This is a genomic window from Cronbergia sp. UHCC 0137 (genome assembly GCF_034932285.1).
Classification (GTDB): Bacteria; Cyanobacteriota; Cyanobacteriia; order Cyanobacteriales; family Nostocaceae; genus Cronbergia.
The window spans coordinates 1-49,000 of record NZ_JAYGHC010000015.1 but is presented as its reverse complement, the minus strand read 5'-3'; the positions used below and the strand labels follow the sequence as shown (position 1 = coordinate 49,000).

37 protein-coding genes, 1 tRNA gene and 3 pseudogenes are annotated in these 49,000 nt (G+C 37.7%); 20 read left to right on the top strand and 21 right to left on the bottom strand.

Annotation, left to right across the window (positions count from 1 at the left end; translation table 11 throughout):
• A pseudogene (locus tag VB711_RS09525) lies at window positions 1–359 on the top strand (hypothetical protein); the annotation flags it as partial.
• A gap of 19 nt (window positions 360–378) precedes the next feature.
• Here the strand turns inward: VB711_RS09525 and VB711_RS09520 are convergent.
• Window positions 379–3,237: a GAF domain-containing protein gene (locus tag VB711_RS09520; protein WP_323285670.1), complete on the bottom strand. Its 2,859-nt coding sequence runs from the start codon at window positions 3,235–3,237 to the stop codon at window positions 379–381.
• A 109-nt stretch (window positions 3,238–3,346) separates the two neighbouring features.
• Here VB711_RS09520 and VB711_RS09515 point away from each other — a divergent pair, with 109 nt between their 5' ends.
• Window positions 3,347–4,489: a quinone-dependent dihydroorotate dehydrogenase gene (locus VB711_RS09515; protein WP_323285669.1), complete on the top strand. Its 1,143-nt coding sequence runs from the start codon at window positions 3,347–3,349 to the stop codon at window positions 4,487–4,489.
• On the opposite strand, the gene VB711_RS09510 is transcribed toward VB711_RS09515, so the two are convergent.
• On the bottom strand, window positions 4,486–5,214 hold the full coding sequence (locus VB711_RS09510) for a hypothetical protein (protein WP_323285668.1): 729 nt from the start codon (window positions 5,212–5,214) through the stop codon (window positions 4,486–4,488). The two genes, VB711_RS09515 and VB711_RS09510, sit on opposite strands and share 4 nt — an antisense overlap.
• 1,259 nt (window positions 5,215–6,473) lie before the next feature.
• On the opposite strand from VB711_RS09510, the gene VB711_RS09505 reads away from it, so the two are divergent.
• Both VB711_RS09505 and VB711_RS09500 read left to right on the top strand, forming a co-directional pair.
• Window positions 6,474–6,995: an NYN domain-containing protein gene (locus VB711_RS09505; protein ID WP_323285667.1), complete on the top strand. Its 522-nt coding sequence runs from the start codon at window positions 6,474–6,476 to the stop codon at window positions 6,993–6,995.
• Window positions 6,996–7,089: 94 nt separating this feature from the next.
• The gene (locus tag VB711_RS09500; protein WP_323285666.1) at window positions 7,090–8,682 is read left to right on the top strand and encodes a 2-isopropylmalate synthase; all 1,593 of its coding nucleotides are present in this window, start codon (window positions 7,090–7,092) and stop codon (window positions 8,680–8,682) included.
• A gap of 38 nt (window positions 8,683–8,720) precedes the next feature.
• Here the strand turns inward: VB711_RS09500 and VB711_RS09495 are convergent, their stop codons facing one another.
• On the bottom strand, window positions 8,721–9,143 hold the full coding sequence (locus tag VB711_RS09495; RefSeq protein WP_323285665.1) for a DUF29 family protein: 423 nt from the start codon (window positions 9,141–9,143) through the stop codon (window positions 8,721–8,723).
• A gap of 96 nt (window positions 9,144–9,239) precedes the next feature.
• On the opposite strand from VB711_RS09495, the gene VB711_RS09490 reads away from it, so the two are divergent.
• The 4 genes from VB711_RS09490 to VB711_RS09475 all read left to right on the top strand — a co-directional run bounded on the left by VB711_RS09490 (window position 9,240) and on the right by VB711_RS09475 (window position 13,398).
• Window positions 9,240–10,526 carry an AAA family ATPase gene (locus VB711_RS09490; RefSeq protein ID WP_323285664.1) on the top strand — a complete coding sequence of 429 codons (1,287 nt, stop codon included), beginning with the start codon at window positions 9,240–9,242 and terminating at the stop codon, window positions 10,524–10,526.
• A gap of 2 nt (window positions 10,527–10,528) precedes the next feature.
• Complete coding sequence (locus VB711_RS09485) at window positions 10,529–11,233, top strand: hypothetical protein (protein ID WP_323285663.1); 705 nt, start codon at window positions 10,529–10,531, stop codon at window positions 11,231–11,233.
• Window positions 11,230–12,675, top strand: coding sequence for an ATP-dependent DNA helicase RecQ (locus VB711_RS09480; RefSeq protein WP_323285662.1), 1,446 nt, complete (start codon window positions 11,230–11,232; stop codon window positions 12,673–12,675). The genes VB711_RS09485 and VB711_RS09480 overlap by 4 nt, the downstream gene beginning before the upstream one ends.
• Window positions 12,676–12,786: 111 nt before the next feature.
• The gene (locus VB711_RS09475) at window positions 12,787–13,398 is read left to right on the top strand and encodes a Uma2 family endonuclease (protein ID WP_323285660.1); all 612 of its coding nucleotides are present in this window, start codon (window positions 12,787–12,789) and stop codon (window positions 13,396–13,398) included.
• Window positions 13,399–13,483: 85 nt separating this feature from the next.
• On the opposite strand, the gene ftsH2 is transcribed toward VB711_RS09475, so the two are convergent.
• Together ftsH2 and VB711_RS09465 are read right to left on the bottom strand one after the other, a co-directional pair.
• Entirely contained in the window at window positions 13,484–15,370 is a 1,887-nt protein-coding gene (ftsH2, locus tag VB711_RS09470) for an ATP-dependent zinc metalloprotease FtsH2 (RefSeq protein WP_323285659.1), read from the bottom strand.
• Between the two features lie 283 nt (window positions 15,371–15,653).
• Entirely contained in the window at window positions 15,654–16,148 is a 495-nt protein-coding gene (locus VB711_RS09465; RefSeq protein ID WP_323285658.1) for a hypothetical protein, read from the bottom strand.
• 227 nt (window positions 16,149–16,375) lie between these two features.
• Between VB711_RS09465 and VB711_RS09460 the strand changes: the two genes are divergently transcribed.
• Entirely contained in the window at window positions 16,376–16,813 is a 438-nt protein-coding gene (locus tag VB711_RS09460) for a DUF29 family protein (RefSeq protein ID WP_323285657.1), read from the top strand.
• A 12-nt stretch (window positions 16,814–16,825) separates the two neighbouring features.
• On the opposite strand, the gene gltX is transcribed toward VB711_RS09460, so the two are convergent.
• The 6 genes from gltX to VB711_RS09430 all read right to left on the bottom strand — a co-directional run bounded on the left by gltX (window position 16,826) and on the right by VB711_RS09430 (window position 24,999).
• Entirely contained in the window at window positions 16,826–18,271 is a 1,446-nt protein-coding gene (gene gltX / locus VB711_RS09455; protein ID WP_323285656.1) for a glutamate--tRNA ligase, read from the bottom strand.
• 74 nt (window positions 18,272–18,345) lie between these two features.
• Window positions 18,346–18,419, bottom strand: a tRNA-Asp gene (locus tag VB711_RS09450).
• Between the two features lie 102 nt (window positions 18,420–18,521).
• Window positions 18,522–20,015, bottom strand: a complete 1,494-nt coding sequence (locus VB711_RS09445; protein WP_323285655.1) for a serine/threonine-protein kinase — start codon at window positions 20,013–20,015, stop codon at window positions 18,522–18,524.
• 282 nt (window positions 20,016–20,297) lie between these two features.
• Entirely contained in the window at window positions 20,298–21,890 is a 1,593-nt protein-coding gene (locus VB711_RS09440) for a serine/threonine-protein kinase (RefSeq protein ID WP_323285654.1), read from the bottom strand.
• Between the two features lie 414 nt (window positions 21,891–22,304).
• Window positions 22,305–23,492 (bottom strand): esterase-like activity of phytase family protein, encoded by a 1,188-nt coding sequence (locus tag VB711_RS09435; protein WP_323285653.1) that lies wholly within the window; start codon window positions 23,490–23,492, stop codon window positions 22,305–22,307.
• 64 nt (window positions 23,493–23,556) lie between these two features.
• Entirely contained in the window at window positions 23,557–24,999 is a 1,443-nt protein-coding gene (locus VB711_RS09430) for a TM0106 family RecB-like putative nuclease (RefSeq protein ID WP_323285652.1), read from the bottom strand.
• A 153-nt stretch (window positions 25,000–25,152) separates the two neighbouring features.
• Between VB711_RS09430 and VB711_RS09425 the strand changes: the two genes are divergently transcribed.
• Window positions 25,153–26,310: an aminotransferase class V-fold PLP-dependent enzyme gene (locus VB711_RS09425; protein ID WP_323285651.1), complete on the top strand. Its 1,158-nt coding sequence runs from the start codon at window positions 25,153–25,155 to the stop codon at window positions 26,308–26,310.
• A gap of 191 nt (window positions 26,311–26,501) precedes the next feature.
• Here the strand turns inward: VB711_RS09425 and VB711_RS09420 are convergent, their stop codons facing one another.
• From VB711_RS09420 to VB711_RS09380, 10 genes and pseudogenes are all read right to left on the bottom strand, one after another.
• A complete protein-coding gene (locus VB711_RS09420; RefSeq protein ID WP_323285650.1) occupies window positions 26,502–28,367 on the bottom strand; it encodes an adenylate/guanylate cyclase domain-containing protein in 1,866 nt (621 codons plus the stop codon).
• 198 nt (window positions 28,368–28,565) lie between these two features.
• Window positions 28,566–30,626 (bottom strand): ribonuclease R family protein, encoded by a 2,061-nt coding sequence (locus VB711_RS09415; RefSeq protein WP_323285649.1) that lies wholly within the window; start codon window positions 30,624–30,626, stop codon window positions 28,566–28,568.
• Window positions 30,627–30,786: 160 nt separating this feature from the next.
• Window positions 30,787–31,002, bottom strand: coding sequence for a 30S ribosomal protein S18 (gene rpsR / locus VB711_RS09410; protein ID WP_323285647.1), 216 nt, complete (start codon window positions 31,000–31,002; stop codon window positions 30,787–30,789).
• Window positions 31,003–31,004: 2 nt separating this feature from the next.
• Window positions 31,005–31,199 carry a 50S ribosomal protein L33 gene (rpmG, locus tag VB711_RS09405; RefSeq protein WP_323285646.1) on the bottom strand — a complete coding sequence of 65 codons (195 nt, stop codon included), beginning with the start codon at window positions 31,197–31,199 and terminating at the stop codon, window positions 31,005–31,007.
• Between the two features lie 46 nt (window positions 31,200–31,245).
• A pseudogene (locus VB711_RS26445) lies at window positions 31,246–31,449 on the bottom strand (hypothetical protein); the annotation flags it as partial.
• Entirely contained in the window at window positions 31,394–31,573 is a 180-nt protein-coding gene (locus tag VB711_RS09400) for a hypothetical protein (RefSeq protein ID WP_323285645.1), read from the bottom strand. The pseudogene VB711_RS26445 and the gene VB711_RS09400, both read right to left, overlap by 56 nt.
• A 206-nt stretch (window positions 31,574–31,779) precedes the next feature.
• Window positions 31,780–32,316 carry a GNAT family N-acetyltransferase gene (locus VB711_RS09395; protein WP_323285644.1) on the bottom strand — a complete coding sequence of 179 codons (537 nt, stop codon included), beginning with the start codon at window positions 32,314–32,316 and terminating at the stop codon, window positions 31,780–31,782.
• A 2-nt stretch (window positions 32,317–32,318) separates the two neighbouring features.
• The gene (locus tag VB711_RS09390) at window positions 32,319–34,421 is read right to left on the bottom strand and encodes an AAA-like domain-containing protein (RefSeq protein ID WP_323285643.1); all 2,103 of its coding nucleotides are present in this window, start codon (window positions 34,419–34,421) and stop codon (window positions 32,319–32,321) included.
• Window positions 34,422–34,450: 29 nt separating this feature from the next.
• Window positions 34,451–35,815, bottom strand: coding sequence for an AAA-like domain-containing protein (locus VB711_RS09385; protein ID WP_323285642.1), 1,365 nt, complete (start codon window positions 35,813–35,815; stop codon window positions 34,451–34,453).
• Between the two features lie 588 nt (window positions 35,816–36,403).
• Window positions 36,404–37,459, bottom strand: coding sequence for a tetratricopeptide repeat protein (locus VB711_RS09380; RefSeq protein ID WP_323285641.1), 1,056 nt, complete (start codon window positions 37,457–37,459; stop codon window positions 36,404–36,406).
• 359 nt (window positions 37,460–37,818) lie between these two features.
• Between VB711_RS09380 and VB711_RS09375 the strand changes: the two genes are divergently transcribed.
• The 10 genes and pseudogenes from VB711_RS09375 to VB711_RS09330 all read left to right on the top strand — a co-directional run.
• Window positions 37,819–38,298 carry a DUF1036 domain-containing protein gene (locus tag VB711_RS09375; protein WP_323285640.1) on the top strand — a complete coding sequence of 160 codons (480 nt, stop codon included), beginning with the start codon at window positions 37,819–37,821 and terminating at the stop codon, window positions 38,296–38,298.
• Window positions 38,299–38,405: 107 nt separating this feature from the next.
• Window positions 38,406–38,837, top strand: coding sequence for a hypothetical protein (locus tag VB711_RS09370; protein WP_323285639.1), 432 nt, complete (start codon window positions 38,406–38,408; stop codon window positions 38,835–38,837).
• Window positions 38,838–39,027: 190 nt separating this feature from the next.
• Window positions 39,028–40,254: a leucine-rich repeat domain-containing protein gene (locus tag VB711_RS09365; protein ID WP_323285637.1), complete on the top strand. Its 1,227-nt coding sequence runs from the start codon at window positions 39,028–39,030 to the stop codon at window positions 40,252–40,254.
• Between the two features lie 129 nt (window positions 40,255–40,383).
• Window positions 40,384–41,853 carry a tetratricopeptide repeat protein gene (locus VB711_RS09360; protein WP_323285635.1) on the top strand — a complete coding sequence of 490 codons (1,470 nt, stop codon included), beginning with the start codon at window positions 40,384–40,386 and terminating at the stop codon, window positions 41,851–41,853.
• A 224-nt stretch (window positions 41,854–42,077) separates the two neighbouring features.
• Window positions 42,078–42,851 carry a DUF1036 domain-containing protein gene (locus VB711_RS09355; RefSeq protein ID WP_323285633.1) on the top strand — a complete coding sequence of 258 codons (774 nt, stop codon included), beginning with the start codon at window positions 42,078–42,080 and terminating at the stop codon, window positions 42,849–42,851.
• A 482-nt stretch (window positions 42,852–43,333) separates the two neighbouring features.
• Window positions 43,334–45,409: an S-layer homology domain-containing protein gene (locus VB711_RS09350; RefSeq protein ID WP_323285632.1), complete on the top strand. Its 2,076-nt coding sequence runs from the start codon at window positions 43,334–43,336 to the stop codon at window positions 45,407–45,409.
• A gap of 613 nt (window positions 45,410–46,022) precedes the next feature.
• A complete protein-coding gene (locus VB711_RS09345) occupies window positions 46,023–46,679 on the top strand; it encodes a hypothetical protein (protein WP_323285631.1) in 657 nt (218 codons plus the stop codon).
• 46 nt (window positions 46,680–46,725) lie between these two features.
• Window positions 46,726–46,852 (top strand): annotated as a pseudogene (locus tag VB711_RS09340) (ISL3 family transposase); the annotation flags it as partial.
• 52 nt (window positions 46,853–46,904) lie between these two features.
• Window positions 46,905–47,645 carry an amino acid ABC transporter ATP-binding protein gene (locus VB711_RS09335; RefSeq protein WP_323285630.1) on the top strand — a complete coding sequence of 247 codons (741 nt, stop codon included), beginning with the start codon at window positions 46,905–46,907 and terminating at the stop codon, window positions 47,643–47,645.
• A 99-nt stretch (window positions 47,646–47,744) separates the two neighbouring features.
• Window positions 47,745–49,000: peptidylprolyl isomerase (locus tag VB711_RS09330; protein ID WP_323285629.1), on the top strand; the 1,256-nt coding region annotated here is incomplete at its 3' end.

The following is a 49,000-nucleotide window of genomic DNA, read 5'->3' as shown; positions in this document are numbered from 1 at the left end:
TAGATGAAAAGTTATTACGTTCTATTTTAGGAAATCTGTTATCAAATGCTATTAAATATTCACCGGGAAATACTCAAGTTGATTTTTATCTCATCTTTGAGGAAAGGGTGTTTCCTAAATTATCGAGTCTGACGTGGTTGGTGAGCTTGCCGAACCACACCCTACAAGAGATAAAATCTATCATCCTTATCAATACCTTTGCCAATTTTCCAAATATAGGGCTGAAAACTAATAAAATCGTTACGATATCAATAGGGTTTCAGGGTTTTGGCAACAGTATTGCCTTATGTAATAGATTTTGTCAATGCGTAACTCCTATATTTTTATTTTATTTAATAAAGATAATTTTTATAAACTAATTTTCAGAAACATTTTTTCCTAAGAATTGATATGTTGAGGAGCTAATGGTAATAATAATCGACTAACAACTCGATGATCTGGTATTTGATATATTTGCAGTTCTCCTCCTAATTGCTTCATTAATTGCTGACAAATAAGTAGATGCAAACCTGGGGGTTGGTTGAGTTGCAAGTTGCGGAAATCATCGTCAATTGCACTTTTACCAAGGGCTGCTAATAGGGATGGTTCTATTATCCCATGATCGGTAATTGATAGTTCTAAAAAACGCCCACCTAAAGGACTACACCAAATATCAATTTTTGTACCAACGACAGAACGATCGCACGCAATCACCAATAATTCATGTATGACTAATTCAATTTTTACGATGTCTCCAGCGATCGCTACTTTAGGTTGATTATTGGTATTATTTACATCTGTCACCAAGGTCGAACGTGTTTGTGGTTCTTGGTCTTCCATAAATTGTTGTAAGCCATGAACACTGATCCATAGTTCTTTCTGCTTCATTAAGCTGTCTACTCGGTCGAGCGATCGCCTCAGTAAATTTGACACTGACATCGTTTCCCAGCTTACCTGCAACTGCCACTGTTCTTGTTTAATCATACTTGTGATCGAACCAATCGTATGATTCAATTGTCCTAACAGTAATTTGTAATGCATCCGCGTTAATTCTGTTGACGGAATCCCCAAATCATGAATTTTACCAAGTAAGGATTTAGCTAATCTTTGGGTTTCTGTCAAACGACCATGTTTGTACCAATTTAATTTTTTTATTTCTAGATTGCTAGACTGTAAACCGGGGATAATTGTTTGATGATGTCGCCACCAAGCTAATTGAGAAACTAAATTTTCTGTAGCATTGAGAATCGTTTCTGACCACATACGTTCTCCATAATCTACAAGCAAGATTATCCCTGTACATTGGTCTTCAGCATGACTACGCAAACCTATCACCACAACTTGAGAATTATCAGGTATTTTTAACCATTTTTTAGTTTCTGGTTGTAAATCACTTCCTTTCAAATATGAGTAACCATTTTTAGATAATGCTAACTGAATCAGTGGCTCTTTTTCAACATCGACAGATTGATCATCAACTGTTTTAAAGCAACTATCAGTTGTTACACCAGAGATAATTTTGGCTACACTTTGATCAACAGACCAAGAAAGCATCGTCACCAATGGACATTCCCATACAGATGCTATTTGTTTCAGAGCTTCTAATTCGGTTTTTTCTGGTTCAGCTTGGTTTAAGATTTTAAAATACTGCTGAAAAAGGCGAGAAAGTTTCTGTTGTTGCTGGCTACTAATCCCTAGCTGCCAATTGTGAACAATTACGCCAATATGTTGACTTAATACCCACAGGAGCTTTTTTTCTAGGTTTGTCCAAGAGTGTAGTTGTTCGTGGGTAATTACTAAAAGTAGTTCTGGATGATGTCCTTGAGTGCAGTTGCAAAGTAATAGCGATCGCCCGCCATTTTCTACAAATTGCGATCGCCAGTTTGATAACCGCAAATCCTTTTCCCAGTTTTCTATTTCAATAGCGTTAGTTGCTTTTTGCAAAGCTTTAATATCTATTTCCCCAAGTGGATCAATAGATAATGGCCAAGTTCGCTGATGACGAGTAGAACTTTGGTAAAGAACTTGATAAATATTTTGGTAAGAGTTATATTGAAATAATAAAAAGCGGTTGGCTGACAATCTTTCTAAAATATTAGTTGCACAACCATGTAAGGTTTCTTCTATATCCTGATGCTGATAAATAGTTTGGGCAACTTCATTCGTAAGTTGATGATCTTTTTGAATTTGGGCGATTGTGGTTTCCATGCTATCAATAGGAATCACCAAGGAGAGCAACCCAGCCGCACTTTGAACAAAGTTTTTATCTGTTTCTTTCCAAACTCGCCCTTCCCGACTTTCCACCGCCAAAAAGCCTAATAAATCTTTTTGCCAAATAATTGGTGCAGCTAAGAGCGATCGCATCCCCAACCGTTGTAACAATTTTCCATGGGAATTAGTTTTCAGTGAACTACTAGACTCACCCACCCAAACAACTTTATCCACTGTCAAAGCATAATAAAAATCACTCATTTCCTGAATAGTAATTCCTACCGATGCCTGAAGAAGATCCTCGCTGCGTCCTATATTCAGCATACAATTATTCATCCGACACCAAAAATGGCGTTTTTCTCGTTCTAACCAGTAAACCGTTGTTCGAGAAGGGGAAATAAACTGATGAGTAGCCCCTACCACTGCTTCTAGTCTGGTATTTAAGCTATTGAGAGAGCGTAAATTTTCCTGTAGTTGTAATAATAATTTAGTCGGAGACTCTAATTGTTTTTGCTGCCAATTTCTTTCTTTTTGAGACAGCATTAACCCTAGTTCACCCAGCACAATCACCAGTTTTCCCCTAGTATCCTCCGTTAGTGAGTAGTTTCTATGTGATGAACCTAACAATATCACGCCAAAACAATTATCTTTATAGCGGATTGGTAAAATTACTGTGCCTTGAATTTGCGATTTAGCAGCAATTATTTGCCATTCAGGGGCGCGGGGTTCATTTTGTAGATCTTCTACCTCTACAAAACAGTGTTGAATCACTACTTGTTCTAACAAATTTCCAGGGTTGAGAACAACGGATGCTTCTAAAATACCTTGATCTCCATCAGGAATGATACCACCTTTGCCATGTAAAGAGTGCTTTAGCTGGTCATAAAGGGCAACCCAAATTAACTGGTAATCAAATTGTTCTTGAATATAACCAATAGTAATTTGAATCAGCATATCCACATTATCTTCTTCTCGGAGGCTCTGGAGTAATCGCGCCAAAGAAAGGATTGCTTTTCCTGAATCTATAGGTTTTTCTAGTTGCCCCATTTTCTTATTGGTCAACATAACTTGTAGTAGTATATTTATGATGTCCAAGACAGCATCAGCTATCTTGACTTAAATGCGTTATTAATCATTTGGTAGACGTTAACTTAAATTGGATATTTATCAAGCCCTAGTTAGCCCAGTTTTATTCACTCTGGTAAAAGCCGATCCTGAGTGGTTACACCAGCAAACAATTCGTAGTCTTAAATGGCTTTCAGAAACGAGTGTTTATCCCCCTACTTCCTGGTTAAATCAATGCCTTCGACGATCATTATGTTTAAATGATCCACGTTTAGCACAAAATTTATTTGGTTTAAACTTTTCTAATCCTCTAGGCTTGGCTGCCGGTTTTGACAAAGATGGTGTTGCTGCTGGCGTTTGGTCTAATTTGGGGTTTGGTTTTGCAGAATTAGGTACTGTTACTTACCATCCCCAGCCAGGAAATCCACAGCCCCGCTTATTTCGTTTACCCTCAGATCAAGCTGCCCTCAACCGTATGGGTTTTAATAATTCCGGTGCGGAGGCAATGGCGACTAGATTAAAACTCTCTAAGCAAGAGTTAATTTTATCACCAGTTATACCTATAGGTTTAAATTTGGGTAAATCTAAGATAACACCGTTAGAAGCATCTGCACAGGATTATCTCAATAGTTTTCAATTACTCCAAGATTTGGGGGATTATTTTGTAGTTAATGTTTCTTCCCCGAATACACCGGGATTGCGATCGCTCCAGGATGGGGCTATGCTCAGTCAAATTTTGGACACATTACAACAAGCCAACGGATCACAAAAGCCAATTTTTGTGAAGATAGCACCGGATTTGAGTTGGGAAGCGATCTCTGACATTATAGCGATCGCTAAAACCTACAAACTCACAGGAATTATTGCCACCAACACCACCATCAGTCGGGAAGGATTGAAAACCCAAGTCATTGAAAAAACAGGAAAATCGCCCCAAGCAGAAGCCGGGGGAATTAGCGGTAGTCCCCTGCGCGATCGCTCTACAGAGGTAATTCGCTATATTTATCAGCAAACTCAAGGAGAAATCGTGATCATCGGCGTTGGTGGCATTTTTACCCCAGAGGATGCCTGGGAAAAAATTATTGCTGGTGCTAGTTTAATCCAAGTCTACACAGGCTGGATTTACCAAGGTCCAATGATGGTACGGCGAATTTTAACAGGTTTGCTAGTCAAACTCGCAGAAAACGGATTCACCTCCATTGGTCAAGCAGTAGGGTCAGCAACAAAAACTTAGACCTCTGCCTCCAAAGGGAAAAATTCCTTATTCCTGCGGGAATAGGACCAAGCCACCCCATCAGGATCACGAGCGCGACTCCACTCAGCAAAATCTGGATCATTGCGTCGTTTATAAACAGTGCTGGAATAAACATTTAGCCGCTTGGCCAATTCTGACTGAATCAGAGAGCCAAAAACTAACTGTTGTGCCAATGGTGGTTTTATTTCCTCATGGTTAAGATCAGGTAGTGATTCAGTAATCTCTTCTTCCTGTTCTGGACTTGAGGTGGGTGGCATCAAAAGTGATAGAGCCTTTTTAGAAGGTGATTGAACTTTGTCTTCTTTAACTGACTCACTACTATCCAGTATATCACCCAGAATACTACCAGTGATAAAGTAGTAACACTGATCCTCATTGTCAGAGTTCAGCATACTAGCACCAAATTCCGCCGCTTTACCATCTAAATAGCGTTTTGCCACTGTTCCAGACAAATTACCTTTAATGGACAAATCCATTGGTGTAATTTTGCCCTGATTTTCCCGAATTATCTGATGGAAAAGAGGGTTAACTTCCTGACACCACTTGTCCCATCTATATTGCTGCCAAAGATTGAAGCAAATAGCGATCGCTAAGAAAATCAGCCATATTTTCCAGGTAGAAACCAGGAAAATGATTACAAACGAGATTGGCAAAAGCAGAACGAGAAAGGCTTTCCCGTCGTATTGCATTAGTTTTCCACTCATGCTAATCATTGTTAAGTCTATTGTTGGGAAATAATATATTATCTTGGCAAAAATTATGACATCTTTTTGTATATTTTGGCAAATTTATGGCAAATTAATTGGCAAAAGCTTTTATTATTAGGCTTTGTACACCATATAAACTGTAATTTATCTATCCTGAGTTAGAACATTGGCAAAAATGTTTATGAGTCAGGAGGCAGGAGTCAGGAGGCAGGAGGCAGGAGGCAGGAGGCAGGAGGCAGGAGGCAGGAGGCAGGAGGAAGAATTGGAGAACAGTATTAAATCTGGTCAAGTGATAGGGTTTCCTGTTTCCTGTTCCCTGTTCCCTGTTCCCTGTTCCCTGTTCCCTGTTCCCTTAACCTGGGTGAGAACCGATAATTGAGCAACAATCAATAGATATTCGACATTGGAGGGATCGAACAAAGATGATCAGATCAGATTTGCGTATAAATCCCCTTGCTATTATGGCTGTAAATTTACTTAAATGATTCTAAGTAACCAAGATTAATTTTTTTTAGTTAAAGTAAATGTATCTTCTTCTGTTATATCATGTTACTGATTAATTTAAGTACAACGCTTTTATTTATTCAGCCCTCACTCCAATGTCAACGTTTTGAAATAAGAGTTAAATGAAAAACTTATACTTTTGTAAACTTTGCCTTGATTCACACCAAATTTGTAACGATATATTTCCTCCCACAGCTTACCAATACAGATACAATCGGACTCTTTTTGGGAGTCAAACACTATGATGTAAATTTGTTGTAAGCCCTTGGTAATGGGGTGAAGTATGATTAACTCTACCGGAGCTAATAGTCATTTTCATCTCACGAAATTCCTAGAGGCCATATCCCCTGATGTCTTCTGCCTCTGGCAAAATATTGATGATCCCCATAAAATGATCCCTATTGTTGATCAAAAAATCTATTGATGAGCATCAGCTTATATCCTTCCTGGTTCTATGCCATACCTCTTTAGGAGTAAACTTGACAATTAGAGAGTTTAAAATGTTGGTATTCAGGCAATTTTATTGGTAGATTTTGAAGACAGGGCGTATTTGTGAGAGTCGGAGGTACAAAAAGTTCAGTTTCCAGCATCTTAACTTTAATGTTTTAGCTAACTTTATCCTTGAAAGGAGGTAAGATCCAAGCTATACATTAATATCTAGTTTATAGATATTAGCAAGTTTGCCATTCAACAATTGCTATAATCTATTGTTCCCTCTAACATTCTTATCTATTATTTAGGTGTAAATTTCTATGGGTTCTACAATGAATCGTCTGTCTATTTTTGTAGATGGAAACAATATGTTCTATGCTCAACAAAAAAATGGCTGGTTTTTTGACCCACGGCGGGTCTTAGAATACTTCAAAAATGAGCAGTCAGAAACAACATTAATTAATGCTTTCTGGTACACTGGGTTAAAAGATCCACAAGATCAACGGGGTTTTAGAGACGCACTCATAAGTTTAGGATATACAGTACGGACTAAAATTCTTAAAGAATACTATGATGATTCCTCTGGCCGCTACTCGCAAAAGGCGAATTTAGATATTGAAATCGTTGTAGATATGTTTAATACAGTAGATCAGTATGACAGAGTTGTATTATTCAGTGGTGATGGGGATTTTGAAAGAGCGATCGAACTATTACGTTCCAAAAATACCCACATCACAGTAGTATCAACGGAAGGAATGATCGCCAGAGAGCTTCGTAATGCTACCGACAGATATATAGACTTGAACGATATTAGAGACCAAATAGAAAAAACTGATGCTTAGTTAGCTTCATAGTTATTCACAAATCTCAAACTAAAAAAAAGTAAAGTTCAAGGTATTTTAAAACCCCCAGTCAAAACTAAACAAGGTCAGATCAATGAGCAATCAAACAGATAAAATCATCATTTTTGATACTACCCTGAGAGACGGAGAACAGTGTCCAGGAGCGACTTTAAACATAGATGAAAAGCTAGTGATTGCCAAGCAACTAGCACGTCTGGGGGTGGATATTATTGAGGCAGGGTTTGCTTTTGCCAGTCCTGGAGATTTTGAGGCTGTGAAGAAAATTGCCGAAACAGTGGGGACAGAGGATGGCCCTGTGATTTGTAGTTTGGCAAGAGCGATTAAAGCAGATATTGAAGCGGCAGCAGAGGCATTAAAACCGGCAGTTCATGGCAGAATCCACACCTTTATTTCTACTTCGGATATTCATTTAGAGTATCAGTTGCGGAAGTCGCGGGCGGAAGTTTTAGCGATCGCTCAGGAAATGGTAGCCTATGCTAAGTCTTTCATGGACGATGTAGAATTTTCGCCAATGGATGCTGCCAGGACAGATCCAGAATTTTTGTATCAGGTTTTGGAAAGTGCGATCGCTGCCGGTGCAACAACAGTTAACATTCCTGATACAGTTGGTTACACTACCCCCAGCGAATTTGGGGCAATGATTAAGGGCATTACCGAAAACGTCCCCAACATCAACCAAGCGATTATTTCCGTCCACGGCCATAATGATTTAGGTTTAGCCGTTGCCAACTTCCTAGAAGCCGTCAAAAATGGTGCAAGGCAGTTAGAATGTACCATCAACGGCATTGGAGAAAGAGCCGGAAACGCTGCTTTAGAAGAATTGGTGATGGCATTGCACGTCCGACGACAATATTTCAATCCCTTTTTAGGGCGTTCTGTCGATTCGGAAGCACCCTTAACAAATATTGACACTCGGCAGATTTACAAAACTTCACGTTTGGTTTCCACTTTAACAGGAATGTTGGTACAACCAAACAAAGCCATTGTGGGAGCAAATGCCTTTGCCCACGAGTCAGGGATTCATCAAGATGGGGTGTTGAAAAACAAGCTCACTTATGAAATCATGGATGCCCAATTGATTGGTTTAACAGACAATCAAATCGTTTTGGGTAAACATTCCGGCAGACACGCTTTTGGTAATCGGTTGAAAGAATTGGGTTTTGAACTATCAGAAACCGAGTTAAATAAAGCCTTTGTTAAGTTTAAAGAAGTAGCGGATAAAAAGAAAGAGATATCTGATTGGGATTTAGAAGCGATCGTTAACGACGAAATTCAACAAACACCCGATTTATTCAGAGTAGAGTTAGTGCAGATTTCCTGCGGTAGCAATGCCAAACCCACCGCTACCGTTACTCTCCGCACCCCCGACGGTGAAGAATTAACTGATGCAGCTATTGGAACAGGTCCAGTAGATGCAGTTTATAAAGCCATCAACCGTGTCGTTAATGTACCTAACGAATTAATTGAATTTTCTGTACAATCTGTAACAGCAGGTATTGATGCTCTTGGGGAAGTAACCATCCGCTTACGTCATGAATCCCGTGTATTTTCAGGTCATGCAGCCAACACAGATATAATTGTGGCATCGGCTCAGGCTTACGTTAATGCACTGAATAGATTGTATGTCTCTTTACAACAAGAAGCAAAGGAAGAAGTAACAGCATAGAAGATGTAGAGACGAGAATCCCTACCCATGGAACGTCTCTACTTTTGAATTAATTCCAAAGCATGAGTTAATATTTCTGATTCTTGTACCATAGCTGCTAATTCTTCCGTTTCATAACGTCCCTCAAAGGCCTCAAACGCTGCTCTTTTCAGTGCTACTTGATATCCTTGTTGCAGAATTTCCATTAATTCCGTTTGATTTAAGTAAACACCACCAGATTTGCGACGTTTATTAATTTTGTTAATTTCCCGCACTGCATTTTCTATAGATATTTGCCAAGAACGAGTAGAACGTTTTTCAGCTTTTTGTTTGATTAAATGGATGAGTAGAATTACGCCATAACTATCAATTTTATTAATTTTTTCACTTAGGCTCATTTCTTCTAATTCATCCACTAATAGTAATGCTTCAGGAATTTTACCCTGTTCTAAAAGCTGCCTTAATTCAAGTAATTCTTCCATATAAGTTATAAAAAATGTAATTAGCAACCCCTATTTATTATAACTTTCAATTCATGACTAAACCTAAATTATTAAACTATATTTACGAGGACTAACATGAAAATCCGACAACTTGAACTTCAGAATTTTCGATGCTTTGAGCATAAAACATTTGAGTTTTCCGATCAATTTAACGTTTTTATTGGTGATAATGGTACTGGTAAAACAGCAATTCTCAAGGCACTATCCAATGGTGCAAGTTTTGTACTTTTATTTGTACGAGAGATTCCGGCGCGAGATTATCAAATTGATCAAGATGATATTCGCCATATTAAATATTACAAGAGTGAAATACCAACATTTGAGCGTCAATTTCCTTTTAAAGTTTCTTGTCAAGGTATTATTAATAATCATGAATCATCATGGCATATCCAGATGTTAAATGATAATGAACCAAGGTTTTCTCCATACAATGCTCAGTACATTTTTCAACAACTTGTTGATCAAGTCTCCAAAGGAGAAGATATTATTTTACCTTTGATTGCTTATTATGGAACTAATCGTTTATGGATGCCAGAAACAGAAAATGATATAAAAACTATTAAACCTGGGTCTAGACTACAAGGGTATATTGATTGTTTAAATCCAGTATCTAACCTAAGAGCATTATTAGAATGGCTGAAAACAATGGAAATAGCATCGCTACAAAGAGGACAAGTAATTAATTTATTAGATACAGTGAAAACTGTAATTATTAGTTGTATAGAAAACTGTCAGGAAGTAAAATATGATATTCTTGAAGATCAACTTATGGTAACTTTTGATAATAAAACCGAATTGCCGTTAAGAATGTTAAGTGATGGATTTCGGACAATGTTAACTATGGTTGCTGATATTGCCTATCGAGCAGCAGTTTTAAATCCTCAACTTGGTAGCGAAGCAGCTAAACTTACTCCTGGTATTGTACTTATTGATGAAATTGATTTACATCTACATCCAAAATGGCAACGCCGAGTAGTCGAAGATTTAAAAAGAACATTTCCTAACATTCAATTTTTTGCAACTACCCATTCACCATTTATTATTCAATCTTTAAGAGAGGGAGAACTGATTGATCTCAATAACCCCGATTTAATACCAGCAGCAGAATATGAAAACAAATATACGGAATATATCATGGAATATATCATGCACGTTCCTAATACAAATAGAAATGATCGACATCAACAGATGATGGAAACCGCAGAAAGATACTATCAAATGTTAGAAAATGCTAATAATTCATCTCCAGAAGAATTGGAAAACTTAAAAATAGAACTGGATGAATTAATAGAACCATATAGTGATGATGTTGCCTATCATGCTTTTTTAAAAATGAAGCGTTTAGCAAAATTAGGAGATTAATAATGCGTCCAGTTCAAAGAGGTAGTATACCAATTAATCCAAACACAGATCAAAAAGTTTCTTTCAGTAAATATCAAGATGCTAAAAAACAGATTGTCGAAAGAATAGGTCATTATTGCTGCTATTGCGAAAAACCAGTGACAAATGTTCGTGATGTGGAGCATATTTTACCCAAAGAGCATTATCCAAGACTACAAACTGTTTGGCATAATTTTTTTATTTCATGTAGAGTTTGTAATGATATTAAAGGACGTTCTCTTATCAGGAGAAAAAACTTTTATTGGGCTGATGTAGATAATACATTCCGAATTTTTGAATATCATCCTTTGAGCGCAGATGTAAAAGTAAATTCCTTGCTTTCTGATCCAGAAAGAGTAATAGCAAAAAACACACTAGATTTAATTGGTTTAGATAGAAAACCTGGACATCCTAAAATTACTCCAGCAGATGAGCGTTGGACAGAAAGACTTGTAGCTGTAGGAATAGCCCAAGAAGCATTTGCTGACTTACAAAATAATGATACTCCTGAAATGAGAAAACAAATTGTTCGTACTGCTCAAAGTCAGGGATTTTGGTCTATTTGGATGACAGTTTTTCAAAACGATGCTGATATGTTGAATCGCTTGATTAATGGTTTTCCTGGAACTTCTAAAACTTGCTTTGATGTGCAAGGAAAAGCTATTCCTCGTCCTAAAGGAAGATTATGAATATTCCCAACAATACCTCATTAAATGAAGTCCGCACAGCATTAAAACAAATCTGGGGATATGAAGATTTTCGTCCACCACAGGGAGAAATTGTCAATAGTTTATTATTACAAAAAGACGCATTAATTATTATGCCCACAGGCGGGGGAAAGTCGATTTGTTTTCAACTCCCTGCATTATTGAAAACAGGATTAACTTTGGTGGTTTCTCCCTTGGTAGCGTTAATGGAAAACCAAGTTGAAGAACTGCGTCAACGCAACCAAAAAGCTGCTCTTTTGCATAGTGAATTACCTTCACCTCAACGTCGTGCAACTTTGCAAGCTTTAGAAAAACAACAATTAAGATTATTATATTTATCACCTGAAACTTTATTAAGTCCACCAGTGTGGGAAAGATTAGTTCATCCCCAATTAAAAATTAATGGTTTAATATTAGATGAAGCGCATTGTTTAGTACAATGGGGTGATACTTTTCGTCCAGCTTATCGACGTTTGGGGGCTGTGCGTCCAGCATTAATAAAATCAAAACCACCGGGAACAAAAATTAGTATAGCTGCTTTTACTGCAACTGCTGATCCTTTAGCTCAAAAGATTATTTCTACAGTTTTACAATTACAACAACCAGAAAATTTTCGCCTCAATCCATACCGGGCAAATTTACATCCTATTGTGCGTATTGCTTGGACTCCAAAGGGTAGAAAACAACAATTATTAAAATTTATTCAAAATAGACCAAATCAAGCGGGATTAATTTATGTGCGTACCCGGCGAGATAGTGAAGATTTGGCGCAATGGTTAACAGAAAAGGGATATAATACTGCTAGTTATCATGCAGGTTTGGGTGCAACAGAACGCCGTGCGGTAGAAGCTAGTTGGTTAGGTGGAAAAATACCATTTGTTGTCTGTACCTGTGCTTTTGGAATGGGAATAAACAAGAGTGATGTCCGTTGGGTAATACATTTTCACGCACCACATTTACTATCTGAATATGTGCAAGAAATCGGACGCGCTGGGAGAGATGGAAAACCTGCGGAGGTGTTGACTTTGGTGAGTGAACCGACGGGTTGGTTAGATTCTGAAGATAAGCAAAGACAGGAGTTTTTTGAAAACCAAATGTTTAAGCATCAACAAAAAGCGCAGCAATTGGTGAAAAAATTACCACAACAGGGAGAAGTAATGGCTGTAACAAAACAATTTCCTGATGCAGCGATGTCGCTTTCTCTACTTCACAGTAATGGACAATTGCAATGGCTTGATCCTTTTCATTATTCTATTTCGTCAAAGTCGGGAAATCAGCCAGCAACACAATTACAAGCTGCTAAACAAATGAGAGAATATCTAACTACTAAAAAATGTCGTTGGCAATTTTTATTAAATGCTTTTGGTTTTGGGAAAGAAGCTGAAAATTGGCGTTGTGGACATTGCGATAATTGTCTTAAATAACGTCAGTTGCTCTTTTATATTACTTCTTTCTCCGCGTAAAATTATATATTTTCTTCCTTCTTCTTTTGCGTCTTTGCGGTTCATTTATTACAACCATTCAAGAGGTGAATCATGGTTCAAACCTTAACTAAACCAGTAACCTTTGACGAATTTATCCAATGGTATCCAGAGACAGGATTACGCTATGAATTACACAATGGAGTAATTATTGAAATGAACCCACCAGTAGGAGATCATGAGGAAATTATCGGATTTTTAATAGAAGAAATAGTTACGGAATATAAAAAACTCAAACTCCCCTATTTTATCCCTAAAGCAGCCTTAATTAAAACACCTAACGGTTTATCAACTTACTCACCTGATTTATTGTTATTAAATAGAAATAACTTAGTTAATGAACCTTTGTGGAAAAAAGAATCAACCATTACTCAAGCTGCTTCCGTTCCTTTAGTAATAGAAATTGTTAGCAGTAATTGGAAAACAGATTATTCGACTAAAGCTGATGAATATGAATCAATGGGTATTCCTGAATATTGGATAGTTGATTATGCTGCTTTCGGTGGTAAAAGGTTTATTGGTAATCCAAAACAACCCACTATCTCAGTTTATTATTTAATTGATGGGGAATATTTAGTTAATCAATTTAGAAATGATGATTTGATCATATCTCCACTATTTCCAGAATTAAAATTAACTGTTTCTCATATTTTACAAAAAATATAATTATGGTGCTGCAAAGAACAAAAAAATAGGAATGGTGTTGACCATCCCCATTAATTTTAGATTAAATTAAATTCAATTAAAAACCTTACAGTTGTGGTACAAACTGTGATTTTTCTGGTACTTCGGTGTACTCAGCGACAATCTGACGGAACTCTTCACCGTCAATGGTTTCTTTCTCAATGAGCAAATCTACTAAGCGATCGCTCACGCTACGATGATCGCGGATAATCTTCTTAGCATTCTCATAGCACTCCTCCACAATTTCCCGCACCTGTGCATCAATACGAGAAGCTATAGATTCAGAATACTCAGAACGTGTTGTCCAGTCACGACCCAGGAATACTTCTCCCTGTTGGCTTTCCAGTGACAAAGGCCCCAAGTTAGACATCCCAAACCTTGTTACCATCTGTCTCGCCATCCCTGACAACTGCTGTAAATCACCACCAGCGCCAGTTGTCACTTCTGCTGCACCGAAGATCACCTCTTCAGCCGCACGACCACCCAAAGCACCGGTAATTCTAGCCTTGAGTTGAGAACGGGTAATTAAACCTTGTTCTTCGTTGGGAGTAAACCAAGTTAAACCCTGTGCTTGTCCTCTAGGAATCAAAGTAACTTTTTGTACAGGATCATGGTCTTTCAGCAAAGTACCCACCAAAGCATGACCAATTTCATGGTAAGCAATCAAGCGTTTACTCTTACTGTCTACCAAAGGAGTTCCTTCCATCCCTGCAACTACCCGATCCACTGCATCATCTATTTCTAGGATGGTAATCGCCTCTTTCCGTCTTCTGGCGGTGAGAATAGCCGCTTCGTTGAGGAGGTTAGCTAAATCAGCACCGGTGAATCCTGGTGTGCGACGAGCAATAGTATCCAAAGAAACGCTAGGATCTAACTTCTTATTCCGGGCGTGAACTTGTAAAACTTCCAAACGTCCTTTAATATCGGGGGCATCGACAGTTACCTGTCTATCAAAACGACCGGGACGTAATAAAGCGGAATCCAATACATCAGGACGGTTGGTAGCAGCAATAATAATGATGCCAGTGTTACCTTCAAATCCATCCATTTCTGTTAGTAGTTGGTTGAGAGTTTGTTCTCTCTCATCGTTACCACCACCGATACCCGCACCCCGTTGTCTACCGACCGCATCAATTTCATCAATAAAGATGATACAAGGAGCGTTGTCTTTGGCTTTTTTGAACAAATCGCGGACACGGGACGCACCCACACCGACGAACATTTCTACAAACTCGGAACCGGAAATACTGAAGAAAGGTACACCAGCTTCACCAGCGATCGCTTTCGCCAATAAAGTCTTACCAGTTCCAGGCGGTCCAATCAATAACACACCTTTAGGAATCTTTGCACCCACAGCAGTAAATTTTTCCGGCTGTTTTAAGAAAGTGACAACTTCTTGCAGTTCTTCCTTCGCTTCTTCAATACCGGCGACATCATCAAACTTCACCCCGGTTTTCGCTTCCATTTGAAAACGAGCGCGGGATTTACCAAAATTCATTGCTTGACCAGGGCCACCGGGAAGGTTATTAGAACGACGGAACAAGAAAAACAAGCCAGTAATCAACAAAACTGGAAATAATAAGTTTCCTAATAATCCCCAGATTGCCCCATCATTCCGCATGGGGTGAGCATCAAAACTTACTTTATGTTCTTTGAGTTTATTGATCAATTCAGGGGCGTTAAATGGCAAATCTACCCGCCACCGTTGGACTCGGTTTTCGATATCTTGATCATTAGCTTCAATAATCGCAGTTCTACCACCATCATAAAGATCAACGTTGGTGACGCGATCGGCATCCAAATATTCTAAAAAGCGCCCATAAGTCATGCGGGTATTAGCTGCATTCTTACTCATATCGGTAGGATTGCCAGCAAAAGCACCTTGCCAGAAGAAAAAGCCAATTACCAATGCCAGCACTGACCAGAGTGCTACCACTCTCCAAGAGAATTTCATCTTTTATTTACCTCTAAATGTCAATATGACTCGACTTTTCAGATCAATTATGAAGTCAATGTTATGTTTCTTCATGCTTGATTGTCGGTAAGAGTCGGACAACGGATGTTTATAAATCCATTTTGTTTAATCTGAGCCATAGAGGTTTAACGCCTCTATGACGGATTCATGACGTTTATCAAGAATCTTAACTAAAGTTAACTTAATTCTAATACAAGAATGCTGCTCTTTGAAAGTAATCAAGCTTGAGAAGGATTTTAATTCTTCTTCCTGACTCCTAGCCCTACTTAACCTCTGTGATTTTTAAGGTGTAGGGTATGTACTTGCCCTGGTTGTAAGAACCAATCCAAATTTGATAAACTCCCCGCAGCCATTCACCCACAATACCAGGGTTTTTGCCGTCAAAGTCGTCGTTACACCAAGTACCACCGGGTCCTTTAACAATCATGATCGTATCCGCAGGACTTTCTACTTGCAGTTTTAGGTAGTCAAACTTACTACCTAATTCCAAGGTGTGATCTGGTGCTTCGTCTACAAATCCAGTACAAGCACCAGTTGGTCGTGTTTCCTTTGTTCCAGCTACTTGACTGCTGGGAACTGAACCCCCACTCATTCCCCTAACTATAAAAGGGTCTGGAGAAAACTTTTTGCTGATGGTAACATCTCCGAAAATTGCTGGTATTTCTTCTGCCATAGCAGTATCCATCACTGCTGTTATCCAGAGTGTACCTAGCATCAATGATAATCTGATTCCTCTAACAAGCGTTTTTGGTGGCATTGTAATTATATTCATTCCTCAGTGTTGTTCAAGACATGAATCTTACACCATAAGTTCCCAATGTTAGAGGAATTGACTATACGGTAAAATTAATCCAAGATCAAAGTAATTTATGATTTACGGAATATCTAACCGCAGAGAACGCAGAGGACACAGAGAAATAAGAGTTTGAGTGGTTTTTGCGTAAGTCCTATAATTTAAGAAGGCATTCGAGTAAGGAGGGATGAATGGAAGAATTAATAGCATTACGGGAATTATTACAAACAGGTAATTTATCTAGCGCCCTCTTGATGATTGATGAAATGGAAGAAATGAGCAAAAAGGATATTCTTAATCAAATTCGTAGTTACAGCATCATTTTACTTCTACATCTGATTAAACAAAAGGCTGAAAATCGAACCACCCGCTCTTGGGAAGTATCAATCCGTAACTCAACCTTAGAAATTCAGGACTTGAATGCTAGACCAAACTCCAAGGGAAATTATTTAAATAACCAAGAACTTCGAGAATCTTTAGACAGTGGTTTCCGTCAAGCAATTAACCAAGCCTCTTTGGAAGTTAATGAAGGTCGGTATGATGTCTGTGAACTTGAGAAAATAGTAGACAAACAAGAAATATGCGATCGCGCCATGATGATAATATCTTCCCAAAGAGACTTAGATTAAATTCAATAAGTCCTAATTACCTGCTATAATTCCCTGATGTAACCTTGGTCGATCTAAACCAATCTGATTCAGTAATAACCAAGATTGAATTAAGTCGGGTCCATGTACATCTCCTGTTAAAGCGGCTCGGAGCGATCGCATTACTACACCTTTCTTAACATTCTGCTCTTTCACCACTTGCTTAATGATGTTTTGGGCTGTTTCTGCTGTCAGTTCGGGCTGATTTTCCAATGCGGCAATTATCCCCTCAAGTGCTGCTGTGGAAGCTTCTTGCTTTAATTGTTGACTGCCTTCTTCACTAAATTCTACTGTATCTATAAAAAACAGTTTCGTCATCTCCACCGCATCCACCAACCGAGTTAAACTAGCAGCAACTAATGTCACTAACTCCTCTAACCAACCACGATCTCTGCCACCTGTAAACTCAAATCCAGCTTCTTCCCAGAATGGTATGAGTAAATCTGTCAGCTTATCAACAGGCATACTGTGGATATATTGACTATTTAACCAATCCAGTTTGTCCCAGTCAAACTTAGCCCCGGCTTTATTCACACGCTCAAAACCAAACCCCTGGGCTGCTGTTTCTAAGGTGAATATTTCTTGAGTTGAATCTGGCGGCGACCAACCCAACAAGGTCATATAATTGACCAAACCCTCCGCAGTAAAACCCATTTTCTGAAAGTCGGAAATAGAAGTTACTCCATCCCGTTTGGAAAGTTTACGCCCTTCTTGATTCAAAATTAAGGGTGTATGGGCAAATTCGGGAATTTTCGCCCCTAAAGCTTCATACAACAGAATTTGTTTGGCGGTGTTAGCGATGTGGTCTTCTCCGCGAATGACGTGGGAAATTTCCATATCAATGTCATCCACCACAACCACAAAGTTATACAGTGGTTGACCAACACCTTCTGTTGAAGCGCGGGCGATTACCATATCACCACCCAAATCACTACCACGCCAAGACATTTGACCCCTTACTAAGTCATTCCAGACAATTTCTCGACCGTCTTCGATTCTAAAACGGATTACAGAAGTCCGTCCTTGGGCTTCAAAAGCCGCTTGTTGTTCTGGGGTGAGGTTGCGGTGACGGTTATCGTAGCGGGGGGCTTCGTTTCTAGCTTTTTGAGCTTCTCTGAGTGCGTCTAATTCTGCGGATGTGGTGTAGCAACGATAGGCTAAACCTTGATCTAACAGTTGTTGTACTGCTTGACTATAAAGATGTAGCCGTTGGGATTGAAAAAATGGACCTTCATCCCAATTTAGCCCCAACCAGCGCAGTCCACTCAATATATTATCGGTGTATTCGGGGCGCGATCGCTCTAAATCTGTATCTTCAATTCGTAATATAAACTTACCGCCGTGGTGACGGGCAAACAAATAATTGAATACAGCCGTTCTCGCTGTACCAATATGTAAATTTCCAGTTGGACTTGGGGCAATGCGGACTCTGACGGTCACAGTTTACTCTCTCTCAAAGCAGAACTAATAGTTGATGCTAAATTATAGAATAAACATAACTCAGCACTTTAGAACGGGACTGACGGGGCTCGAACCCGCAACTTCCGCCGTGACAGGGCGGTGCTCTAACCAATTGAACTACAGTCCCTCAATCAGCATCTTTATTAGTATTGCCGACTTTTTTGTTTTTGTCAAGGCTTTTCTAGAAATTAATAATTTCCTTTGATTTCCCTTGGCTGCACAAATTTAACTATAACATAGAAATCTGGTTCTGTGAGTTAAGATGTTGTAACATTTGGGATTGAATGTCCTTATACTGCTGCTTCAACAACTTTTTACTCTCTACAGCTTGAGATGTCGGTGGTAGTTGCCGACTCTGTTTAATCCAGGTTTGTAAATTTTGTTGTTGTACTGGATTAATGTTACTACGGAGAATGTTAACGCAATTGTGGGGTTCTTCCAGGGTAAAGAAATTTAAAAAGTAATACTCGGTTGCAGCTAAAGTAGATACCAAGCTAAGATTTTGGGGATTTTGCATATCTAAATAGCACGGTAGCCATTTGGGGCTATGTTCTCGGTTATAAAGTAATGTTACCCACAGCAGCATCGGATGCGGTTTGGCAATAAAAATAAATTGGTTGTAACGGGTGCTATGGGAACGATTAGTGATTTCGATCTGTGGTAACATCAGCCACAGAGAAACCACGGAAGAGTTGCTGGTATTGATCAATTGAGGAAAAACTATTTCCTGTATTGGTTTATTTGCAGGCCAAACAAGTTGGGAAAAGGTTTTAACTATTGTTTGGGGTAATTTAGAGATAGCTGGATTTTGTAAATTTGCCGGCAAACTCTGGGGAGATTGTTGAATTTTGTTTAAAACTTGCAATATTTCTCCTATGTTTTGGGGACGCTGTTCTGGTTTTTTCGCCAAACAGGTCATAATTAAATCATTTAACTGCTGGGGTAGTTTTAAGTGGGGAGCAAGATCAGCGATCGCTCTTGGTGGCTCAAATTGATGTACTCTATACCAAGCACCAAAGTAGTCTGTTTCTGGCTGCCACGGTTTTTTACCTGTCAACATTTCAAACATCACAACACCCAGACTATATATATCCGAACGACTGTCTAATTCTCCTCCCTCCAGTTGTTCAGGAGAACAGTAGGGCAGAGTTCCATGAAATCCTTTAGTGGTAATTACTGAAGAAGAATTGATAAATTTGGCAATACCAAAGTCTAATATCTTAGCTAATTCTCCTAAAATAGGGTCGGGAATTACAATAATATTCGCCGGTTTAATATCTCTGTGAATTAATGGGTGGATTTTGTTGTCAATATTAATACCTTGGTGAGCGCACTGCAAGCCTAAGCAAATCTGCCGTGTCAGGTTAAAAAACTTGTCACTAGGCATAGGAATCAGTTTCTTTAAACTCTTACCAGATAGATATTCCATCACATAGAATGGTTTACCGCTTTCACTCAAACCGTAGTCATAAACCCAGACAATATGGATGCTAATTTTACTCAGTGCTGCACTCAAAAGAGCTTCACGGGTAAAGTTTTTTTGTCTACTAGAGTCCAAAACTGATTGGGATAAAAACTTGATTGCCACTTGTGTACCCCCTAGCAAAATATCTTCTGCTAGAAAAACTTCTCCCATGCCACCTTTGCCAATTAATTGTTTAAGTTGATACCGATTGGCAAGTAACTCCTGACCTGTGGGAGATGCAAATGGGCTTGTGTTCACTTTGGCAACCTCATATATAACAGGGAACAGGGAACAGGGAACAGCGGTTCGGCTACGCTCACCGACCATGAACAGGGAACAGGGAAAAAGGTACAACGTCTGCGTCTTAGGCAGTGATCAAGTTTTTAGACAGGTTGATTACTATTCCTGTGTATGTAAAATATTATCTATAAAATGTTAACTTATGGCAAGTAAAAATAAATGTGGGAGTTGAATAAGATGACGGGGATTAAAATCCAAGGTGTAGCTTAATCTGTCAGCTAAAGCCGCACTCAGTTGACCCTAAAACACTTTTTTAAATAATTGAGCTATCCAATATTTTACACCAACTAGGTCTTTATTTTGAGATGCTGCAACTTTTTTCAATATTTCTACTTTGGATTTTTCATATTCTGCTTTTAGGTTAAATTTTGACTGCTTGCTAGAAATTAGTGTTGTATTTACTTTCTGACTAGACTTCACATAAACACCAAGCTGTTCATTTTGGTTAGGAGTCAAACTGATAGTAATTACATGACTACAGCTAGTAGGTTCTTCTATACTAAAAAATAGCAGGTGATAATAACCTTTGGTGGCTAAGGTATCCAATATTTCCTTGTCTTTAAGTTCTTTAATATCCAAGTAATAAGATAACCATCTAGTTAGGGAAAATTGATCATCATATAGAAGTGTTACCCATAATACCATGGGGTAAATTTCTACTTGACTCATTATAAATTCTGTGTTATTCTTACCCTGTTTAGCAATTAATTTATTAATTTCTGCCTTCGGTAACATCGCCCAAAAAGTTGGTATGTTACCTTGGATTGTATATAATAACTTGGGAAACCCAATAAGTGAAACAGGTTTATTTTTCGGCCAAATTTTTCGTAAACATTCTTTTTCAGATAAGGTTTTTAAAGGTTCTACATTAACTAACGAGGTAGATGTCACTTTATTGCTATTACTTCCCAGAGAACTTTGTTCAAATTCGGTTTTGATACTTGCCAAATCATTGATTATTGCACTGATACTCTGAGGTCTTTCATTCACATCTTTGGCTAAACAATGTAGAACTAATTTTTGTAATTGCGGAGGAATTTCTACTTGGTGATTGACTTGGGAAAACTCCGGTGGGGCTTGAAAGCGGTGCATTTGATACCATGCACCAAAGGAATTATTTTTTGCCCAAAATGGATGTTTTCCTGTGAGCATTTCAAACATCAATACTCCCAAACTATAAATATCAGAGCGTACATCTAAAAGTTTACGTCCTTCTATATGTTCTGGAGAACAGTATGGTAAACTAGCTATAAAGTAGTCATTCATTGTTACGCCACTGCGTTCTATAATAAATTTAGCGACACCAAAATCAAGAATTTTCACTATCTCTAATATTTTGCTATTTTCATGAATAAATATATTTTCAGGTTTAATATTACTATGTATAACAGGATAGTTTTGACCTTTGATGCTCACACCTTGGTGAGCGCAATGTAGTCCTAAACAAATCTGTTGGCTGATTTCTAAAAATTTGGAAATTTGTAAAGGTTGATTTCTAAGTATCTGTTTGAGATTTTTACCTTCCAGATATTCCATTACATAAAAAAGTACCTTTTCATCAGTAATACCGTAACTTAAAACCCGGACAATGTTTTTACTTTTTCTACCCAATTGAGCAGCAATAGAAATTTCTTGGCCAAAACGTTGGGATATATTTTGATTTATCAGGTGTAAGTTGATAATTTTTAATGCGACTGTTATTCCACCTTTGCCAATATCTTCGGCTAAGTAAACACTACCTATTCCACCTTGACCAATTAATTTTTTAATTAAATAACGATTGTTTAATAATTTTCCCAGGTAATTATCTGGTTCTGATTTTTGGTTATTCATATTCTAAATTATAGGGCATTTGTGACTACTTGAATATATGATTTACACACCGTACAAAATACAGATGATATGTATGAAGTAAATTGTCTGGTTTCAGGCTTTGGGAATGCTATATTAGTGGGGTGCTAGTATGTTAATTTTGTGTGTTTTTGGAGGGATTGTCCCGAAAATTATTGGTGTTACCGTAGTTTACACCGAAAACACCTGTTTCAGGCACTTTCTCATAAAAATATGGCGACACATTTTATGCATAAAGTCTTATGGGATAAGGGATTCAGAATTAACACACTACTGCGGTGCGTCAGATAGAAAAAATCTGTTGTTTGCTAAATTATCGGGTCTGACGCACCCTACAAGAGATAAAAATAGATTGTGTCAATGCGTAACTCCTAAAATAGTAAGATGAAATCTATTTTACCTAATTAATGGTAAATTTCTAATTCGGCGCAATAATCTATAAAATGGTGATTCTAGTTGTATTTTTACTTTAAAAGCGAGAATTTGGGTTGTTTGTAGTTGATTAAAGTTGTTGTCACTAATCAGAATTAATGATTGTTTACCGTCAGGTAATTTTGGACCAAAGGTTAAACCTTCAATATTATCTAAAGGTACATCTAAAGTTCGCAAATCTAAAAGTAATTTCTTTTTTACTGGTTTAATTTGTTTGTGACTAATGGCGGAAATACTTTTGATATTGTGGATATCATCAGCATTTTCTAGAGAAAAATGAAATAGAAAAATAGCAAATCCAATGCCTGTAAAAGACCTTTCTATACTAAGAAAATTTCCTTTATTATCAAGAGCGAGTATATCTGGTAATCCACTAGCAAATCTACCAGTAATATTAAATAGGGATGTTACGGGTTCTGTTTGGTAGAGAAATTCTTTTTCTGGCTGCTTAGTTAAGAGGTTATATTGTAAAATCCGGCAGGAACTACCAATACCAGTTTTAGCTACTGTACCATCTTGAACTAGGGCGTTTTCATTGGCTGTAAATAGATATTTTTCATTAGGTGTAATGGTGAGACTTTCAAAGGCTAAGTTATCACGAATACCCTGAGTACCATTTTGATTTGGTAAAAATTTATCTGGTATGGGTAATGTTGTGATTTCTTGTCCAGAAGCTAGGGAAAATTCTTTGATAAAAGGATTAATTGATCTTTTAACATCTCCTTCAGAACTAATAAACAAGGTTTGTTTACTACTATAAGCAATACCTTCTGTATCGGTGCTTCTAGTGGGAAAGGGTCGATTATTTTCATTTAATAATGTTGTTACTTTCATGGGAACAACGCTATCTTTAGTTAAATTACCTTTACTAAGGTCAATTTTTAAGGTGTAAAAACGAGGATCTGCTTTTTCTCCTCTGTCGTCAGAGATAGCATAATAGAGGTCGTTTTTGTTGTCGTAGGTGATTCCAGATAATCCACCTATTTCGGTTTTTTGATACGTTAAACCGGTGGGTAAAAGGGTTTGTCCAATAAATTCTATATTACTAACAGATGCAATGGCAAAATTGTTTAATAATAAACTGATGATAATCGCTAGAATGATTAAGAAAATACTTAGGGGTGGTCGAGAAAGTTTTTTGATTAATCCCATGAGTAAATTTATGTATTGGTAAGTATAAACATTGTATAAATATATATTTATACAAATGCCGCGTTTATAGATTTTGGAAAAAGTTGGATAGCCAATCTTTAACTTTGCGGGTGGCGCGACAGTCATCTTCATTGTAGCTTTGAATGGCTTCTATTAAGGTACGATCGCCTGTTGCTAACCATTCATTATACCAGTAAATACATTTAGCACCACTGACTTCTTTTTCACGCCACTCAAATTGTAACCAACGAGCGATCGCTTTCAAGGCATAACTTTCTATTGGTAAGACAACACTTTGAGTTAATTGTTCATAAATATCTACAAACCGATTTAGTACAGGCTGGACGGAGGAGTATGGTGTGCGGTAAAATTTGCCCAATCTTTTAACTGTATCAAATTCATACACACAAAAATGATAGATTGGAGCTTGGGGATATTCCCAAACTAAATCCAGAAATTGCTGCCAAATTAGTCCCTCATCTGCTGGTGTTTCTGCTAAAAATGAATAGAACTTTTCTGTGTTAGCAAGTCTATCAACAACCAAAACCCCTAAGAGATAATTTAAATTTAAATCTGGCTGGGCTTCAATATCAAAGTATAATTCTATTGGGGCTGTAAAGCTGAGATTTTTTGGAGGTTGGCTTTGGGGTAAAATTAACGGCTGTTTGTTTAATACTGATTTGGCTTGCAAAATTAACTTAGATGCGACGCTGCGATCAAAGCCAACCAAATTTTCTAAGGTGCTAGAATTACTATCTGCTAGTGCTTCTAGGGTGGTAATAGAGATATTTTGCAGTTGATCGTAACGAATGGGTGACACACCGGGCAAGAGTGAGAGATGTTTCTGTGATTGGGCGATCGCATAACAATGACTATACCAGTGGCAAAGATTACATTTTTGTCGAGAAATAAATACTTCTGGCGGTTCTGGTGACTCGACCGTTTGCATAAATTCCGCTAAAATATCTAACATCTGTGGTGTCCATTTTTCTAAATCCACCACATAGGATGCGTCTTTGTTTCGCAAGATTAGCCAAGCTTCATCAGGTGTCACTTCCTGCACCATTCCTAAAAGTTGTGCATGAAAGGCGGCAACAACTTGATATTCTTGTTTAGGACGTTTTCCTAGTTGAATATCTAAGGGAATATAAACCCAATTACCAAAACGCGATTTTCCTGGATGTTTGACGAGCAAATCTGGACGACTTAGCAAGGTATATCTTTCATTGTAAGTGCCTAATAACACTCCCCGATGAATATACTCTACCCCCTCTTCCATCAATTTTATTGTAGCTTCGACTCCTGCGTGCCAGTTTTTTGGGGGATAATCTGGTTGGTGATAAACCAAATCTTGCATCACATTTTGACGATGGGCGGTTTTTTCCTGTTGCAATTGTAGCAGCAACTCATTCGGAATATCTCGCTGGTGATAGTCACCATGAGTATCTAAATAAGGTCGTCGCTTACAGCGTTGATATTGGAGTAGGAGTTCAGCATTGATTAGCATCCATTTAAGTTAACAATATTTCTGGGGGTTCGGCCATGTTTTGAGCAATTGCTGGAGAAATCAGTTTTTTGGATTAATGTACTCACTGTGGGATAATCAGATAATTATGGAAGTTTTTTTGGTTAAGTTTTAATTTATAGTGTTCTAAATAATATGTTGCATCGCCATCGCGCACAGTTTCCTGCTTTAACTAATAAGACTTATTTTAATTATGGTGGACAAGGACCCATGGCTCAAGGGGCTATGGATGCTATTACTTTAGCACAAGCTAGGATTCAGGATTTGGGTCCCTTTGGGGCTGAGGCTTATAGCTGGATAACTCCCCAAATTCAAGCTGCTAGGGGGGCGATCGCCTCTGTGTTAAATGTCCCCAGTGATACAATTACTCTCACGGATAATGTCACCGTTGGCTGTAATATTGGAATGTGGGGGATAGATTGGCACTCAGGTGATCATCTGCTGCTTTCTGACTGTGAACACCCTGGCATAATTGCTACTGCCCAAGAAATTCGACGGCGGTTTGGGGTGGAAGTTACTACTTGTCCCCTAATGGCAACTTTGAATGATGGCGACCCTGTAGATATTATTGCCCAACACTTGCGCCCTAATACTCGCCTTGTGGTTGTCAGTCACATTTTTTGGAATACAGGTCAGGTTTTGCCACTTGACAAAATTGTAGAATTATGCAGGAATAATAATTCTTTGCTGCTAGTAGATGCGGCTCAATCGGTTGGGGTTCTACCTTTAAATTTAACAGAATTGGGGGTAGATGTCTATGCTTTTACGGGTCACAAGTGGTTATGTGGCGCTGCGGGTGCTGGTGGGTTATATGTACGGACGGAAGTACGGGAGAAATTGAATCCCACTTTTATTGGCTTGAATGCGATAATTACGGATAATCAAGGGCAGCCAGAGAGTTGGCGACCAGATGGGAGAAGATACGAAGTGTCTACTGTAGCTATTCCATTGTATGTGGGTTTAACGGAAGCGATCGCTATTCATAATCATTGGGGAACAGCAAGCGATCGTTATCAGCAAATATGTAACAATGCTAAGTATCTGTGGCAGAATTTAACTCAATTAGCTAATATCAAATGTTTAAAAAATTCCCCACCTGAAAGTGGTTTAGTTTCTTTTCAGTTTACCAACGGTCAACCAAGTTCTAAGTTGGTGCAGTTTCTAGAATCACAAAAAATCTTAACTCGGACAATTGCTAATCCTAATTGTATTCGGGTTAGTGTTCATTATTTAACGTTACAAGCAGAAATTGACCATTTGATAGAGGCAATTGATAGTTTTTCTCAAATTTAATCCAACACGGTTCAGTTAAGCCCGAAACTTTTTTCTTTAAACGTTCGCGTAGCGTGCCGTAGGCATACCACAGAGGCACAGAGAACACAGAGAAAATAGAAGAATGAATTTTTAACTGAACTATATTGTGTTTTAATCCTGCAAATCCTTTAATCCTGGACATCCTAATATGGCTACGCCACGCTGCGCTATCAGACGTTTTCCCTTTTTTTTAAAATCGAATAAATCATAGTCATTTCTTGCTTTCCACGTAGCTGTAACTGCTTTACTTTTTCGGTATGAAAATGGTGCTTGATTAGATGAAATGTAGTTTCACTAATTAAGATGTTATGAGGGTTATGATTTTTGGTATTCTTGTTGAGTTGTTCTAAACGAGCCGCAATATTTACAGCATCTCCCAATACCGAATAATTTAACCGTTCAGATCCGCCAATACTGCCAGCAACTACTAAACCCGTATGAATGCCAATACCAATTCTAATGGTGGGTTGACCTAACTGTTTTAATTCCTGATTTAAAAGGATTAATTTCTCTTGCATAGCAATAGCCGCAGAGACAGCATCAATGGCATCTTGCTGAATTTGTTCTGGACGGGTGTGGGGAAAAGGAATGCCAAAAACTGCCATAATTGCATCCCCAATATATTTATCAATTACTCCATGATGGCTTTGAATACATTCAGCCATTGCCCCCAGGTAAGCGTTTAACCAGTTGAGTAATTCTCTTGGTTTCATTTCTTCAGAAATGGCGGTAAAGCTACGAATATCAGCAAATAAAACGGTTGCTACCATTTCTTTGGCATCTAATTGACCGTTCTGAAAAATCTCTTGCCGATGTTGCCAAATTAATACTGCTGTTTCTTGGGAAACGTGACGGGCAAACAAATTCATTAATTGTTGTTTTTCTTTTTCTTCCTGCCACTGTAGAGTCAATCCAGCTAAGAAAATAGTACCGATAGGGGAAGCAATAGGCAACCAAAAATTAAAGTTAGTTAAGGCTAAAACTGATAAACTAAACCAAATAATCGGCTGTAAACCTAATAGAAATATTCGGGTATGAAATCGCCAGGGAACTAACATTAGACTGGAACTGATGCCGATACAAAATAATAGTATCAATTCAAATTGTTTTGGTAAACGTTGCAGGAGTCGTTGATTGAGGAGATTATCAATGATAGCTGCATGGAGATATACACCAGATGTTGGTGGTGTTTGTTCAAATGGAGTTTTTAAAGGATCATGTGTGCCGGTGGCTGTTAAACCGACGAGGACAATTTTGTTTTTAAGTTTGGTGATATCTACTTTTTTTTGTACAACATCGACAAAGGAATAGGTGGGGATTCCCTGATTTCCCTGAGTTGAGTTAATCCAGTTAATCCAGACTGATTGTGTTGTTATTCCCGATTTAGGAGGTGGCAGAGAAATTAGAGATTTACTGGAATTGGTGGTATCTGCGGTAAAAGTTTGTTGTTGACTATTGTTGTATGCTGTCAATAATTGAATACTGAGGGAGGGGACTTGATTGATATAGAGAGAAAATTGACGGGTAACTCCATCAAGATCGGCGTTTTTAACTATGTGGCCTGTAGTTGTGACACGATCTAAAATTGGGACGGGACGTAAGGTTTGATTTTGCCAACCAGGGGCGATCGCTAATACAATATTTCCATTAATTGCCATAGCTTCAGCCAGTGCTGGGTCATGAATGGTAGGCTCAATAAATAGGATATCAAATCCAATGACTGCGGGGGGAGAAGGTTCTAAAGTTGTTAATAATTGAGTATAGCGATCGCGCGATAATGGAAACTGACCATACTGTTTTAATGTAGCATCATCAATCGCAATCACGGCTATCCGGGAATCCCAACTAGAATGAGATAGAGAATTGCCGACATTAAACAATAAATTAAATCCTAACAACTCCAGAGAATACCAAGCCCCTACTTGCCATAATCCCATCGAAAACAGTGCGGTCAATACCCCAGGAAACAGTAAATTATTCTCTAAAATAGTACGTTTCAAATATTTACTAATATCTCCCCTGGCTGTAAGCTTCATACTTCTTTCTTTGCGTCTTCGCGGTTGATTAAAAAGGTGAATCAAGTGCAAGGAATAAGCGTTGAAACTACCAAAAACCCATCACTTGACCATATTTAAGATTATTCTTCTCTTCTTCTAATTATTTCTCCTGACTCCTGACTCCTGACTCCTGACTCCTGACTTCTAGCCCTAACCAAAAGACTTTTTCCGCAAGTCCTAATTAGCCGACGATTGTGCTTCTTGGTAAATAATTTCCTGAAATTGGATTACATCCTTTTGAGGATCAGCAAGACCAACCTTAACAGATAATTGTTCACCCAAACTCACAGAACGACGGAAAGACATCGGTAACTGTAAACCTAAATCCTCCAACAAAATCAAAGCTAAATTACTATCTTCCCGCAACCACATTAAAACAGTGATATTCCAAACTTGATGGGGATGACGACGCAAATATTCTAAAGCATAATATCTATTAGTTTGTCGTTCCACCATTGTTAACTCCTGGGTAGTAGAACTAACAGTCATCATTACTTCTTTGAGTTGTTCAGCAGAAAATGGCAACCCTTCGCCCCGCAAGTGGGCTTTAAGTTGAAAATGGGTGAGTAAATCACTGTAACGACGAATAGGTGAAGTCGCTTGAGTATAAGTATTTAAACCCAACCCAGCATGACGTACCGGAGTAATACTCATTTCACTTTTCGGCATACAACGACGCATAGCACAAGAACGGACAAAACCGGCTGGTAATAACAGCAACTCTTCATCCGTCGGTAATTCTGGTTGGGGTTGACCGCGAAATGGTAGGGGAATATTATGGGTTTGACCGTAACGCGCCGCCACTTCACCAGCGAGAATCATCATTTCTGCTACCAACTGGCGAGAGGAAGAGTCATCTAAAATATCAATACTGATTTCATCATTTTTGACTTTAATCATTGCCTCTGGCATATTGATACTGATTGCTCCTTGAGTATAACGCCAAGTTTTGCGTTTTTTTGCCCAAAGAGCGATCGCTGCAATTTCTGGTTCAGCCTCTACCCCCAATTCCAACATCTCATCTACATCTTCATAGGTGAGGCGATAGGTAGGCTTAATTAAACTGGGATGAATACAATAATCTTCCACCGCCCCTGTATCATCTAAAATTACCCCAAAACTCAAAGCGCAACAAATTTTACCCTGTACCAAACTCATCGGACCTGTCGCCAATACCTCTGGAAACATGGGAATCATTCCCGTCGGTAAATAAACTGTACTACCCCGCTTTCTGGCTTCTAAGTCTAATTCATCTTCTGGAATTAACCACCGTGTCGGGTCAGCAATATGTACCCATAGTCTTTCCCTTCCATCTGGCATTAATTCCCAACTTACACCATCATCTATTTCGGTCGTACTTTCATCGTCAACGGTGTAAACCTTGAGATGAGATAAATCTAGACGATTGGGATCTAAATCGGTTGGGGGAAAATCCAAACTTTGTTGCGCCACTTCTAACACCTTGTTGGGGAACTGAACCGGAATTGCAGAACGACGCAGGAACAGGTTTTCATGGGGACTCCACCAACCCAAGTCGATCAACAGTTGAAAAGCTGCCTGGGGGGTAGCAGGCCGTCCCAGCATATTCATAGTTTCTAACACTGAGGCGCTTGGTGGATAGGAACGAGCCAAAGAATCGTAATTTAATCCTACCCTCACAATATCTGCCAACAGCACTGCATATTTTTCTATTGCTTCTAACCTTTGGCGGTCTTGTCGCTGCCATTCTACCGGTTCACCCTGGAGAGACTGTTCTACACGGGCTAAAAATTCCTGATGTCCCTTAGCTTTTTGTGTTTCTACTTCCAGTTGGTGTTTCCGTTCTCCTACCTGGGCAATGGTACGGGGTTCATAGCCATCCCCTTTTTGTTTGAAGTAAAGTTTATCATCTGATAACAAACAATGGGCAGCGTAACACTGGGGTGGTTCTGATTCCGAAAACAGTAGATTGGCCATTTCCTTTGGCGTTACTGCTTCCCCATCTTCCACCAGTATTTCCCAAGCCACCTCCAAACTAGATGGATCTAGGTAAGGTTTAACTTGTTCTAAAAATTTGGGTATATCTGAAAATTTGTAAATCTGTCCGTTAACTGTATAAGTAATTTGTCGAGGCGCGAGGCTGTGGGACTGACTACGTTCATCCACCACAAACCAACGGGTCTTTCCATCTGGACGGTCTACTACCCCCAGACGGCGATCGCCTTGAACCCTAAATTCAACTAGCGTCCCCTTCTCCACAACTCTCGCTATAAATAATAATGAACTGTTTAATTAAATACTTTTGATTTAAAAGTGAGAGATACAGGTGAGAGCAAAAGATATTTTCATGATCACTTACTCTTAACTCCTGCACGGGTTTAGCATTGCTAAACCCCTACCCCTATACTCCCAACTCTTTTTAGCCTTCTGCATTAATGAAGGGTAACAAAGCCACAATCCGGGAGCGTTTAATTGCTAATGTTAATTCCCTTTGTTGCTGACAAGTTAAGCCAGTAATCCGCCGGGGTAGGATCTTACCACGTTCTGTGACAAATTTCCGCAATAAATCAACATCTTTATAATCAATTGGTTCTCCTGGCTTAATTGGCGACAGGCGACGACGGTAATAGCTCATTTTTACTTAATTTCCTTGTGAACAGTGTGTTTATTACAGTGGGTACAGAACTTTTTCAGTTCTAGACGGTTGGTGGTGTTCCGACGGTTCTTAGTGCTTGTGTAGCGAGAAACGCCAGAGGATCGCTTGTCTGAGTTTGTTCGACACTCGGTGCATTCTAGTGTCACTATTATACGGGCACCTTTACTCTTAGCCATAATCTTACAAACAATAAAGCCTGGAGAGATTTAACACAAATAACTATTATCTCACATCCCACCGCAATTTTTCAACTATTCTCTTAATTTTTAAATTGAGGGAGTAGCCACGCCGGGACGAGACTATAATAGTTCTACTATACCGATCATGGAGAGCTTGCCGCATCTGAATTATCTGATAAGGCAGCACACTATTAATTGCTAGGGGAATTAGTAGTAGTATAGCAGTGGGGTTGGTAATTATCTTGGCCTAACTCAGGATCAATTTGTGCGTTGTGCGATCGCCCTAAATTCATGCTACTGTTTGATGTGTATATTGACACATTTTCCGATATTCTACTTAATGCTGTGATGATTAGTGTTTTTCTCTTCATCCTAAAACTTCTTAATTGTCTGAATCAGGATAACCAAGATTAGAGGATTTACAGGATTTTTTATCATGTTTATCTGGAAATGTTTTGGATTTTGAGGATTAGTGTTTTTCTCTTCATCCTGAACATCCTTAAATCCTGGACATCCTGATTCAGACAGTAGAGTGTCTTAGGGAAGCATAACGCACCTAAATTGATTAAATTTAATCTCATGAATTAAAAAGTTTTATCCCATAAATAAATTTTTTTTGATATTTGTAAACTATAATTTTTCTAATTATTTCTTGCAGCCTATAAAAATTCATTATCCATACAATATGATGGGAATAAAACGCTAATTTATATTTTATATTTGTTACTTTCGGTAAATTGGTTAGACTATCAGAAATAGAAAAATCCAGATCCTTCATCATGTTTATTACAATTTCATTGGCACTGATTGTATATACATTTTTCCCTCTTTTTAAAGCATCTTCACATGATTTATAAAATAATAATTTTCCTAATCCCATACCTCTAAACTCTTCAAATACAAATAACGCTGCTATTTTATTCCAGTCCTGATGAAAGTCATAATTTAAACATACTCCAGCAATATTGCCATTTTCGTCTTCAGCTACGATGATATGATCTGCCCTTATCCATTCTATTAATGAATAACCCATAATATTAGGTGTTAATTTTATCTTTCTAACAACTAACTCTGCTTCAGATTTCGTGATTTTTCTGTTAGATATTCTGAACATACTTAAAATTTAAACCTTAGGTAGACTATTTGACCAAAACATATTATACATATTATCTGGAAAAAAATATTTGATATTAAAATTCTCTTCAATAAACTAAAAACACTATATTTATTCTCAATTTCATTTAAATTAACGTTGAGATCAAATAATATTCCCATCGTCTCTGCTAATTTTCTTTGATATGCCAATAATCCCCATAAGATTAGCGAAATAGCTGGGGTTAGAAAACCGAATAGACAAAATAATTGCGTCCAAAGATATCCACTATTGGACAATGTACTTCTACTCAAAGTTCCATTAAAATAAATTAGGATTAAAATTCCTAAAAATAAATTAATAGGACGTTTGATTTTTTCAGCAAAGTCCCAATAAATTTGTTTTAATTGTTGGATAATTTGATCTTTATCAGCCAAGGTTATTTTATTTTTTATTTCAGTAAGATAGTTATTATATCGTCGATTTTTTTTACTGAGTTTGTTGCAATCTTCTATAACTACGTGTATGCTTAATCCTGATAAAGGAATACCAACAATAATAAAGTTTATAAAAGCATAAGGGAAATACCAAAGATAGGGTAGTAGATATTGCCGAAAATACTCATTAGCAGTTACTTGATTATTTGCTAACAGTTGTTGTGGACCGTACCATAAATGATGAAACAGCAACATGAGGGAAATTACAAATGTAAAAACATAAGTTACTCTGCGTCTCAAAAAGAATTTTTTCTCTTGAATAAACTCAATAGCTTCTTCACTAAATTCAAAACCAATCACATACACTTCTAATATTAATAAAAAACAAATGCGAATACATTCAAGTATAGCTCCGATACTATTACTATTATATGCTTGATTCCAAGGTTTACTTTCAACAACTATGTATGAAAAACCTAGCGATATTAAACTGATGACACCCAGGAGAATTGCTAAGGGAACTAACCTAGTATAGGTTAAAATTTTGGGAGTTTTTAGTTCAGAATCGTCATTTAATACAGGTGTTAAAGAAGCTAAGTTTTTTTTAATCCAATCTTGGTTAAATACATTCTCATAGATTTTATTATAAACTTTTATTCTACCTTGCTGCTTAACTACTAAACCTGATAAGCGTAATGCCATTTGTTCGGGATCATCATTAGCATCAATATACCCATTTTGTAAAATTTGATGATAAAGCTTCAGACGTTTATAGGCTAGTGTATTATCTACAAGTAAGCGATTTTTAATTGTTCTTAGGTGTTCTGGATCATCATAAAATTCCCAATTTTGAATGATGTGATTGTGAATTAATATATGGATATTTGGTTTTCGGGTTTCTACTTTCTCAACAATTAGCTTGCATAATTTCTGGGTGAGAAATGGTTGTCCCCCAGTCCAATCTAATATCTCTTGTAAAACTATTTCGGGAGCATCTACTTTCTGGATTAATCCTTTAGTTAAGGATTGTTGAGCTTCTGCCAAGGTAAATCCAGATAATTCAATGGTTTTACCAATATTAAAAGGTATTTTATTTTTATCTTTCAAATCTGATGGTGTTACTACGCCCAGCAGACAAAATGTAATTCGTTTATATTCTATTTTTTCTGCCTGCTTATTATAGCAAGCACGGATAAATTCTAAAAATTCGTCTTTGGTTTCTCTGTTGATTAAATTATCAATTTCATCTATAAAAATCACAAAATTATCAGATGTTTTTATTAGGAGGAACTTTTCAATAAACTGACTCAATTTTTGTAATGGGGATAAAAATTTATGTTGTTCCCACCAAGGATAGAAAGTAGATACATCATTTAAAAATCCAGACCACAGTTCAAAAATAATTCCTGCATAAAAGCTTTCGGCAGAAGAGTCAGAACTACCGATGGTTGTCATGTCAATAGATGTGCATCTTATACCTTCTTCTTCCAATCTTTTTCTTGTTTGGACTCGTAAACTAGATTTTCCCATTTGTCGGGAATTAAAGACACAACAAAAATCTCCGTTTTTTAAACTTTCATATAGTTCTTTATCTGCTTGTCGTTTTACATAACTAGGATGATCTGAGGCTAAACTACCGCCAACTTTGTAATAATTAAAAGGTAATTTAAATAATATATCATGTTTCATAAATTAAGATTTAAATAATTTTGAATAGTTTAATCGCTCAGACGTTCTTGAAAATACTTTCGGTACAACTCGCAGCGTGATATGACTTGATTACTCTGCCACTTGATTAATCCCATGCTATGTAACTGATACCCTAATATTGAGTCTAGTAGCACTGCTTCTGTTGTGCTAATAACTTGTCTGAAAGCTGCGGCTAATTTTTCATTTTCTCGGAGGATTCCTAAGTGTCGGCGTAAATGTTGGCTATAAATTCCGTTATCGCTGGTAGCATCTTGTAATAATTGTTGTAAGTTTACCCATTGTCCTGGGATTGGTTGAGCTAGGTGATAAAGTGCTAACCGTACTAGATATGGATGTCCTCCTAGCATAGCCATAAGTTGCTGTACTAAATCATTGTTCCAATCAAGTTGATGTCGCTGTGCTAAATCTTGGACTTGGGAGGGGGTAAATTCTGTTAATTCTATGGATTCCCCGACATTAAATGGCGAATGATTAATGTCTAATGGTCCATAATCTTCGGTACAGTGTACTATTACCAGTCGCAGTTGTTTCCAGATATCTCGATTGTTGGCTTCTTCGTGACAAGTTCGTAGTAGTCCAAAAAAGCCTTGAGCTACTTGTGGGTAGTTGAAAACTCGGTCTACTTCATCACAAGCCAAGACTAAAGGGGTGTATATTTGCGGAAATATATAGTCTTGCAAGTAGGTTTTACAGCTAATTATACTACCGATAGGCTGTTTCCAAAATTCATGGATGCGATCGCTCACATTTAGTTCTAGGCTGATGTAAGCACAAAACCAGCGCAAAAAGTTATCTAAGTTACCAAAGTTTACTTCATCCACATCCTGGAGATTCAAACGTACTGTTTTATAGTCATAGTTACGAGACTGGGCAAGGATTCTGTCGAGTAGGGAAGTTTTGCCCATTTGCCTTGGTGCTTTAATGCGGATGAGCGCGGCTGGTTGGGCGATCGCATCATAACACAAGGATTCTATAGTATAACGCAGAGATGCCGCGGAGTAACGCTCTATATAAAGAGGAGAATCTAGCGGTACTGGATTATATGGCAATTCTAGCTTGTTGGTAGGAGGTAATCCTTCTGGTAATTTGTGCTGTTTTTTTACCCGATTTAGGGCTTGACGAAAATTACTTTTACTGACAGGTTCACCGATAATCTCTGTCAGCTTTTTCCATAATTTAGCACCAATATCATTTTGAATGTATGTACTAGCTAAATTTAGTTCTGTTGCAATATCTTCATACTTTTTTCCCTCCCAACTACCTTTTAGTACCTTAACTTCTAAATCTGTCAGGTACTTTTTAGTAGATTGAAAAACAATTGCATCAACAAATTCTTTAATCTCCTCCCAAGCAATTTTCTCATCGGATTTCATAGGTAATTTAACAAAACAAGTATGTACGATTTTACCATAATTTGAAATAGTACACTCCCAATTCCTTAAAAAATTGAGGTTCTCAGTTGCTCAATTTAGGCTCTAATCATTGTCCCACAGCCTTTTTACCCCACCCCCTAACCCCCTCAAGAGGGGCTACGGTGTACAAACAAGTGATCTGATCCCCCTAAATCCCCCTTTTTAAGGAGGACTTTAAGAAAATTTCCCCCCCTTACTTTTCCCTACTTTTTCGTGTTTTAGACTGAAAAAATTTATATTCACCTCAAAAATTCCCTACTTTTTCGTGTTTGGATTTTAGAAAATTCCCGACATAATAACAAAAAGACAAGAAATTTCCAAGGCGGAGAAATTTTCCTCGCTTCTTCTTGATTAAGCTGCAAATTAATTTAACTGGAGAAACGAGCTATGATATCTGTTTTATTAATTATTGAATCTGATCCCAATGAAGATGAAGATGAGGATGACGATCCAACTGTTCCACCTAATTGACAGCAGGATATGAATTAAACGCAGATGGACGCAGATAAACACAGATAAATTTGTGGCTATATCAGATTCTCGACTTTTTTATAAGTTGGGAATCTCACAATTTTTTAAATTTTGCTTATTGACATTTCTCATAGCATTCAATTTCCAAACTTCTAATTCTGGTAACTTCCACCGCACTCTATTTAATTGTTGATCATGAGAGTAAAATTCCAGATAGTGTTGCCATGACAATATAGCTCCTTGCTTATCTCCTTGCGCTTCTTGGACTTGGGCTAATAAACCATAAGCAGGAGCATAATCTATTTCTAATTCCAGAGAGATACTTAAATGTTGCTTTGCTTGTGCATATAAATTTTGTTGAAAATATGCCCAGCCAAGATTTTTATGTAATGCGGCTTTGACTGTGTTATCTTTCACTCTTGATAAAATTGGCTCAATCAATTCTATCGCTTCAGCGTTACGTCCTTGCAAAATTTCTAACCGAGCTAGATTATTAATCGCCGCATCACTAGCCCGATTTTGATATTGCATCGCAATTTTATAATGTCCACAAGCCTGATTCCAGTTATCTAGTTTTTCATAAGTTGCACCCAAGTTATAGTGAGCCGAACCAAAATCTGGTTTCAATTCCACTGCAATTTTTAGATAAGACAGTGCTTTATTAAAATCACTATTTAAGTAGTGTTGATAGCCAATTTTGTTAAGTGCTTTAGACATTTGTTTCTTCTCCTGTTCGTTGAAATTAACCCGTGTCAGAAATTTAGTAAATTCCTCATTTATGGGTTGATGTGTTGATAGAAGTTGTAAAATGAACTCGGAAATATTGGTGTCATCTGTCTCTTCATCTGTTGATTGATGGGTAATATGGGGTTGATGCTCACCGAATAAGTCAGGTTTGTATTTAGCAACAAGTGTCACTAACTCTGAGCGTTTGTAGCGACGACTATCAGAATGTTCACTATTCAACCCAAATTCTTGACATATTCTTTCAATAAATTTTCTGACACTAGGCTCGCCAATATTCATTGCTGCTGCGATTTCTGCGTCTGTCTCGCCAGCCAGTATCCTTTGCAATACCTCTTTCCGTCGGTTTGTCAGTTTCTCAAATATCACCTCGAATTGTTGTTGGTTCATGTTTTACTGTTACCAGCTTAATGTTTTATTCACATTTGTGACTATCTTAATAAATTTCACCCTTATCTCCCTCTGTAATTAGACCGATGTAAATAGCACCGAGTGTTGAAAGCCTGATTCAGTAATGCTTCTAGCATATAATTCGGCAAACCAAGTCAAAATGAGCAGTTTAAAGTTGTTTTACTTTAGTTAACAGTATTTATATTTGTATGTATTTATATTACATCTATCAATTGTAAATTGACAGCTATAATTTTTGATGTCACAGTTGTGAGTATAAGGTCGAGTCACGAATCGCTTATTTTGTCGGGACATTCAGGTTAACTAAACATAGTTATCGAACAAGGAGTGTAGTCACTATGAATTTACAATCAAAGCCTTATAAAGCTATAAGTTCGTCTAATATATTAATGTTTTTCTTCTTTGTTAGTCCAATGCTACTAACATTTTTCAGTTTTCCATCAAAGGCCAATGCTTGGTTTGAAGTTTGTAATCGCTCTGGTCAGAAGCAATATGTGGCTTTTGCTTACAGAGATGTAGGAGATGGACGATATGGCGGAGGAGATAATGGTTGGACTTCAGAAGGATGGTGGAATTTAGAATCAGGTCAATGTTCTCAAATCTATCCTCATGAATTAACAAGAAGAGGACAATATTATTACTTATATTCAGTAGGTGAAGACGGAACTGTGACAAGTAGCGGAGATAGACAATTTTGTACCCTAAAAAGAAGATTCACAGTTAGACGAGCAGATCAACGATGTAGTTATAAATTTAAGGGATTTTATGAAGTAGATAGAGGTGGTAATCGGAATTTAACTATCAATATCAAAGATTAATTAATCTTAGGTAGAGATATTTATGCGATCGCACTTTTGAAATAAGCACAGATTTATTGATGCTTTGAAAGCAATTTATAAACACTAAGGAATTTAAGGAATTGATCATGCGTAAGTTCAATGTTGTGAAGGCTTTAATAGTTACTTGTTTTGTCGTTTCTTCTGCACCAGCGCAAGCCCAAACTCGCACAGCAATGGCAGAATCATTCGCTTACTTGGCTAATGCAGGTTTGGTTATTGGAGGTGAATCTCCTATGGACTCACAAATTCTAATAAATTGGGCTAATAGCACAAATACTCGTGAAGTCAAGAATGTAATGCTAAAACTAATTCAAGCTTCTCAAAGTAAGTTTTCATCGGCTAGTAGTGATAATGCTTGCCAAGCCTATGCGTATTTAAAAAATACACGTTACAGGCTATTTGAAGGTCGTACAGAAGATCATTCTAGCCTAGTAAATACCTGTTTAAATATGGATGAACCTACATATCGGCAACAAATTGATAAAGATTTATCTGATCTTTTTGGTTCACTGAGCTAATTGATCAATTTATCAAAGACCTAACTCACAGCGATCGCTCCCTCAAATTATCGTTATAACTCAGAGCGATCGCTATTTTGAAATAAGCTGAGTTTTTCCTGCGATCGCTATTTTGAAATAGATAAAAAGTACGTGCGATCGCTTTCCATAATCACCAAATTTTTCATTACTATTAATAATACAAAACTACATGAAAACTAAACTCTTTCTTGGAACTATTTTTGCTTGTACTGTAGGATTGAACACTACACAAGTTATTGCAGCACCATCTAATCCAGAGAATCCCAAGACTTTTACAGAATGGTGTAAGCAAAAATCAACTTTGCCACAACAGACTAAACATACTGTGGAAGTATTGTTACAAAAAGCTGGTACTCAAGATTGCGATCGGGCTAATCAAAGTTTAACTAACTTGGATTCGCTCGACATCTCTCAAAATAAAATAAGCGACCTAAAACCATTATCTGGTTTAACTAAGTTAAATGAACTATACCTTAGTGAAAATAAAATAAGCGACCTAAAACCATTATCTGGTTTAACTAAGTTACATAAACTATACCTTTATGAAAATCAAATAAGCGATTTAAAACCATTATCTAGTCTAATTAACTTGGATTTGCTCATTCTATGGAATAATCAAATAAGCGACCTAAAACCATTATTTGGTTTAACTAAGTTACATGAACTATCCCTGGGTGGAAATAAAATAAGCGACCTAAAACCATTATATAGTTTAACTAAATTACATAAACTATGGCTTGAAGAAAATCAAATAAGCGATATTAAACCGCTATCTAGTTTAACTAAGTTAAATTGGCTATCCCTTGAAAAAAATCAAATAAGCGATTTAAAACCATTATCTAGTTTGACTAACTTGGCTTTTCTCCGAGTCCGTCAAAATCAAATAAGCGATATTCAACCACTATCTGGTTTAACTAATCTACTTGATCTCTGGCTACAGGAAAATCAAATAAGCGATATTCAACCACTATCTGGTTTAACTAATTTAGGTACGCTAGTCCTTAACAAAAATCAAATAGGCGATTTAAAACCACTATCTGGATTAACTAAGTTAATGATACTTGATCTTGGGGAAAATCAAATCAGCGATATTAAACCACTATCTAGATTAACTAACTTAGGTACACTAACCCTTCATGAAAATCAAATAAGCGATATTCAACCACTATCTGGTTTAACTAATTTACAGTCGCTCTGGTTATTTGAAAATAAAATAAGTGATATTAAACCACTATCTGGATTAAGTGATTTAAGTCATCTCTGGTTGTGGGAAAATCAAATAAGCGATATTCAACCACTATCTGGTTTAACTAAGTTAACTAGAATATGGATAAAAAATAATCCTATCAAGAATAAAATTTGCCCAGTAAAACCAGAGTCTGTATGCATTTTTTAGTTTGCTTACTAAGCTGGATATTTTGACTGAATTGTTATTTTCCAATAGGATATGTGCGATTTCAACGTTCAAATACAGATACAACATCAAATCTCTATGTTCACCTATTTTTTGGCAAAGGCATTGTTTATGAAAAAATTTCTTGGCAACTTTCTATTTTTAGGTTTGAGTGTAGCTACTCTAACAGTACCACTTATCGCTCAACCAAGCTGGGGACAATCTCAAGTTTCTCAGAATCAACAAGCAGAACAGTTGATAAATAAAGGAAAACAACAAGTACAACAGCAACAATATCAACAAGCAATACAAACATTTCAGGAAGTTCTGGGCATTGCACGAGAAGTTAAAGATCAAAGACTCGAAGCAGATACACTAACTCGTATTGGTGATGCTTACTCAAATTTGAAAGAAAAACGAAAGGCATTAGACTTTTATAATCAAGCTTTACGCATTTATGAGGCAGTGGGGAACAAAAACGGTCAAGCTACCACACTAAATAACATTGGTGTTATTACCTACGGCTTCCGAGAAGAGCAGGAAGCATTGCTTTTGTATAACCAAGCTCTCCTTCTTTATCAAGCAGAAAATAACCAAAGTGGTGAAGCTACAGTCTTGAATAATATTGGTCAAATCTACTCCGATTTAGGAGAAAATGCAAAAGCATCTGATTTTTATAATCAAGCGCGTGATCTCAGACAAATAGTTAGAGAAAAAAAACAACTAGTTAGAGAAAAAAGTGATGAACCTTTACCTTTCTCTATTTCTGGAGCTTCTTCTTCCGGTCCAATATCAGGAAGTTTTATAATAAAAGATTTAAACAAGGACAAAATTATAGATAAATCTGAAGTTTCAGATTTTAATTTGAGCTTTAATAATCAAGAGATGAAAATTTCATGCGGCTTTTCAGATTTAACTAAATTTGAACTTGATGATTCTCAAGATCATCTTCGTAAATTAACGTTAAAAGGAGGTGAAGTAGGTGCATCTTTACTTAATTTAAATATAAATTGTAAAAACAAAAATGCAGAAATTGATTTATCTGGATCAGAGTTAAAAATCAAAACCACTATTAAAAACAATCAATCTCGAAACACACAAAATAATAACTCAACAGAAGTAGGATTTAATATTTCACTTGGTACATCTTCTACGAGAACTGAATATACAACACGAATATTAGCTCTAAAAATTAAATCAATGCTAGAAGAAGCGCAAGCCCAAACCCACACAGCACTTGCAGAATCTTATGCTTACTGGATTAATGCAGGTTTGATTATTAGAGGCATATCTCCCAGGGACTTACAAACCCTAATAAATTGGGCTAATAGCAAAAATACTATTGAAGTCAAGAATGAAATGATAAGACAAATTCCAATTTCTGGAGATTATTTTTCATCGGCTAGTAATGATAAGGTTTGCGAAGCTTACGCATATTTAAAAAATATACGTTTCAAGTTACTTGAAAGTCGCTCAGAAGATCATTCTAGGTTAATAAACACCTGTTTAAGTATGGATGAAGCTACATATCGACAACAAATTGACGAAGATAGATCTGATATTTTACTTTGGCTTTTGTTCTCTGTCCACGCAAATAACTGAGCTAATTAATCAAGCTAGAGAAGCCTTTTGAAAAGTCTCTCATCATGTATCAAACCATCTCAGATCCCTTCTGGGGGCATCAAAGTCCCCTTTTTCAAGGGGGATTTAGGGGGATCTAGAAATATTAAATACCACAAGAAAAAGTTTATGGCTACGCCACGCAAGCTATCAAACAAACTTTTAGACTAAATAAAAATTACAGAAACATGGAGTAGATAAAAATCATGAAAATACAGATAATGCGTTGCTTCACTCTATTCTGGGGAGCATTAAGTCTTGCAATTCTACAAAACTTATATTTATTTATTCAGAATACACCTATTGTAACTGCACAAAACATCCCAGAGGCGCAATGTATCACTAATCCCTTTGGGGAACAGCGTTGCGGTTATAACTGTGTTCAGAATCCTTTTGGAGGGATGGCTTGTGCAGATTGGCCTGGAGGTAAATGTAACGTTAATGCTTTTGGAAGTATTACTTGTGGGCCTGAAGCACCACCAAACTGGACATCATTATATCAAAATAACCAGCAAGCAATAAATAACTGTAGTCAAATTCAAAATGTTCGTCAGTTGGCTCAACAGGAATCATTAAATTTAAATACTTCTAGTTTGAATGCCCTAGAATCAAAATACTGTAATAAAGCTATTAGCAATAGCTCAACAACAAACAGTCAGGGATTAACAATTTGCAATAAAACAAACGAATCAGCATATACTGCAATTGGGTATGCAAAAAATAAGCAATGGTATGCTGAAGGCTGGTGGAACATAGCACCAGGAAAGTGTGCTAAACTTTATGCCGATACCCTGAAATATCGTTATTACTACGTTCATGCTTCTTCAGAAAACTTGGTATGGAAGGGTAGTGCAAAATTTTGTGTAAGTAGCCAAGCATTTAGACTTGCAAATAGTGAAACTTGTGAGATAAAAAGCGAAGGATTCAGAAGAATAGATACAGGCAATTCTAAGGGGTTTACTTATAACTTAAATAGATAACATTCACTTTTAGTATAAGTAAATGGACAGAATTAATTACAAATGAATTTCTAGACTGGATAAGGGTTTAGCATTGCTAAACCCCTACACATCTGGGTTTTTTGTAATTTTGTAAAAGTCCATATCCCAACCGTTTTTAGTATAAAAGCAAATGCACATCAATATATTTCTAAGAAAACAAAAATTAGCCAAAAATATGCGATCGCTCTAATTAACAATGCCTCTGAAAGAATTGATGGTAAAATTAGTCCACAAGGGCTAAAAGTTTATTTATACTTGAAAAGGCCATAACTTACCTTCAAGCACAAGCTCAAATTGTAATCTTGAGAAGTATAAGATGCGATCGCGTACCCACCCATCGGAGGTATCGTCTAGAGCGGTTACTCAGAATAAATGTAGTCTATCTGATGACTAATTTGATCAACTTGCTCCAAAATGGCTGTAAGCTAATCAACATTTAAGGCATTAAGTTTCAAGTATCAATGGTCAACTCAACTCTGATCACCACGCTCTATGTCAACCCCATCACCGGAAATGATCGTTATCTTGGTTCTCGGTTAAACCCCTTAAAAACTATTACTCAGGCAATCAAAGTTACCAGTGGGGCAATTATTCAGTTAGCACCAGGAACTTATAGTGTTGCTAGTGGTGAAATATTCCCCTTGGTGATTCCATCAGGAATGCTGGTGGTAGGTAACGAAGGTAATAAAGGACAGGACATTGTGATTTCTGGCAGTGGAGAATATCAAAGTCCTAGTTTTGGTATGCAAAATATAGCTTTGCTGTTGCTAGGTGATGCTAGTATTTTAGGTGTAACGGTGACAAATTCTATATCTAAGGGTACGGGAATTTGGATTGAATCCACATCACCGACCTTAGCTAATAATACTTTGAGCAAATGTGGAAGAGAGGGAATATTTATTACTGGTAATGCTAAACCTGCCATTGTAGATAATTTGTTCACTCACAATCGTGCTAGTGGGTTAATGATGGCACGGAATAGCAAGGGTGAGGTCTTGCGGAATATTTTTGAGAATAACTCTTTAGGGATTGCAATTAGTGATTTTGCTGCTCCTTTGGTCGCTAATAATAAATTACTAGCAAATGGTACAGCGATCGCTCTTTCACGCTACGCTAAACCTGTACTACGGCGTAATCTAATCACCAAAAACACCCAAGCTGGGTTATCAATCACTGGTAACGCCGTCCCAAATTTAGGTCATCCTCAAGATCCAGCTAACAATATTTTCCGTGACCAGGGAGGATTGGATCTAAAAAATTCCACATCCCAAAAAATTATTTCTGTTGGTAATCAGTTAAATCCTAGTCAAGTTACCGGATTAATAGATTTTATTGCTGCTACCGCCGAAACACCCAGTCAAGTAGGAATTAATACCAGTTTTTCTGATTTAGATGGACATTGGGCGGCGGTTTTTGTCGAAGCTTTGACCAGTAAAGGGATAATTAGCGGTTTTCCTGATGGGACTTTTCAACCTGCAACCCCTATTACCCGCGCTCAGTATGCAGCTTTGATTGCTAAGACTTTTCAGTTACCTGCAACCAATTTTGATAGTAAATTCACAGATGTAAAACCAGATTTTTGGGCAGCTTCAGCTATTACTATTGCCGCCAATATGGGCTTTCTCAAAGGCTTTCCTGATGGAACATTTCGACCGGGACAAAATTTAACTAAAGTCCAAGCATTGGTATCAATTGCCAACGGATTGAAATTTACTGGCAGTAATCCCAATGTTCTCACATTGTATAGCGATCGCGCTCAAATTCCCAGTTATGCCACCAATGCCGTTGCCGTTGCCACTCAAAAACTATTGGTAGTCAACTATCCCCAACCAGAACTCCTAGAACCACTACGGGATATTACTAGGGCTGAGGTAGCAGCAGTTATTTATCAAGCATTAGTAGCCAGAGGAGAAGAAGAAGCGATCGCCTCCCCTTACATTGTTAAACCTGATACTGATATGCCCTCCTTTACCGACTTAGTAGGACACTGGGCAGAACCATTTATTAGGGCGTTGGTGAGTATGAATTTAACTCAAGGCTTTGCTGATGGCAGTTACAAACCAGATCAAGTCATGACTCGCGGACAATATGCAGCCTTAGTCACAGCCGCCTTTCATCCCCAACCTAAACGTCCCGCGATCAAATTTACCGATGTAGCCAAAGATTATTGGGCAGCCAACGCCATCGAAATAGCAGCTAGTGGGGGTTTCGTGGGTGGATTTAGCGATCGCACCTTTCGACCAGAACAAAATGTCCAAAGACTACACGTAATTGTTTCCTTGGTGAACGGACTTGGACTATCAGCCACCAATCAACCAAATCGGCTCAAATATATAGATAATCAGACTATACCAGAATATGCCAAAAGTGCGATCGCTACCGCCACAGCCCAAAAAATAATTGTCAATTACCCCGATCCCCAACTGCTTGCACCCACTAGAGAAGCCACAAGAGCCGAAGTAGCCGCAATGGTCTATCAAGCCCTAGTTGCTATCCAACGCACTAAATCCATTAATTCCCCCTATATTTTCAGGTGATTTAATCGACATTAATAGGAGTTACCCATTGACAAAATCTATTAGACATCTCCGGTAAAGATTGTAAGTCCAAAAATCCCTACATGAGGAACGTCTGTTTAGGGATTATCAATTCTATCTCTTGTAGGGTGTGGTTCGGGAAGCTCACCAACCACGTCAGACCCAATAATTGAGCATCTAACAGACTTTCTCTATCTGACGCACCACACTAATATGGGATTCCAGTCATAATCACCTTAATTGCTTATTTGTATCCCCCATACCTCAGCCCATTGATGAAGAGGATATTCTGTAGGGTTTAAGGTATGGGGTGTGGAGGGTTTACTACACTACAAGAACTGCGGGGAAGGTCTTTATCACGGATATTCTGTAGGGTTTAAGGTATGGGGTGTGGAGGGTAGAGGTACATTGTCAATAATATGTGGTTATTATTGTTTGCAGAACAGGAATTGACAAGTAGAATGGAAAACACTGCCAGCCAAATTGGCAACTTGTGAGAAAATGCTCATGTAGCTAAAAAAACGCTCGGCTAGATGCGATAGGTAAAATATCTATACCTGTTGCTTGGAACTAAAAACCCATGCTAATAACAGCCATAAACTCCCCAGCTGCCTTGGCAGCGAACTTATTAACTCACTATAGTTTTGATCTCAATGGGTACAATGCCAATGAGTTAATTAACTCTTGGCAATCCGAATACCCAATTAATTGGTTACACTTGGCAGTGATTGAAGCTTTGTATCAAGGACGCTATAAAGCCGTCTCTGTACAACATATCCTGATTTCATGGTTACGACGGGAAAAGGCAGTTTACCATTTTAACATGGAATTTGAACGCTTAATTTGCAGCAAATTTCCACAACGCCTAACCCCTTCTTTACCAGTGCTACCACCAGCCAAGACAGATAATTCTATTGAAAAAACCATCAATTCTCAACCATTACTGACTCCCGTGGGTAATAATTATCGAGCCAGTGATACAATCCATAAACAAGAATCGCGGTCTTCTTCAGTAACGGCAGGGGTTTTAGCATCTCCCTCTTTTGAACTTAGTAAAGAGGCTACCAAACACCAGCCAATTAAGAATACAGTAGCCAAAGTCAAATTTCAGGAAAATTCGCCAATTCCAGCGCCACCACCGAAAATACTACCAGAGACTACCAATCATCGTCCCATAGATAAATTTATCCCCCAAAAGAGCGATCGCTCTGAGTTATTCACATCCAAACTCAAAGCCATGACTGCTGAACAGCCTGAATTTGCTCTCTAAAGGGCGCTTGCTGTTTCTACTTTGTGGATGGTGATGTTAGGTGGTGCAGCCAGAACGATTAAATAAAGTTCAAGAAGTTTCACCTATTCTGGCAAAAAATGTACGCCCTAAAAGAAGAATTTCGAGACATATTTGAATCTACTAAACCTTGGGTTGAAAACAAGATTCAAGTAGGATTCCTATATATTTTATGAATTAAAGATCGCATTAAAGGAGTAAAAGAGGATGACAGAAAATACACAGTTAATTATTGCCGAAGAAGTTCATAAATGGTATGGTAAATTTCATGCTCTCCGGGGTGCGAGTTTAACAGTCAATCGGGGAGAAGTAGTAGTTTTAATGGGTCCTTCCGGGTCGGGAAAATCTACCTTTATTCGTACCTTTAACGGATTAGAAGATTATCAAAAAGGTAAAATTACCATTGATGGTATTACCTTGAGTCACGATTTACAAAACATTGAAGCCATTCGTCGAGAAGTGGGGATGGTATTTCAACAATTTAATTTATTTCCCCATTTAACAGTATTGAAAAATATCACTTTAGCACCGATTTGGGTACGTCGTTGGTCGAAAGAAAAAGCCGAAGAATTAGCAATGCAATTATTAGAAAGAGTCGGAATTTTAGAACAAGCAAATAAATATCCAGGACAGTTATCTGGTGGACAGCAACAACGAGTGGCGATCGCTCGCGCTTTAGCCATGCAACCAAAAATTATACTCTTTGATGAACCCACCTCAGCCTTAGATCCAGAAATGGTGAGAGAAGTATTAGATGTAATGCGTAACCTGGCCAGAGAAGGGATGACAATGGTAGTCGTTACCCACGAAATTGGATTTGCGCGGGAAGTCGCAGATCGGGTAATTCTTATGGATAGCGGTTGTCCAGTAGAATCAGCTACCCCAACAGACTTTTTTACCAACCCTCAAGAAGAAAGAACACGGAAATTTTTATCCCAAATTCTCTAGAAAAATTTCATTTTTTGACCAAATCTCATCAGTAAACTTGCCGAAAATATCATAAGATTACTACGATACTCATTATATTTTTTGCAAGAGAGCAAATTTATGGCTACTTTGCCTGTTATCACGACCCTAATTGATGATGTTGTAGTAGTCGGAAATGCTGAAGATACTACTATAAGTCTCTTTAATCACTTTGACGATCCATTGACAACTGGATTAGTAGCACGTTTTGAGCTATACGATACTTCGTTAAGCGGTGGAATCACCAATGTTGTACTGTTTGATCAAGCAGATCAAGGTGCGGATTTAACCGTTGCTAACTTCCTCAACTATGTCAACGACGGTGATTATGTCAATACAATTATTCATCGTTCGGTTCCCGGCTTTATCATCCAAGGTGGTGGTTTCACTGCTAACGGATTAGCAACTGCACCAACCCCTGCGAGTGCGATCGCTGTAATACCCACCAATCCACCAGTACAGAATGAATTTAGCGCAAATCGCTCTAACACCCGTGGAACGATCGCTATGGCTAAAGTAAACAACAATCCTAATAGTGCCACAAATCAATGGTTTTTTAACCTAGCTGATAATAATGATATCAATAATCCCTTTAACCTTGATAATCAAAATGGTGGTTTTACTGTCTTCGGTGAAGTTATTTCCCAAAGTGATTTAGACGTATTAGATGCGATCGCTGCTGTACCGACATTTAACCGAACCACCGTTTTCCAGCAAGGAGCATTTACCAATATACCCCTAATTTTCGAGAATCCGAGCAATCCAACACTGACCGGGGATGAAAATTTTGTCCGCTACAAAAGTATCACAGTTTCCCAACAAGACGAACTTCAATTCACAGTAATTAATAATTCCAACCCCAGTTTAGTTAATCCCACGATTAGCAACAATGCACTTTTACTAGATTATCTACCAGGTCAAATTGGTACTGCACAAATCACAGTTCGCGCTACCAATTTACTAGGAGATACAGTAGAAGATACCTTTGTAGTGACAGTTGATAATACTCCTCCAACTACCACAGGCATCGGTAATATTATAGTTGACGAAGATGCCAACAATAGTATAATTAACCTGTTTGATGCCTTTGCTGACTTACAAGATAGTGATGTAGAATTAACTTATGCGATCGCTAACAACAGCAACCCCCTCCTCTTGACCAACACCCCCATTAACAGTACAACCGGTGAATTAACCCTAGATTTTGCTCCCGATATCAATGGTCAAACCAATATCACAATTCGAGCGCAAGATACACAAGGAGAATTTGTAGAGACTACCTTTACCGTCACAGTTAATCCGGTTAACGACAATCCCGTTGCAGAAAACGACAATGG

Excerpts from the sequence above, each read along its gene's own strand:
- VB711_RS09520 (WP_323285670.1), bottom strand. The coding sequence starts at position 3,237 with ATGGGGCAACTAGAAAAACCTATAGATTCAGGAAAAGCAATCCTTTCT.
- VB711_RS09510 (WP_323285668.1), bottom strand. The coding sequence starts at position 5,214 with ATGAGTGGAAAACTAATGCAATACGACGGGAAAGCCTTTCTCGTTCTG.
- VB711_RS09505 (WP_323285667.1), top strand. The coding sequence starts at position 6,474 with ATGGGTTCTACAATGAATCGTCTGTCTATTTTTGTAGATGGAAACAAT.
- VB711_RS09500 (WP_323285666.1), top strand. The coding sequence starts at position 7,090 with ATGAGCAATCAAACAGATAAAATCATCATTTTTGATACTACCCTGAGA.
- VB711_RS09495 (WP_323285665.1), bottom strand. The coding sequence starts at position 9,143 with ATGGAAGAATTACTTGAATTAAGGCAGCTTTTAGAACAGGGTAAAATT.
- VB711_RS09490 (WP_323285664.1), top strand. The coding sequence starts at position 9,240 with ATGAAAATCCGACAACTTGAACTTCAGAATTTTCGATGCTTTGAGCAT.
- VB711_RS09485 (WP_323285663.1), top strand. The coding sequence starts at position 10,529 with ATGCGTCCAGTTCAAAGAGGTAGTATACCAATTAATCCAAACACAGAT.
- VB711_RS09480 (WP_323285662.1), top strand. The coding sequence starts at position 11,230 with ATGAATATTCCCAACAATACCTCATTAAATGAAGTCCGCACAGCATTA.
- VB711_RS09475 (WP_323285660.1), top strand. The coding sequence starts at position 12,787 with ATGGTTCAAACCTTAACTAAACCAGTAACCTTTGACGAATTTATCCAA.
- ftsH2 (WP_323285659.1), bottom strand. The coding sequence starts at position 15,370 with ATGAAATTCTCTTGGAGAGTGGTAGCACTCTGGTCAGTGCTGGCATTG.
- VB711_RS09465 (WP_323285658.1), bottom strand. The coding sequence starts at position 16,148 with ATGCCACCAAAAACGCTTGTTAGAGGAATCAGATTATCATTGATGCTA.
- VB711_RS09460 (WP_323285657.1), top strand. The coding sequence starts at position 16,376 with ATGGAAGAATTAATAGCATTACGGGAATTATTACAAACAGGTAATTTA.
- VB711_RS09440 (WP_323285654.1), bottom strand. The coding sequence starts at position 21,890 with ATGAATAACCAAAAATCAGAACCAGATAATTACCTGGGAAAATTATTA.
- VB711_RS09435 (WP_323285653.1), bottom strand. The coding sequence starts at position 23,492 with ATGGGATTAATCAAAAAACTTTCTCGACCACCCCTAAGTATTTTCTTA.
- VB711_RS09430 (WP_323285652.1), bottom strand. The coding sequence starts at position 24,999 with ATGCTAATCAATGCTGAACTCCTACTCCAATATCAACGCTGTAAGCGA.
- VB711_RS09425 (WP_323285651.1), top strand. The coding sequence starts at position 25,153 with ATGTTGCATCGCCATCGCGCACAGTTTCCTGCTTTAACTAATAAGACT.
- VB711_RS09420 (WP_323285650.1), bottom strand. The coding sequence starts at position 28,367 with ATGAAGCTTACAGCCAGGGGAGATATTAGTAAATATTTGAAACGTACT.
- rpsR (WP_323285647.1), bottom strand. The coding sequence starts at position 31,002 with ATGAGCTATTACCGTCGTCGCCTGTCGCCAATTAAGCCAGGAGAACCA.
- rpmG (WP_323285646.1), bottom strand. The coding sequence starts at position 31,199 with ATGGCTAAGAGTAAAGGTGCCCGTATAATAGTGACACTAGAATGCACC.
- VB711_RS09400 (WP_323285645.1), bottom strand. The coding sequence starts at position 31,573 with ATGAAGAGAAAAACACTAATCATCACAGCATTAAGTAGAATATCGGAA.
- VB711_RS09395 (WP_323285644.1), bottom strand. The coding sequence starts at position 32,316 with ATGTTCAGAATATCTAACAGAAAAATCACGAAATCTGAAGCAGAGTTA.
- VB711_RS09390 (WP_323285643.1), bottom strand. The coding sequence starts at position 34,421 with ATGAAACATGATATATTATTTAAATTACCTTTTAATTATTACAAAGTT.
- VB711_RS09385 (WP_323285642.1), bottom strand. The coding sequence starts at position 35,815 with ATGAAATCCGATGAGAAAATTGCTTGGGAGGAGATTAAAGAATTTGTT.
- VB711_RS09380 (WP_323285641.1), bottom strand. The coding sequence starts at position 37,459 with ATGAACCAACAACAATTCGAGGTGATATTTGAGAAACTGACAAACCGA.
- VB711_RS09375 (WP_323285640.1), top strand. The coding sequence starts at position 37,819 with ATGAATTTACAATCAAAGCCTTATAAAGCTATAAGTTCGTCTAATATA.
- VB711_RS09370 (WP_323285639.1), top strand. The coding sequence starts at position 38,406 with ATGCGTAAGTTCAATGTTGTGAAGGCTTTAATAGTTACTTGTTTTGTC.
- VB711_RS09365 (WP_323285637.1), top strand. The coding sequence starts at position 39,028 with ATGAAAACTAAACTCTTTCTTGGAACTATTTTTGCTTGTACTGTAGGA.
- VB711_RS09360 (WP_323285635.1), top strand. The coding sequence starts at position 40,384 with ATGAAAAAATTTCTTGGCAACTTTCTATTTTTAGGTTTGAGTGTAGCT.
- VB711_RS09355 (WP_323285633.1), top strand. The coding sequence starts at position 42,078 with ATGAAAATACAGATAATGCGTTGCTTCACTCTATTCTGGGGAGCATTA.
- VB711_RS09350 (WP_323285632.1), top strand. The coding sequence starts at position 43,334 with ATGGTCAACTCAACTCTGATCACCACGCTCTATGTCAACCCCATCACC.
- VB711_RS09335 (WP_323285630.1), top strand. The coding sequence starts at position 46,905 with ATGACAGAAAATACACAGTTAATTATTGCCGAAGAAGTTCATAAATGG.